The organism is Paenarthrobacter nicotinovorans, assembly GCF_021919345.1.
Taxonomy (GTDB): Bacteria; Actinomycetota; Actinomycetes; order Actinomycetales; family Micrococcaceae; genus Arthrobacter; species Arthrobacter nicotinovorans.
Genome location: NZ_CP089293.1, coordinates 57,029 through 112,711, shown reverse-complemented (window position 1 = coordinate 112,711; position 55,683 = coordinate 57,029). Strand labels below are relative to the sequence as shown.

The window sequence follows — 55,683 nt, the reverse complement described above, 5'->3', positions numbered from 1 at the left end:
GCTGCCTCTGCGGACGCGGCCTTCACCGAGTTGGCAAGTTCCTTGACCTCGGCCAGCAGGGCCTGCTTCTCCTCGCCCTTGGCCTGGGCCACCTTTTTGCCGAAGGCGTTCTGCTCGGCGCGGAGGGTCTCGTGGCGGATCAGCGCAGCACGGCGGTCGGAGTCAGCGGAGATGATCGCGTCCACAACGGACTCGTCGACGCCACGGGCGCGCTGGCTGGCACGGAACTTGTCCGGATTTTCGCTGAGGTCTTTTACGTCGATCACCACACAAGACTATCGAATCAGCCACGGATTTCCGGTCCGCAGGGCCAAAAGCGGGCAGCTCTGCGGACGCGGCAAAGTCAGGGGTGCCCATGAGGATAGTGTTGGAGCACGATGAACGACTGGATCCTGTACGTGATTCTCGCTGGGGGCGTGGCTTTTGCCGTCTCGAGCTGGTGGGGCGTGCGCAGGCTGAAAGCCAGGCACATCAGGAGCGCGGTACGGGAGGAAGCACACAAGCCCGGCCCGGGAGACCAAAAGGTCGCCGTGATCCTCAACCCCGTCAAGAACAACGCCGCCGTGGCCCGCCAGGCGATCATTGATGCTTGCGACCTCGCCGGTTGGGACGCTCCGAAATTCTTCGAAACCACGGTGGAGGATCCCGGTTACGGCCAGTCGCGCCAGGCCTTGGCGGACGGGGCCGACGTCGTTCTGGCGTGCGGCGGCGACGGTACCGTACGCGTTGTGGCCGAGTCGCTGGCGCATAAGGACGTTGCCATGGGCCTGGTCCCGTTGGGCACGGGAAACCTGCTGGCACGAAACGTGGACCTGGACGTCACGAACCTCGCCGAGTGCATCCAGACAGCCTTGTTTGGCCACCAGCGCTACATCGATACCGCCACCATGGGGATCGAGAACGACATCACGGGGACCAAAGGGGAACACACTTTCCTGGTGATCGCGGGCATGGGCCTGGACGCTGAGGTCGTCGGAGACACGAAGGAAGACCTCAAGAAAAGCGTCGGCTGGCTCGCCTACACGGAGGCGGGTGTCCGGCACCTGCCCGGCCGCCGAAAACGCGTCACCATCACCATGGATGACGAGCCCGAGCAGGCACGCAAAATCCGTAGTGTCCTGTTTGCCAACTGTGGTTTGATCCCCGGCGGCATCGACTTCATCCCGCAGGCCATGATCGACGACGGCATGCTGGACATCGTGGTGATGAGCCCCCGCAGCGCCTTTGGGTGGCTGGCCATGTACACAAAGGTCCTGTTCAAGCACAACCGGAACCTGCCCATGATGAGCTTCTACCGGTCCGGCAAAGTGGTGATCCGCAGCCAGGAACCCATGGCCACACAGCTCGACGGCGACCCGTCGGGTGAAGCGACGACCGTCACCGTTCAGGTGGCCCCGGGTTCCCTGCTGGTGCGGGTGCCGAAGGCAAAGTCCGTCTAGACCAAACCGGCGTCCGGCTTGGCGGCCTTCTCTTCAGCTTCCTCAGTGGCGGCTTTTGCGGCCGCGCGGGCCTCGGCCTGCTCCTTGATCATTGCTTGTTCTTCTTCAAAGCGGAGCCGGTCTGCCCGATCGGCTTCATCGCCATTCCAGTCGTCCTGGTTTTCGCCTGTGGGCTTCGGATTGACGATCATGCCCTGGCCGTCTTTGTCATCCCGGTGTACAGACATGACCGCTCCTTTCGTTGATGCATTCATCCATCGTTTGTGGATCAAGCAAGCATACGCACAGTTCTGCCAAGGGGAAAGGGCGTTGGCCGTGCCCTGTGGAGAAGGCTCACTGGCCCTTCAGGATCGAGTCGACCCAGGCGTGCGCGGACGCGAAGGCAGCGTCTGAAGTGTGTGGGGCAACCACAGCAGCCTGCTTGTCGGCCCGCGCGTAGGAGCCAAGGAAGCGCGTTGCCGGGCTGATCCGGTGAAGGCCGGCCAAGGCATCAGCCACCCGGGAATCGGAGGCGTGGCCGTCGGCGTCGATGCTGAAGAAATAGTGGCCAAGGTACTGACCCGTGGGCCGGGATTCGATGCGGCTGAGGTTCACGCCCCGGGAGGCGAACTGGTCCAGGATTTCCATGAGGGCGCCGGGGTGGTCTTCGGGCAGTGGAACAACGACGGTGGTCTTGTCGGCACCGGTCCGTTCCGGCAAAGCCCCCGGCCGGCTCACCAGGATGAACCGGGTCACGGCGTCCGGGTTGTCTCCGATGTCCCGTGCCAGGACGTTGAGGCCGGGTTGCTCGTCGGCAATCAGCGGGCCGCAGATGGCGGCTTCGTAGGGCGCATCCTCGTCCAGCAACCCCATGGCCGCCGCTGCCGTGGACGAACCCGGTACGTAATCGGCCCCCGGCAAATGCGTATCCACCCAGAGCCGGCATTGCGCCCAGGCGTGCCCGTGCGTGGAGATCCGCTTGATGTCGGAAAGCCCGACGCCGGGCCTCGCCACGAGCACGAAGGTGATGGGAACAAGGGCCTCGCGGATGATCCGCAGCTCCTGTCCCGTGGCAATCGCGTCCAGGGTGGCAGTAACCCCGCCCTCCACCGAGTTTTCGATGGGAACCATGGCCGCGTCCGCTTCGCCCTGGCGCACCCGTTCGAGTGCCGTATTGACGTTGGTGCAGGGAATCCGTGTGGCGTCAGCAGCACCCGGAACCTGCAGGAGGGCCGCTTCAGTGAACGTGCCTTCAGGTCCCAGGAAGGTGTACGTAGCTGCTGGCATTGAGTATTCCTTGCTGGTTATATACGAGGTTGGTGACGGCCGGGCGGGGGCTACAGCACCACTGGCTTGAGGCCGTTGTCAGAGACCATCGGCTTGCCGGCTTCGAACCACATGTCCATTCCGCCGGCGACGTTCACGGCCGAGTAGCCCTGGCCCACCAGCCACTGGACCGCGCGGAAGGACCGCCCACCGGTCCTGCAGATGACGAAGAAGTCCTCGTCCGGATCAAGTTCGTCCAAGCGCGCGGGCAACTGGTCCATGGGGATGTGGCGTGCGCCTTCGGCGTGCCCGGCCACCCATTCGTAGTCTTCGCGGACATCCAGGATGCTGGCACCGGCCGGAATATCGCCCACAGGCACGGTATCGAAGTCGCTCATGGTGGATCCTTCCCATCGATTAAGGTCAGCATCCAGCCTAGTCCCCGGAGCCTGACCCCGTAACGCGGCGGACGGCTTCGCTTGCGCGCAGTGGCTTGGGCGTTAAGACTGGTGACCAAGCACTCCCCCACAACCGGCTACTAGGAGCAACCCATGGCTGCTGGGCAACCCACGATTCTGGCCACCTCCGGCGGGTACAAGCCGGGTGAGCGGACCAGGATCGAGTTCAACCACCTGATGCACTACGCCGTGGAACTGTCCGGCGTGACGGGCCGGGCGCCCCGGGTGACGCACATCGGCACGGCATCCGGTGATCAACGATGGTGGGCCGCTGAGATGGACCAGGCTGCGCGCATCGCCGGGTTCGACTTCAGCCACCTCAATCTCTTCACCATGCCCAACATCGACGATCCGGAAGCCCATCTGCTGGAGCAGGACGTGGTGTGGGTCAATGGCGGCTCCGTTGTAAACCTGCTGGCCGTTTGGCGTGCACACGGACTGGACCGGATCCTCCGCAAGGCGTGGGAGGGCGGGGTTGTCCTTGCCGGGGTTTCAGCGGGATCCATTTGTTGGTATCAGGGCGGTGTGACGGACTCCTTCGGGCCGGAGTTGCGCCCGGTCACCGACGCCCTGGGCTTCCTCCCTTACGGCAACGGTGTCCACTACGATTCCGAGCTGCGCCGGGCGCCCGCAATCCACAAGCTCGTGGCCGACGGCACGCTGGGCGAGACGCACTGCACGGACGACGGCGTGGGGCTGGTTTACCGGGGCACGGACCTCGTGGAGGTGGTGTCCGAAATCAAGAACAGGGCCGCGTTCCGCGTGACTGCGGGCGCCGGCGAGAGCGTGGATGCCGTGGCTGTGGAGGAACGGTTGGAGTCGCGTTTCCTTGGCTGATCCGTCGACGCAGGATCTTTCCGGACTAACCGCGGTCCAGCTCCGCGACGCCCTTGCCGCCGGGAAGCTCTCCGCCCGCGAGGCAACAGCGCACTTCGTGTCTTCGATCGGGCAGCGCAACCCGCACCTTGGCGCCTTTGTCACTGTTACGGCCGAGCAGGCACTCCTCGATGCCAAGACGGCCGACACCCTCCATGCGCGGTTGGTCCGGGAGGGCCGCCTGGAAGAGCTGCCGCTGCTGCACGGCATGCCGACGGCTTTCAAGGACCTCACCGATGTTGCCGGCGTCCCCACTACTCACGGCAGCGCCGCGCTGGACCACAAACCGGCGCCGGAGGACGGAGCCCTGGCGTCAACGCTGAAAGCCCAGGGTGTGGTTTCCCTGGGCAAGACCCAGGTGCCGGAATTCGGTTTGACGGCCTACAGCGAAAACCGCGTCGCACCGCCGTCGCGCAATCCGCATGCTCCGGGGCGAAGCTCCGGCGGCTCGTCGGGAGGCAGCGCTGCCGCGGTGGCCGCGGGACTTGTCCCGTTCGCACCAGGGACCGACGGCGGCGGCTCCATCCGGATTCCCGCCGCCGCCTGCGGGCTCGTGGGACTGAAACCGGGGCGGGGCCTGGTTCCTGCCGGGGTGGGCGCCGGGGATGCCGCCAAGTTGGTGGTTGCCGGGCCACTCGCACGGAATGCAGCGGACGCGGCGCTGCTCATGGACGCGCTGGTTCCCCCGGAACAAGCGCCCGACGGCGGCTTCCTCGACAATGTCGGCCGGGCGCCGGAATCCCTGAGAATCGGCGTCAGCTTGGACAGCCCGTGGGCCGGTGTGTACCCCTTCGAGATCGGGCAGGAAGCGCGGGATGCCCTGGAACTGGGCGTGAAGCTGCTGGAAGAAGCCCGACACAGCGTAGGCGAAGCGGAAATCCGATACGACAACCGCTACCCGGAAGCGTTCACCACCGCCTGGACTGCCGGCGTCGGGAGTGCCCGGATAGCACCCCCGCGCGAGCCACTGCTGACCCCGCTGACCAGGACCTTCCGTCGTCGGGCACAACAACGCAGCGCTTCCAAAGTCAGCGAGGCCTTGGCCTTTCTCCGGCAATTCGAACACGACACCATCGCGCAGTATGCGGAATGGGATCTCATTCTGATGCCTGCCTTGGCGCAAACGCCGCGCCCCATCGGGTGGTTCACGGGCGGTGGGCACAGCGGCGAGCCCTGGCCGAGCGAGTGGGCGGGCGACGCGGATGAGGATTACAAACGGCAGTGCCAGTATGCACCGTGGTCGTCAATGGTGAACGTGTGCGGACTGCCCGCTGTCAGCATTCCTGTTCACACCACGGCGGCCGGATTGCCCATGGGAATCCAGCTCATTGGCCCGGCAGGTTCAGAACTGAAACTCCTGCAGCTTGCGTGTTCCCTGGAGGCCGCAAAAATGCCTGTCTAGTATATGGAAGGTGGTTGCCTGGGGCATTCATCGATGTGACAATGCCCGCAGTCAGTGCCAGCATTAAGAAAATGAGCACACCCCAAACCACGGCTGAGTCCGCAAAGCCAGCGGGCGATACGTCGTTCTTCGGCCACCCAAAGATGTTGGCCAGCCTCTTCTCCGTGGAAATGTGGGAGCGTTTCTCCTTCTACGGCATGCAAGGAATCCTGCTCTACTACATGTACTTCACCGCCGAGCAGGGCGGTCTCTCCATCGACCAGGGCCTCGCCGCTGGTTTGGTGGGCGCGTACGGTGGCGGCGTTTACCTGTCGACGATCCTCGGCGCCTGGCTCGCCGACCGTCTCTTCGGTTCCGAGAAAGTCCTTTTCGGTTCGGCCATCATGATCATGGCCGGCCACATCGCACTGGCCCTCCTGCCCGGCATTCCGGGCCTCATCGCCGGCCTGGTGCTGGTAGGCATCGGTTCCGGCGGCCTGAAAGCCAACGCAACGGCGCTGGTAGGTACCCTTTACGGTGAGAAGGATGAGCGCCGCGACGCCGGCTTCTCCATCTTCTACATGGGCATCAACCTGGGCGGTCTTATTGGCCCGCTGGTCACAGGTTGGCTGCAGACGAGTTACGGCTTCCACATCGGCTTCGGCGCTGCAGCGGTGGGTATGGCGATCGGCCTGGTCATCTACTCCTTGGGCCGCAAGCGCCTCCCGGACGAAGCACACCGCGTTCCCAACCCGCTCCCGGCGAAGGACCGCACCAAGTACGGCCTGATCTTCCTGGGCATCCTGATTGTGGTGGCCGTCCTGCTCGGCACTGGATTGGTCAACGCCAACAACCTGGCCAGCAGCATGGCTTACGCCGCGATCGGCGCCGCAGTGATCTACCTCTTCCTGATCTTCCGTAGCCCGTTGGTGACCGGCCTGGAGCGCAAGCGCGTAGTGGCCTTCATCCCCTTGTTCATTGCATCGGCCGGGTTCTGGGCACTGTTCCAGCAGCAGTTCACGTTCATCGCCGTGTACTCGCAGGAGAAGCTGGACCGTAACCTGTTCGGCTGGGAAATGCCCGCCGCATGGGTCCAGTCCATCAACCCCGTCTTCATCATCATCTTCGCCGGTGTGATGGCTGCCCTGTGGACGAAGCTTGGCTCCAAGCAACCGAGTTCACCGTTGAAGTTCTCCGCGGGCCTGCTCATCATGGGCCTGGCGTTCCTGGCGTTCATCCCGCTGGCCGGAGAAGGCAAGACCCCGCTGCTGGCCCTGGTGGGGATCCTGTTCCTGTTCACCCTTGCCGAGTTGTTCCTGTCTCCCATCGGCCTGTCCGTGAGCACCAAGCTCGCACCGCAGGCATTCCACACCCAGATGGTGGCACTGTTCTTCCTGTCGGTCTCGCTCGGAACCACCTTGGCAGGCATCCTCGCAGGGCTGTACAACCCCGACGACGAGCTCCCCTACTTCCTGGGCATCGGCGGCGTGGCAGTGGTCCTGGCCGTTGGACTTGCCGCGGCATCGCCGGCAATCAAGAAGTTGATGGGCGGCGTTCGCTAGGACTTTTGCCCAGCGACACGCAAACGGACCAGCGCCGCCCACATCCGGGCAGCGCTGGTCCGTTTCTCTGTCCCCGGCGAATTTGGGTGGCGTAGCCTGCATTAACCAACGACGGCGCCCCTTGCGTCAGGCGGGATTCCCACCTGACGCAAGGGGCGCCGTCGAACGTTTTTGTTTAGTAGTTGTACCTGTTGGTGGAGGCACCGATGGCGGCGAAGAAGATGATGCCGAACACCACCGTCAGCGCGATTCCGAGGTAACCCATCACCAAACCGGCGATCGCCATGCCCTTGCCTGCAGGTTCACGCTTAAGTGCGAGGTGGCCCAGGATCACGGCAGCGATCTGCGGGAGGATGAAGAATCCGAAGCCGATGTAGACGGCGATACCGCACACCATGCTGGCGATGCTCAGGCCCTTGGGCTGGGTGGGCGTTGCGTAGTAGGCGGGCTGGCCATACGGAGACTGCGGCTGGCCGTAGGGCTGCTGGCCGAAAGCCTGCTGCTGGTACGGGCTCGGCGGCTGGCCGTACGGCGAGGCAGGCTGCTGGCTGTAGTCGCCCGGGGTGTAGGCGTCCTGGTTGCCCGGCTGGCCGTAGGTGTTCTGCTGGCCGTAAGCGTTCTGCTCATACGGCGGCAGCGGCTGGGTGGCGTTGCCCTGGTCGAACGACTGGGCTGGCGGCTCGAACGCCGGCGGGACGGGAGCGCCCGGGGCCGGCGGGACGGGAGCACCCGGGGCCGGCGGGACGGGAGCGCCCGGGGCCGGCGGGTTCTGCTCGGGAGCTCTGAACTGCGCCGGAGGAACGTACTGCGGCGGCTCGTAGCCGGCCGGCTTATCCTCGTTACCCTTGGATGGCTGATCTGACATAGGAATCCCCCTGAATGTGGTCTTTGATCCCAACACTACCGCCGTCCGGGGCCGCATATAAGGTAGCGCGCATTGTGGCGGCCGGCTCTCTCGGCGGAAGGCCGGCACTAAGGTCACTTATGGTAAACGCGGAGTGAACCTTTGGGCGATACCGGGAGATATCGTCCGAAGAAGTCCGCCATTCGGCGTCACAGGGGCCGGATCACGGACATTTCGTGTCAGCGGGGCCTTCGGTCTGGCATGCTGGACCCCATGGCTAGCCGAGCGGGCACAGTTGCCCTTCCCCAGGACCTTGTTGACATCACAGCCCTGCTGGACGCGTATTTCGACGTAGCTCCGGACTTGGGCGATCCCGCGCAGCGCGTGGCGTTTGGAACGTCGGGGCACCGCGGTTCCAGCTTGAAGGCGTCGTTCAATGAGCCGCACATCCTTGCCATCACACAGGCAATCGTTGAGTACCGTGGCCGTCAGGGCATCACCGGGCCGCTGTTCATTGGCCGCGACACGCATGCCTTGAGCGAGCCGGCGCAGAACTCCGCGTTGGAGGTGCTGGCCGCCAATGGTGTGACCGTTCTGGTGGATGCCCGCCACGGATACACACCCACTCCGGCCCTGAGCCACGCGATCCTCAAGTACAACCGTGAAGCTGCGCCGGGCACACCCCAGGCCGATGGCATCGTGGTTACCCCCAGCCACAACCCGCCGGGCGACGGTGGCTTCAAGTACAACCCCCCGCACGGTGGCCCGGCCGACACCGACGCCACTGGCTGGATCGCCGACCGCGCCAACCAGTTGCTCGAGAACGGGCTCCGCGGCGTCAAGCGCATGCCGCTCAACGATGCCCTGGCTGCTGACACCACCGGCAAGTTCGACTTCCTCAGCAGCTACGTCGACGACCTCCCGTCGGTGCTGAACCTCGACGCCATCCGCGAGGCCGGCGTCCGCATCGGCGCCGACCCCATGGGTGGAGCTTCCGTGGACTACTGGGGCGAGATCGGCGAGCGCCACCAGCTCAACCTGACCGTGGTGAACCCTACCGTGGACCCGCAGTGGGCCTTCATGACCCTCGACTGGGACGAGAAGATCCGCATGGACTGCTCATCGCCGTCGGCCATGGCGTCGCTGATCAAGCGGATGTCCGATTCCACCGGCTCCTCGGGCGCGGGCTCAGCGTTCGATATTGCCACGGGTAACGACGCCGACGCCGACCGCCACGGGATCGTGACGCCCGACGGTGGGCTGATGAACCCGAACCACTACCTCGCCGTCGCCATCGACTACCTGTACCGCAACCGCAGCGGCTGGAACCCGGACTCAGTAGTCGGCAAGACGCTGGTGTCTTCCTCGATCATCGACCGCGTTGCCGCCGGACTCGGCCGCAAGCTGGTCGAAGTTCCGGTCGGCTTCAAGTGGTTCGTCCCGGGCCTCCTGTCCGGCGAAGGGGCTTTCGGCGGCGAAGAATCTGCCGGCGCCTCCTTCAACAAGCTTGATGGCAGCGTGTGGACCACGGACAAGGACGGAATCCTGCTGGCCTTGCTGGCGTCGGAGATCACCGCTGTGACGGGCAAGTCGCCGTCGCAGTTGTACAAGGGCCTCACCGACCAGTTCGGCGCACCTGTGTATGCACGCATCGACGCCGCCGCAACGCGAGAGCAGAAGGCAAAGCTGGGCAAGCTCTCCGCTGCCGACGTCACTGCCACCTCCCTTGCCGGCGAGGAGATCACTGCCAAGCTCACCGAGGCCCCCGGAAACGGCGCTTCGATCGGTGGTCTGAAGGTCGTCACCGAGAACGCCTGGTTCGCGGCCCGCCCTTCCGGCACCGAGGACGTCTACAAGATCTATGCCGAGTCGTTCAAGGGCGCAGACCACCTGAAGCAAGTTCAGGAAGAGGCCAAGGCGCTGGTGGACGGGGTCATCGCGTAGTGTCGGGGCCGCTGATCGAGGAGATGTCCCCAGCGGAGGAGGAGTGGATCCAGGATCTTCTCCGTTCATTCCAGCAAGTGGGTTCGGCGGTGGACGGCCCTGGGAGCGATCATCCACGCACTGATCTCGAGTACATCGACGCCCTGTGGCAGATGACTGTCAACCATGTCGAGGATGAGCCCGATTTCGATCCCAACGCGATGATCAACATCATGGGCGCGGCTCTTGGGGATCACCTCATCAGGGAGGTCCGCGGGCTTCGGTGGGTTCTGGGCACCTACCCGGACGGCGTAACGGAAGCCACAGTGCACCACCAGACCGGCAACATTGTGGTGCATCCGATGAACTTCATCGGCAAACGCTGGCCCACCCGCTCGGAGGAACCGGGCACCTGGATATCGCAACAGGCAGCTGGCCTGGTCCAGGGGATTCAGGGGGCGCTTGCGGCGGCATCTGGTGGTACCAACGCCGCGCAAAAAAACTAGCGACACAGAAACGGATTGAGGACACCTGAATTTGGGTGTCCTCAATCCGTTTCTGCGTCATCAGGCGTTATGGGTGTCCTGGACGACGGCCCCGGGATGACTAGACGGTGCGGACGACGTCGTCGTAAGCGAACTTCGGCTTGGCTTCGCCCCAGGCGTCCGGGCCGGGCTGTCCGATGTTGACCACGAGGAAGCTCTTCTGGTCGCCGGCCGGGAAGAACTCGGCGTCGATGGCGGCGAAGTCAGCGCCGGTCATCGGGCCCGCGGCGAAACCGAGGGAGCGCACGGCCAGGATGAAGTAGCCGGCCTGGAGGTGGGCGTTGTTGTTGCCGGTGGAGGCAGCGAAGGCGGGATCGGCGTCGTACATTGCCTTGGGGGCGCCGTACTCGGGGAGGAACTTGTCCCACTGTCCCTGCCAGTCGGTGTCGTAAGACAGGATGGCGACGAGCGGAGCTGAGGCGGTCTTCGCCTGGTTGCCGCGGGACAGGTGGTCTACCAGCTTGGCCCGGGCTTCGTCGGAGCGGACGTACGTCACGCGGAGCGGCTGGGAGTTGAAGGCGGTGGGGCCGAACTTGGTGAGCTCGTAGATGGCGCGGGCCTGCTCCTCGGTGACCTCACCGGAGAAGCTGTTGGCGGTACGGGCTTCGGCAAAAATGGCGTCGACTGCTGCGGCGTCAATGACTGCTTCTTCGTGGGCAATCGTCATTTGTGAACCTTTCGCTGGGCCCTGACCCTGGGCTGGCCGGGCACTTCTGCTTTCCATGGTTGCAACTTCAACTTCCGCTGTCCTCTTCCCATGACGGCCCGTGACGTTGGGCACAGCGGGAAAATGGGTAGCATCGTTTTTACTAGCCGGCGCCCGTTGTGGGTTGGCGTCTCAACTGTGGGAATGACGACACCAGAAGGGGCCTGATGCCTACCTTTCCCCTGGCGGCCCCTCGACGGGCCCTGGCAGTACTTGTCCTGCTGCTTCTGGCGTTCCTGCTCCCCTCCACCCAAGCTTGGGCCTTGGACCGGCAACCGGCCGACGGCGACGATCCCGGCCAGCGCTACTTCGGAACTTTGCTCGACTGGGACAAGGACTCAGCTGCGGACTACGCCCAGCGCCTCGGCGAGCCAGCTGCCCTGTACGGACAGAACGTATCCATGCCCATGGACGAAGGCGGCCTGGATTACCTCAAGGGTTACTTCTCCCAGGTAGCCGGCCTAGGCTCCCACGCGCTGCTCACCGTACGTCCCGGAATTTCCCTCCGGGACGTCAGCGACGACGCCGCAGCCACTTTTGCGCGTCAAATCACGACGGCGGCTGCCGGCTTCAGGGGCAAGGTCTTCGTCCGCTTCGCACCGGAAATGAACGCCCCATGGGTGGCTTGGGGCCAGGAACCCGAAGCATACCGGGCAGCATTTGGCCGGGTTGCTGCCGCGCTCAAGAGCAGCCTGCCAGATCCCGTGATGGTGTGGTCGCCGACAGCGGAGAAGGACTACCCGTTCCAGACGGCCACGTCCACGCCACCCAAAGGCGTCCCCTTGGCCTCGCTGGACACCAACGCTAACGGCGTCTGGGACCTCGACGACTCCGCGTTTGACCCCTACTACCCGGGCGATGACGTTGTGGACTGGATAGGCCTGTCCATTTATCACGACACCACCGGTGCAGGCTCCGCCCAGAACACCCTCCCTGCGGCCGACGAGTTCAACGATTCCCTGCACGCGTCCAGTGGTGGCACCGGAACGGACAATTTTTATGGCACCTATGTACAAGCCCGGAACAAGCCGCTGCTGATCGAAACCGGGGCTTTCTACTCGCCAGGAGCCGGCGGCGCCGCAGAGATTGACGTCAAGCAGACGTGGTGGCACCAGGTCTTCGCGTCGGTGGCCCAGCCCGAGAATGGGTCCGTCCGGGCAGTGGTCTGGAACGAAACTACCGATGCTCGCGATCAGAGCAAGGTGTCCATTGACTGGCGCACCACCGCCCAACCGTTGCTGGCCGCTCCGTTCCGAACCTCTTTGGACACCTCCGGCCTAAGGGTCGGTCCTGTCACCGAGAAGGGGCTGAAGGACGTTCCGGGTCTTGAGATCCCGCAAACGAAGTCCGGCACTGTGATCCGTGGATGGGCTGCATGGGCTACCGCCGGAACGGTCCTCGTGGCCGTCGCGGCACTCTGGCTTCTGTCATCGCGGGCGGCCCCCAACAAGTGGTCGTACACGGGTTCCGGCAGGCGGGATGCCAGGATCGACATGCTCCGCGGACTGGCGATCGTCTTCGTGGTGGTCAACCACGTGGGCATCAATTCGGTTTTCCAACTGCTGAGCCAGGAGACCATCGGAGTGGTCTCCGGGGCGGAACTCTTTGTCATGCTCTCCGGGGTGGTGCTCGGCATGGTCTACGGGCCGCGCATCTCCACGGAGCTGGGGGACGTGGTGGACGGGACAACCAAGCGGGCGTGGAAGCTCTACTTCACCGCCCTGGCCGTGGTCCTGATTGTCTACGGTCTGAGCCTGCTCCCCTTCATTAACGCCGCTGCCGTCACCACCTTCACCGATCAAGGCACAGGCGCAGCCGGGCATTCAGCCGCCGGAACGACCTATGACCTTTACGCCGGGATGGAAGGTTTGCTGCAGTTTCCGGTCCCGCAGGGCCTGATTCCGGCCCTGCTGTTGTTGCAGGTCGGTCCGTGGCAGTTCAACATCATGGGCCTCTACGTCATCCTGTTGTTGATCAGCCCTTTGATCCTGGTGGCACTGTCCCGCGGACTCACCTGGCTGGTGCTTACGGTCAGTCTGGCGCTCTACATCGGTGGATCCGTGTTCCGGTTCCGGTTGCTTCCCTCGCAGTTCGAGGACTCCTTTCCCCTGCTCGTGTGGCAGTTGCTGTTCGTCCTCGGCATGACTGCGGGGTTCCACCGCCAACGAATCATCGACTGGTTCGCCCATCCCCGTCAGCGGATTCTTCTGGGCGTGTGCGTTTTCCTGGCCGCAGCCTGCGCGCTTTTCTCGTGGAGCGGACCCTATCTGACAAACCAGTTGGATGTGCGCCTTGCCCTCATCCCGGAGACCACGTTCAGGTACCTCTACGACACCTTCTTCGGCCGCACTTATCTGGGCCCGGGCCGTGTTGTGAATGTCCTCGTCATTACCATCGCCCTTTATGCCCTCCTGAGTGCGTTCTGGAAGCCGCTCTCACGCGCTGTTGGCTGGTTCCTCATACCTCTTGGCCAAGCCACCCTGTACGTGTTCATCATGCACGTGTTCTTCATCGTGGCTATCGCCAACATCCCGGCGCTGCGGGACGGCAACCTCTGGCTGAACTCGGCCGTGTACGCAGCTTTACTCGCCATTCTGTGGGTCATGGTGAAAACGAAGTTCCTCTTCAAGCTGGTTCCACGGTAAGCAGCTTTAGCGGGGCGGGGCGGGTACTTTGGCGGTAATGTTGCACCGAATCCCAATACTCTTCTGAGGAAGGCTCCGCCATGAGCATGCTCGGCACCAAATGGAAGCTCCACGGTAATGGCAAGTCCATCCGCCCCGGTCACGTGGTGGCACCCGATGAGCGGCTCGCCTGGCCCCTGACCATCGGCATCGGCATGCAGCATGTAGTTGCGATGTTCGGGGCGACTTTCCTGGTCCCGATCATCACGGGCATGCCACCGGCCACCACGCTGTTCTTCTCCGGTATCGGCACACTGCTGTTCCTCGTCATCACCAAGGGGCGAGTGCCCAGCTACCTGGGATCGAGCTTCGCGTTCATCGCCCCGATCATGGCGTCCCAGCAGCAGTACGGCGTTGGTGGCGCCTTGGGCGGCGTGGTGCTTGCCGGCGTCGTACTGGCGCTTATTGGTGCGGTGGTTCAGAAGTTCGGCGCCGAATGGATCAACCGGCTCATGCCGCCGATCGTCACCGGCGCCATTGTCGCGCTGATCGGCCTGAACCTGGCTCCGGCGGCGAAGGCGAACTTCGACCTGGCGCCCGTTACCGCGCTCATCACGCTGGTGACGATCATCCTGGTTTCTGTACTGTTCCGAGGCATCCTTGGGCGCCTGAGCATTCTGGTGGGCGTCGTTGTCGGTTACCTCGTGGCGATGATGCGCGGCGAGGTCAGCTACGAAAAGATGGATGCCGCAGCCTGGGTTGGCTTGCCGTTTTTCCAGACGCCCGAATTCCACATCGGCGTAGTGGGTCTGTTTGTGCCGGTGGTGCTGGTGCTGGTGGCTGAGAACGTGGGGCACGTGAAGTCGGTAGCCGCCATGACGGGCCAGAACCTCGACGGCGTCTCCGGCCGCGCGCTGATGGCCGACGGCGCCGCGACGGTACTTGCCGGGTTCGGCGGCGGTTCCGGTACCACGACGTACGCGGAGAACATCGGCGTCATGGCGGCCACCAAGGTCTATTCGACGGCGGCCTACTGGGTGGCCGGCGTCTTCGCCATCCTGCTGAGCTTCTCCCCGAAATTCGGCGAACTGATCGCGACCGTCCCGCCGGGTGTCCTGGGCGGTGCCGCGACCATGCTCTACGGCATGATCGGCGTGCTTGGCGTGAAGATCTGGGTTCAGAACAAGGTCAACTTCTCCAACCCGATCAACCTCACCACCGCTGCTGTGGCCTTGATCATCGGCATCGCGGACTACACCTGGACCATCGGTGAGCTGAAGTTCACGGGCATTGCCCTTGGCTCCGCTGCTGCGCTGGTGATCTACCACGGCATGAAGGGACTGGCTCGCTGGCGCGGGACCGTCGCTGAGCCGGAAACCGAGACGGCGGGGCTGCCGCCAGCGGTGAAGTCGGCGATGAACGCTGCGGCCAAGCGGGGCGGGAAGAAAGGGAAGTAGGCGGTAGCAAGCGAGGCGCGGCATGCGACCCATTACCGACGCTGAGCGGGAAGTGCTCGACCTGTTTCTTTCCGTCGAATTCGAGGGCGTCGGTGCCTTCCGGAAGCAAGCGATGCACATTCTTGGAGTCGAGCCGGACTGCATTTGCGGTTGCCCTTCAATCAGGTTCCATGTCGACCGGGCGAAAGCGCCCGCCGCTCCGGAATTTTGCCTCATGCCTACAGAGGTCGAAGAACTTGCTCGGCTCGCCGGTGTCCCATCGTCGGTGCTATGTCTCGTCGACAAGGAGGGCTATCTTGCAAGCCTGGAATGCGTGTACTACGACGGTATTGTCACGGAATGGCCTGACACCGACCGTTGTGCAGTCATCCTCCGGGACACCGGTCGGAAAATGACTTCAGTATTACTACCGAGTGGGGCCCTCGTGCGCCCCGATGATGAGGAAGATCCTTGGGCATCTTTTGGGGAGGCCGGCTTGGGATTCACAGCAACGACCCGCAAGGGCTGGACTGAGACATATAGCGCCAGCGGGGAGTTGGTCTCGCGGGTTAGGTCGACGTAGGGCTGTCATTATCTGATTTCTGCGTGTTGACGGGGAGAACGCTCAACCCTCTAGGCTGAGGCCATGCAAGAAGACCCATCAGGAAGGGCACGCGTGGCGAAGCCTCGGGCGCAGATTACGGTCCGGACCTACCTCATCTGCCTCGCGGCGCTTGTAGCCTTGTCCTTCGGCGCTCCCGCAGTGGAGAAGCTTTTGCGGGCCAAATCTGAAAGGGTCTGCACCACCGAGAACGTGGTCATTTCCCATGAGAACCGAAGCCGCACCTCCTATAAGCTCGACACCTCGTGCGGGCAACTCGTGGTGGACGACTCGATCGCCGAGGAAGCCGACCGGACCATCAAGAAACAAACGACGTACCGCATGGTCATCGCTTCAGGCCTCCTGGGTGAGTACCTGGTTGAGTTACCCGTGGAACTCCAACCCTGACTGCCCTGACAAATGAGATGGCCTATGAACCAACGACACCCGAGCACGACGCAAAGCGCTGATCCAGAAAACGTTCACGTCTCCGTAGTCCGGGAAACGATCATTCCCGTTCTACTGAACGGCTTGGTCGGCATCATCGTGGTGGCAGGGCTTTGGATCACCGTGGTTCCGCCGGAATCACCGGGCAGGCTGGTCCAACTGGCTTTGGGGGGCCTTGTTGTCCTGGGACTCTGCCTTCGGTCAAGGTTTCCTTGGCTAGCTGCCGCTTGGACCGGCGTTGTGACGGCCGTTGGCTGGAGCTTGGGAATGACCGAGGATCCTTTCCTCGTGACAGGGCTCTGCCTGTACGTTGCCGCGGAACGATTCGGGACACGCCTCTTTCCTGCATGGCTGATCGTGCTGGAAATTCTTCTGTTTGCGTCCTTGCTTCTGGTCTCTGCGGAGGGCGCCGAAGCGAGCATCCGGGGCATCATCCTGGGCGCCGTCATCATCGGGGCCGCATGGGTCTTGGGAATTCGCACCCAACGCATGCGTTGCGAAACCGAGCGCAATGCCCGGGCCCAGGAACGGCTTCGCCTCGCACGGGATATCCACGACGTACTGTCCCACACCCTGGGAGGGATTGGGGTGCGGGCGGGCGTCGTGGCCCATGTAAAGTCGTCCACCCCCGACGATCTGCGATCTGCACTGCAGGGCATCGAGTCCGACGCCCGTGATGCGTTGGGCCAACTTCAGGTGTTGATGCGACAGGAACGTAGCGAAACGGCTGATGACGCTCCGCCGGGAAGCCTTCCGGAACTGGTGCGGGAGCTGTCGCAGCCGGCCATACGGGCCGGTATATCTGTCGTGATCGACGCCGACGAAAGTGCCCACGATCTTCCGGCCGCGCAGCGAACGACCGCGTATCGAATCATTCAGGAAGCCCTGACGAACGTGATCCGGCATTCCGGAGCAGGAACCTGCCGGATCACCATCAGGACTGAAGGCGACGACCTGCGGATCAGCGTCCTCGACGACGGCCCGGGGGCGGCTTTGGCTTCCAAGAACGGTCACGGACTCACAGGCATGCGTGAACGGGCTCAGTTATTGGGCGGGACCTTCGAAGCAGGACGGGAGACCAAAGGATACCGTGTGGCTGTTTCACTGCCGGGAACTGCAGGGAGGGTGCACACCCGATGAATGAAATCAGTGTCCTCATCGCAGACGACGATGCTCACATCAGGACGTCACTGCGCCTCTTGATCGACGACGAGCCGGACATGACGGTGTCCGCCGTGGCTGTGGACGGCGCGGAGGCCGTGGAGTCCATCTTGGAGCATCAACCGGATGTGGCGCTCATGGATGTTCGAATGCCACGGATGACAGGCCTTGAAGCTGCAGGCATTCTGGCCTCCCGGAAATCCAGCACCCGGTTGGTCATGCTGACCACCTTCGATATGGACGATTACGTGTACCAAGCTCTCCGACAGGGCGCCTCCGGCTTTCTCCTCAAGAATGCGCCGCTGCCGGACATCCTCAAGGCAATCCGGACCGCGCATGAAGGTAACGCCCTCCTCGCCCCGGAGATCACCCGCCGCCTCATAGACCGCTTCACCCAGAGCCCGGCCGCACACGACCGGATCAGCGAACTGACAGTCCGCGAACGCGAAACCTTGACCCTCATCGGACAAGGCGCCTCCAACAACGAAATAGCGGCTGCCCTGTTTCTCACGCGAACCACGGTGCGGACCTATGTGAGTAGAATCCTGACAAAACTGGACGCGCGGGACAGAGCCCAACTTGTTGTCATCGCCTACGAAGGCGGCCTGGTGCGTCCTACGCCCATCTAAAGTCTTCCCCCCGCGCAAGAACGTGCCACGACTGTCAACACCTGCAGACAGACAAGCGATGCCGGTCCGGATTGACTTGAGTCATGCCAGCATCTTCCACAGCGACCCTCGACGTGCGGCCGGGGCCACGAACCACCATGGCCCGCGCCGTCAGGGCCGAGACCACCAAACTCCTGACGCTGCGTCTTTGCCTCAACACCATGGCGGGAACGGTGCTGCTCACGGTGCTTCTTTCCTGGATACTGACAAATCTGATCGACGCTGCCCATAAGGCAGGGAGGCCGGAGGAGGCAGCTGGCCTTGAGGGAGGTACGGCCTTTCTGGTCATCCTTCACTATGGACAAATAGGGGTCATCCTTCTTGCTGCGTGGTCGATGCACCAGGAGTCGGACAGCGGCTCGCTTCGTAGCACCTTGATCAGCCTCCCGCAGCGCAGTGCCGTGTTGGCGGCCAAAGCGATCGTGATTGTCGCTGCCGTATTCATCACGGCTGTCCTGAGCGTGTTCGGGTCGGCAGGGATTCGTTGCGTGGTCATCGACTGCACCACCGAAACAAGCCAGATAGCAGCAACTCCACAAGCGGCATCAGGAATCCTGTGGGGCGTGGCCCTTTACTGGATACTCATCGCCCTGTTCACCTACGCCTTGTCGGTGGTCCTTCGCAGCGGATTGGCGGCCATGGGCACGGTCTTGGCGATGGCCCTCATTGTCTCCACCTACATGGTGAACATCACCCCCCTGGCCAAGTTCCTGCCGGATCAGGCGGGCGCCCAGCTCTACCAACTGCCACCTTCCGCGCCGGGCGATTTGGGACCTGCGACGGGCGGATTGGTCCTGGTGGTGTGGGTGGTCGCAGCGTTGGTCGCTGCTCTTGTTCTGTTCCGCCGCCAACCAGTTCGCCGCTAAGTGACATCGACTACCGAGGAGATCAGACAGTGATCGAGATTAAGAATTTGAGCAAGAAATACGGGCAGTCGGACGGAATTATCGACGTCTCACTGACGGCCGAGCCCGGGAAAGTCACCGCTTTTCTCGGCCCGAACGGGGCTGGCAAGTCGACCACTTTCCGTCTGCTTCTCGGCCTCGACCGGGCGGACAGCGGGTCCGCGCTCATCGAAGGAAAGCCTTACCGGGACCTCATCGCTCCCCTCTGGACCGTTGGAGCTCAGTTCGATGGCTCAGGAGCCCACAAGGGTCGCACAGCCAAGGCCCATCTCACTTGGCTGGCTCAGTCCAATGGCATCCCGCATTCGAGGATCGGTGAAGTCCTGGAGCTCGTCGGACTTTCGGACGCCGCCCGGAAACGCGTGGGAGCGTACTCACTGGGGATGGGTCAACGGCTGGGGATCGCCGCGGCCCTCCTCGGCGATCCACGCATTATCGTTCTCGATGAGCCGACCAACGGCTTGGATCCCGAAGGTATCCGCTGGATCCGGGGGCTTCTGAGAACCCTCGCGTCCAACGGCAAGACTGTCCTTATCTCCAGCCATCTCATTAGCGAGGTCCAGCACGTAGCTGACCATATCGTCGTCATTTCCGGCGGCCGCATCGTCCAGTCCGGAAACGTCGTTGATCTGGTAGCCGGTCACCATGACTTGGAAGCCGCCTACTTTGACTGGACCGGCAACGCAGCTAAGGGAAGCGCCGCATGACTACACTCGTCGACACAGCCCGAACGCCCAGTCTGTTCCGCGCCGAACTCACCAAGCTCGTCACGTTAAGGTCCGTGTGGATCACTGCCGCCCTGACGTGGCTCATCGTCGTGCTCGTCGGGTGGTCCCAGGCGGGTCCGGTGGGGGAAGCGCTCCGAACGAATGACCCCGGCCTGGCCCCAGGGGCGAGTCCGGAGACCGTGGGCTTTGACTGGGTTGCGCTGGGACTGATTGGAATCATCGTTATCGGCGTCATTTCCGCATCGAGTGAGTACGTGTCGGGCCAACTGCGGACAAGCCTGGTGGCCGCGCCGAACCGCGAGCGCCTCTACGTGGCAAAATGCACTGCGTTGACCGTGTTTGTCACGCTGCTGGGTCTGGTGACCATCCCGCTGCTGAGCCTGCTGTCCCAATCCGGTCTCGGCGAACTTTCCGTCGTCAACGGAACCATTCCGGCAAGCCTCGTTCTCCGCTGGGTTGGTGCCATCGCTTTCTGGGATGCCATAGCCCTCATTGGGTTCGCGCTGGCAATCTTGCTCAAGCAGACGCTGATACCGCTGTTTGCGCTGATTGTAGTGTCGCAACTGTCGTTGATGTTGCTCTTGCTGACTCCGGCTTTTGCCTACCTGCCCACAGTGGCCGGGGTCCTGCTGTTTGATCCCGGCTTGGTGACGGGGTCATACCCGGCCGCGGACCTGGGTGCTCTCACCGCTGCGATAGTAACCTTCACCTGGACAGCCGGCCTCGTGGGTTTTGCAGGGTTCAAGTTCAGCACGCGGGACGCCCGCGGATAGCTGAACCACGACGGCGGCCCTCACCTCAGACTGAGGCGGGGACCGCCGTCGGGCTTGGCTTAGCGACGTACGAGTCCGGTTTTCGCTGCGACTGAATATGTCCGGTTAGGCGTATGTTCACCAACCCCATCGAAATAGTCAGCTTGCTTACTAAAGCATCCTTCCCTAGGCTGGTTCAGGTCAGACAAACAACTCTCGCAGCACCGGCACATGCCCAAAAAGCAGCCGAACAAGAGGAGGAACAATGTCAGAACACAACATCGCAGGCAAGAAGGTCGCATTCCTTTTGACGGACGGCGTGGAGCAGGTGGAACTCACCAGCCCGTGGCAGGCCATCAAGGACGCCGGAGGCGAGCCCACCCTGGTAGCCCTCGACAAGGGCAAGCTCCAGGGTTTCAACGGCGTGGACAAGGGCGACACCTTCGACGTCGATCTCGCAGTTGCGGACGCCAACGCCTCCGACTTCGACGCCCTGGTTCTCCCGGGCGGTGTCGTCAACGCGGACAACCTCCGCGTGGACAAGGACGCCCAGAACTTCACGCGCTCCTTCTTTGAGCAGCACAAGCCAGTGGCATCGATCTGCCACGGACCGTGGATCCTCATCGAAGCCGGAGTGATCAAAGGCCGCAACGTCACCTCGTACCACACGCTCCAGACGGACCTGAAGAACGCGGGCGCCAACTGGAGCGATGAAGAAGTGGTGTGCGACCAGGGACTGGTCACCAGCCGCAACCCGGACGACCTCCCCGCCTTCAACGCCAAGGTTGTTGAAGAGATTTCGGAAGGCCAGCACGCCGGCCAGACAGCTTAGCGGCCACCAGCGTCCTTAAGGCGAGTGCCGCCGTCGTACTTTCACAAGAAGTACGACGGCGGCACTTGCGTTTAACGGCCAGGCAGGCTCGTTCGTCCGGGCACTTGAGTGATTTGCAAAATATATAGACTGGTCTATTATTTCTTCATGCCATCCAAAGGAACCCTGACAAGAGAACGGCTCGCACAGCCCCTGCTCCAGCCCGTCCAGACCAGCGGTGTTGACGCCGAAGACGCGCGGCCGCCGGCGGCCGTTCTTGTGCCGTCGGCGGAGACTGCGACCATAGCCTCTCGCACCACGCAGAGCACCCAACCCCTTGCTGCGGCTGCTGGTGCGGTAGTGGAGCTTGTCAACCAGCGTTGCCAGACCGCCGGGAGGAAGCGATGACACCCCACGCAGGCTCCCGCAACGCCCTGGTCTTCGGGGCCTCGGGAATGGTCGGCCGGCACCTCGTCCTGACCCTTGCAAAGGCTGGCGCGAACGTGACAGCGGCAGTCCGGACCGCCGAGTCCGGAGCGCGTGTGGAGCGATGGGTCAGGGAGCATGGCCTGGAACGCAGCATCAGGACGACGATCGTCGACTTCGATGCTCCCGGGATCGTCGCGGGTGGACCATCGACATTGCCGTTCATCACCGAGATCCACAACTGCGCCGGGACCTACCGATTCGGGATGACCGCCCAGGAGGCACGCAGCGCAAATGTTGGCATCGTCGAGAAACTGATCGACTTCGCAAAGGACCTCCCCAACCTGCAGCGCGTCGTCCACGTGTCGGGCTACCGGGTGGGCGGACAGGACCCCGCCACTGTCCCGTGGTCAGATGACCACCGCATCGCGGTTTACAAGGAACTTGGCGCCTACGAGGCTTCGAAAGTGGAATCCGACGCCATCTTCCAAGCACGTGCCTTGGAGCACGGAGTCCCCTGGACGATCGTCAATCCGTCCAGCCTGATCGGCGACAGCGTGACCGGGGAGTCCGACCAGCTCATCGGCCTGGCTACCACCATCGCGCAAATCTGGGAGGGAGCCGTAGCCGCACTGCCCGGAAACGGATCGACGTTCCTCCCGGTCGTCACGGTCGACTACTTGGCTGCCTTCATGACGGCAGCAGCGGTCGATCCCACTGCTGCGGGCAAGGCTTATTGGGTTCTCGACGACGCTACCCCGCCGCTGGCTGACCTGCTCACCCACGTCGGGCGGCACCTCGGAGTCAAGGTTCCGCGGGTACGGATGCCGGTCGGCGTCATCAAGCGACTCCCGCAGCGGATCACCAGGGCGGATCCCGAGACACTTTCCTTCATGTCCGCCGACCGCTATCCGACAGAGTCAGCCATCGAGTTCGCAAACAGACACGGGATACAGATGCCGGACGTACTGGTGTCCCTGGAACGGTGGGCCGACTACTTGGCCGCACCCCGGTTTGGCGACGCCTTGGCTGACGGCCGCCGATTCGTCGACGCCGGCGGTGTAAGGACATTCGAGCTCGGAGTAGCCGGATCCAGCCGGGTGGTCCTTCCCGGCTTGCCGGTCAACGCAGACACATGGGCCGGCGTCGCTTCGGGTGTCGGCGCGCGCGTCGTCGACCTTCCCGGACTCGGCCTCAGCGGAGGAACAGGCATTCAGGACTGGGAGCGGTGGCTTCCCGATGTGCTGGGCGGTGAACCTGCTGACCTCATCGGCCATTCCATCGGCGCGGCTGCGGCAGTGGTCGCGGCGGACCGGTTCCCGGAGCGGGTCAAGTCCCTGACAATGGTCGCACCGTTCTTCCTCCAAACCCCAACGGGCGTCCCAGCCGGGCTTCGGCCGCTCGTATCCACCTACCTGCGACACACCAATCCGGCGCGGCTGTCACGCCAACTGACCGGATCAGAAGCGAACGCGGCTGCTCTCCAGTCCAGCCTCAGTGACATCAAACGAAGCAGCGCCAAGAAGGTGGCCAGGCAACTCGCCCTTGCAGGATCGAAACAGTGGCGTAGCGAACTCCAGGAGGCCCTGGGGCGATTCACCGGCCCGGTCCGCATCATTACGGGAAGCGAGGACCCAATCGCCCCGGGCATGGTTGGGCAGCTCGAATCACTTCCGAACGTTGAGCTCGTCTCGATGCCGGGCGCAGGGCACCATCCGCAGCTGACTCATATAGATCCACTCGTCACACTCATCACGCAATCCGTCGGGTGAACAGGGCACCCGGGTCCAGCTGTTTAGAAATACACATGCCGATTGAGATCCACCAACGAGCTCTGACCTGAAAGGTAGCCAGAGGTTCAAACTGGCTACATATTTCAAAGCCAGTTCAGGGGATGCTGGGGTGATGTTGACTTGCGTGAACTGGCCATCAACGGACGAGTGTGGGCCTCCGGACTGGACCCGCAACCGAACAGCCACTAACTCTCAAACGGGCGAGTAAACGAACACCGCAACCCAAACGCCGGATGTCAACCGCCAAAGCCACAACAAAATGGAGCACCGTCGGTCCACAGGCTGGTGGCACTTAGGAACCGAAGGACGCTGTCCCACTTCCTTGGAAGTGGAACAGCCAAGAGTGGGACGCTGCCCAGCAGCTGATGGGGTCAGTTAGTGCAGAGAAGTTTGGAGCCGATCTTCGCATCCTTGGCCCAGGACGGGACCAGGCCGCACTTTGCGATCAACAGCCGCCGGTCAAGGGCTCCCTCGTCCAGTCGTTCGGCCACGATTGGCACAATCTGGGTCGGGGCGACGTTCCAGCTCGGCCCAGGAGGGTTGCCTTCAACCTCCTTGGCCTCGAAATGGCTCAGAAGATCGCTCGTTGCTTTGGACATCACGTATCTGCCGCAAATGAGCCCATTCTGCCCACAAAACCTTCAAAGCGTGGCCAGCCGCGGGCCGGCGCCCGGGTACTTCTTGAGGACCTCGCGCAGCTCCCCCTCCCATGACGGAGCTCGCGGTCGCTGTCCTGAGGTGTGGTGTCCCGCGTTGGTACCCATACTCAATCATTACCTCGCTGATTCTTCTCTTGCCGTGGCGCTCATTCGAGCGGCTTTTCCCAATCCGCGAGGTCACGCAGGGATCCAATCACTTGGTAGAGGGCTAGTCTGGCAGCCTCCGTTTTCAGGAATGGGGTCAAGGGAGGTGGCCAATTGAGAGGCTTGTTGTCCGCTGGCCAGATCAGCTTTGCGGGAGTGGCATCGACTCCTCGTTGTGCGTCAAGCCAGATATAGCGGTTATCGGCATTCCAGGGAAGATCTGGTTTGAAGTACTGCTGGATGAAATAGATGCCCTCTATTCCAAGGAAAGAACTCGCTGTGTTGTTTGGTTGGGCCAGTGCCGCTTGGGCGTCCGTGCCTGCGTCCAAGACCAAACGATGGGGTTGGTGCCAGATTGAAACGGTGGACCATGGGGAGTTTGTAATCCCCATATAGATGCGTGCGGACGAAGGTGGCCGGCGGGTCTTCATGAAGGAAGTGAAATCTTCGTCCACGAAGACCCTGTCCTCGACAGGAAGGTACTGGTCATACATAAGAAGGCACTTATATACCCACGCCGCCAGATAAAGCTTTCCTTCAGGGGACACCAAGTGCGGCATGGGAGGTGTCTTCTTGGCCATCTTTCTTAGGATCGGTTTGACTGAAGTCTCCAGTCTCGACATCCAGCCGTTGTTGCAAGCAGCGCAGACGCTCTTTACTTTTACCTCGTGGACGTTCGGCGTCCTCGTACCCCGAGCTTCATTGACCTTGACATAGGTTCCTTGAGAGTTCTTCCTCACGACCGTCTGACGGAAAGGAGCCTGGTAGGAGCCCTTGCGTTGGATGAAGGCCTGAGGAGCGGCAAATTGCCGTAACCACTGGGGAAAGACGTGTTCCACCGTCAAAGGAAACCCACCGCAGAAGACACATGTTCTCATGAGCGCAAAGGCTATCCCGTTTTGTCTGGCTTGGGAGCCACCCTCGTTGGGCGGCACTCATTGATGCGTGCAAAGGACGCTTGTGCGCACTTTGGGACGTTCGTCGGCAACGACCTCACCGTTACTAAGTTGGCAAGCATCGGTCCGGCGGTTCCATCGGCGTTCAGGTGCCATGGTTTTATTTGCACATGAGCAATTCGGACCTGATCGCACTAGTCGCTGGTGTCGTGACACTCGTTGGGGCAGTAATTACGGCACTGCAGTACAGGCGCAGCAACCCCAAATCACGGATATCCGCAGACGTCAGGGCCGCCCCAATAGTAAACAAGCTCGGGCAAGGCAGCGGTTGGGACAAGCTCGTGGTCCAACACTCCGGCAACGTTGTGCAGAACCCCTACGTGCTGATTGTCACTCTTGAATCAACTGGACGAGCGGATATCCAGAGCAGCAGATTTGATGCCGGAAAACCACTCATCCTCGAATGTGGCGCGCCTATTATCGCTCTGCTGAGTGACGATCCTGAAGCCGATCTGGGTAGAGTAAACCCGGCTGGGTTGTTCCGGGCCGAAGGCGATAACGTCCTTTTCGGTCCTGCTCTGTTAAAGAAAGGCCGCCCCGCCCAAACAACGGTGCTGCTCGACGGACGACCTAAGTGGGCGTGGAATGACCGGAACCTCATTGACGTCAAGATCCAGCCTGGCCGAGGTCGAGACGCCGTGGGCTTTCTCCGAGGACATTTCTCATTAGGCACCATTGCAGCAATAGCCACCGTAGGTGCCCTACTTGTGGCTGTGGCGACATTTGCCCTGCAGTTCTTCGGACCTCAGCTTGGGATCGGGAGTCGTTCGGTTCCCCCACCCGTACAAACCCGTTTGGACGGCACCTACCCACAAGCTGGTTGCTCCGTAGATGCCATAACGCTGAAGAGTATCCCCATTGCCAGGGCCTCAGAGCCTTCCCCGTTCGCGTTAGTGACCGTACTGCACTCTCCTGGATGCGAAACGAGCTGGGTCCACGTCAGCAACCAACTCAGCGGAACAACGGTCACGAAGTACATCGAACGAGGCCCTGCTGAGGGCCTCCCTTCAGTTAGCTTCACATCGCCGGATATCACTGGAGATGTGCAAGCAACACCCGAGGCAAAGAACTCCTTCACACGCCAGGTGTACGCACCCGGCTGCGTCCTTGTACGAGTGGAGTTCACGGACGCAACCGGTATTCGTCTGGGTGAGGTGCCTCTGCAGCCTGTGTGTTGATGCTGGAGTAGGCGACAAGAGCAACGTGTCCCACTTCCTTGGATACGGAACGCGGCAGCTGGGACTCCGTTGACGTAAAAGAGAGACGCTGTCGGGTTCACCGACCTGGTAGGCCGCTTAGGCGGGAGCTGGAGCCACTCGGTCGTCCTGCATGGGAACAGGAGGAAGCGGAGCTGGCAGCACCGGGGCGTTGATGAGGGAACGGTCGTAAACGACCAAGGCGTTGTTCTCGATGATCTGTTGCTTCGAGGTCACAAGACCTGTCCGTTTGTCCCGGGTCAGCCTCATCACCCGGTTATGGCGGTAAACCTTATTCCCGGACTCGTAGAAGTAGGCGTCCTCTTCACGGATGTGGAATTTCACATCCGGGACGTGCTCGGCGCGAAGTTCACCACACAGGTATTCGTCGTTGGTACTTACCAGGAATTGGAAAGCCTGGTCCGTGTCATTGCGAACCCGGTAGTCCAAGTAGTTGTAGATGATCGAAGTGCCCGAACCAAACGGGATCTGACGATTGAAGTCCGGAAACAAGTCCAGGTCCCCGTGGTGGTGATGCTCCACCACAGTCAGCTCGCTGTGCAAGACCATCCAATGCAGAAGGTTCGTGAATTGACACAGGCCGCCACCAATTCCGGAATCGGCTCGGCCATGGTTGATGACCAGGCCCTCGCGGTATCCCTTGGCTTCAGTGCAACTCCCTACCAGCTTCCAGAACGAAAAGGTCTCGCCGGGACGAATGACGACAGAGTTCACCAGAGGCGCGGCGATCCCCAGACTTACCGCCTTATTTTCCTGGAGGTGCAAGTCCACGTTGCCCAGCTTGCGGCGGATCAGTGAGTTGTGACGGTAGACAACCGCAGGAAGGACCTCTTCCGGCTGGCGCCGCGCAAAGACTGTGGGAGAGAACAGGTCGCGCAATTTGCGGTTCAGGATCATGCGCTGCACAGAAATGCGGTATGTGATCGGCGAAAGTTCGCAGAAGAGTTTTCGTGCCATGGTTCCCCCGGTAAAAACGCCCACCCAGGGCAAGCCAAACCGGAACGCCCGGCGTCAAGGCTATCTTTCCAGACGCTTGAAGAAATCGAGTAATCGGTGAAACGGTCCGTCCTGACCCAGTGGAACATGGGCCATCCAACCAACGCCTGAGGTTCATGCGATACCAGATGCCGGCGCAGGTGCCTTAGGTGCCGACCGGGATCGTCCCAGTTCCTTAGAAGTGGGACACCAGCAATGGAACACTCCCCCACCCATCCGAATCTGTCGTTTTCAGAAGCCGACTGCACAAAATCCCGCTGAATTTTTGGGTTTGTGCAGACGGGTTGCGATCAGTGACTGGCCGGTACTCCTGTGCACAAGTGCCCGTTTGTTCAGCACTCCTGTTCACAATCCGCGCCATTGATTTGTCTCGGAACGTTAGGGATTCGAGGCACCTCGGTTATAAGACATGGAGGGGGTTCAGAGAAGGAGCCGGCGCCCGCGGGCGGGATCGCTTATCGGATCAGCTGGTCACTTGTAGGACTAGAACACGATCGAGTCGAAGACGGCGCGTGCCTCTCTCATCAGCTCCGGATTGATTGATTCGTCGATACGGCCCACCGCGACGACAGCCCGCTTGCCGTTCAGGTCGACCACCCGGTAGGTTTCGCGTTCGCCCCGGGTGGAGTACCAGCGTGAGCAGGCTTGTGTATGTCTTGAGTAAATGCATAATTCACCGCCGTCGCAGGCGTTCATGTCCACGTTGGCCTCGACGAAGTGGTCGAACTCGAAGCCTGAGTAGTTGCCCACCGTGACCTTGACGGGAGGGGTGCTTGCCGTTGACGACTGCGCCGCCATCGCGTCAACGAAGGCCTCGGCCGACGGACCGTCATCGGAAAGGGCGCCCCTCCACTTGCATGCGTCCATCGCCACATAGTTGACAGGCAAAAGAGTTATGTGGACGGCCCATTCAGCTGGGTGATCCGGGTCGTCCTTGCCCACACTTCCGCCGTCGAGAGCAAACCAGCCGTCTGGGACGGTGATCTCGAAAGGTTCCGTATGGCCGGCGACGGGGACGAGGTATGTGCCGGCGTCAATGTCTCCACTCTCCGGCAGCGGCGGGAACGGGCGGGGGTCGTTTCCGTCCGGCAGTGGCGGGGCCGTGCGGGCCTCCAAAGTTGGAGAATTGGTGGACGGGAGGGCGACGTTATCGGGCTCATACTCGCACCCGCAAAGACATCCAATCAGGGCGACAATCACCAAGGCCAAGAGATGGCGCAACCGCTGACCGGCCTTTTCGAGGGGTGTCATGGAGCTCATTGATCCACCAGCCACTACAGGGTGCTGTGAGGCCCCGCAGCCGGGTGGCCCCGCGGGCGGCCCGAGATGGAAGGCCGTCGCCTCAAGTCTCCTCCGGCAGAGAACCCGTGACAAGGAAGAACTGCCCGGAGATCAGTTTCGACTCATGCAATCCCCCGAAATGACGAAAGCGCGTCGCTGAAGCAGCGGCGAGGAAACGCCAAATGATTGTGTCAACTTAGATTGGCCCCGGTAGGACGTATATTTTTGGCCCCAGCAGTCTGATGGCGTCGGTTCGCTGCTGCCGGACGTGCAATTGAATCAGTTCTGTTGGGAACACCTCCACTGTGAGGAGCCCTCTTTAGGTTTGGGTTCGTTCCATGGCGCTGGCTCTACCGGCCATGTGGCCCTACGCATTAGTGGTCGTGGCGTAAACCCTCGTGGAGCTGATCGGGGAACCGGGGGGCGCCTGCCGCAGCCAGCGCGAACCGGGATCTGGCTCCGTCAACTTCCGCGTCGGACGTCGTCAAGAACGACTTTAATGGGGACCGCAAGGCTGACATTCTGGCCCGTGATGGCGCCGGCGACCTGTGGCTTTACCCCGGAAATGGCTCGGCGGGATGGATGCCACGTGTGCAGGTATCCGCCGGCTGGAATAACCAGACTAATAGCCTAGGGATCGGCGACTTCCAAGGCGACGGATTCGTTGACGTAGCCGTCTCCAACCGTGGCGGGATGTGGATAGAGCGCGGTGATCGAAAGGGCGGTTGGCTGAACTCAGCGTGGGCGGGATATGGCTGGTTCTTCGGGTCGGAGGCCATCGGTGTCGGTGATTTCAATAGTGACGGCACAGCTGATGTCGTGGGCCGCGACAGTTCCGGTGTCCTGTGGCTCTACCCCGGCAACGGAACCGGCGGCTGGTTGCCACAGAGCGTGACCGGCGCCGGCTGGAACGCCATGAACTCCCTTGTTGGACCCGGCGACTTCAAGGGGGACGGAAAAAACGACATCATAGCCCGGGACTCCATCGGCGACTTGTACCTTTACGAGGGCAGCGGTGGATCCGCATGGCCCACATCGAGGAAAGTGGGCAGCGGCTGGAACATCATGACGGAGATCCTATAACTGTCCTAGCCGGACGTGGTGCCCATTTCCGGATCCGAGGCCATGGGATGTAGACGTCCGGTGGAGGATCCATCACCGTACATGTTCTGGCTAACTCGTTGTATGTCGCTGCGTCCAGGCATCGATCCAGTCCGCGATCAAAGTGTTGCCCATGCGACGCGCGTAGTCAGATGCGGTCATGTAAGACTCGCCCGCAAAAATGCCCGGTGAAGCTGCCGAAACGCTACACAGTTTCCTGTCCCATTTTCTTGGAACTGGGACACACTCGGTGGGACACTTCCGAGTCGCGGATTCAGTCGGGGCAGCATGCCGGATGTCGCGTGATGCCGCGCCGATCCCTTGGAGGCATCCTCTAACGTGCATGTTGTGCAGACGGCTTTGGGCACTCATTCAGACACAGTCCAGCAATGATGAAATCCCAGTCCAGCGTCCCCGACACACTGTCGTCCCGCATGTTGTCCCAAAACATCCCCTTCCAACAGCTATCACAAAGACAACTTCCGGGACAGCTGGGTCGCCGACTCACGAGCGAACCCGCACCCATTCCGGGCCCGCAGGGACCCGGCCAAACGGCCTGGCTGGGGATCAAACCCGTGCCAGCTCCCGCCGTCGTAATGTTGCGCAGGTCACACCTGGCACATACGCTGGGGTGCGCTGCAGCGTGGCAGCAAGGATGAAAGGCAGAAAATTGGCCAGCGACAAGCTCTCCGTAGTTGTTCGCGTCGACGTAGACGGCGAACAGATCCAGATCGCAGCAACGGGCCGCGTCACCACCTCGAGCCTTCAGGGGCTTTACCCCTTGGTTCAGCGGACAAAGGGCCTAGGCGGCGGACTCGGCGTGGAAATGGACCTTTCGGAAGCGACCATCGACGCAGATGCGCTGGACCAACTGAGGATCTACGCTGAACTCCATGAGGTGCCTGTCCGCCTCAACACTGCGCCCGGCAACGTCGGCAATGTGACCGCCCTGCCCTCCCGGAAACTCCAGACAGCAAGCCGGGCAGCCTAAAAGGAGAACGCATGCGAAAAGTAACCGCCGGACTGTTCCATTCCGTGGATGGCGTGGTCCAGGATCCGTTCAAGTTCCAGTTCGACAGCTTCGACGAGGACCTCGGCAAGGGCCTGACCAAGATGATCAACACCGTGGATACCGTGGTGCTGGGCCGGGTCAGCTACCAGGAGTGGGCCGGATACTGGCCAAACGCCACCCAGGACGATGATTTCGCCGCCTTCATCAATCCTGTCGAAAAATTCGTGGCGTCCCGGACCCTGACCGAACCGCTGGAGTGGCAGAACTCGCACCTCATCAACGGTCCGTTGGAGGACTTCATCACCGATCTCAAGAACCGCGACGGCGGAGAGATCGCCGTATGCGGCAGCATCTCGGTGGTCCGCCAACTCCTGTTTGCGGGCCTGCTGGACGAGCTGACCCTGATGACGCACCCGGTGGTGGCGGGCAGCGGCCGCCGCCTCTTCGAGGACGGCGATCCCCAAAACCGGCTCGTCCTGGAGGACCAGTACGGCACCAGTAAAGGCAACGTTGTGAGCACCTACAGCCTGCGCAAGGACTAGAGAACGCTCGACGGCGGCAGCCGGCTGCCGTCGTCGACCCGCCTCAGCGCTCACCCCAGCAGCAACGCCGCGCCCAGCTCGCTCCGGAAGTAGAGCACACTGTGGCCGTAGCGCGTGGAAGTCACGAGCCCGGCATTCCGGAGCACCCTGAGATGCTGATTGACCGCGGACGTGGTCACGCCAAAGCGCACTCCAAGCTCGGTGGATGAGGCAGGCGCAGCGAGCGCCGTCAACAGGCTGGTTCGGGCCTCGCCGGGCACCGCCACCACAGCGTCAGGGCTTCTCACTTGCTCCGCTTCCCACATGGCTCCTTGACCGCGGGCCGGGTACATCAGCATCGGCGGGTCACCGTGGTTCACGGGAGCAGAGGCCCTGCGGGTGAACATGGTGGGTACGAGAGTCAGCCCCAGGCCATCAGTCTTCTCGGTCCGTGACGCAGGGTTCTTCAACCGCACGGAGATGACCCGGCCGTCGAATTCCACGGCACCGGACAAGTCGTTGAGCATTGTGAACAGCCCGCCATGGGCGAGTTGCCTGCCGCGGTAGACGATGTCTGCTTCCAGGATGGTGCGCATGCGCAGCCAGTGCGGTGCGAAGCACGTTTCCCAAAAGTCCTTGAGGATTTGCACGAGGCGCCGGATCGCCGGGCCAACGGGTCCGGCAAAGACTGCGGGCACTTCGCCATGCACCCGGATCAGGTCGCCGTGGAACTGCTCGGCTGAAATTTTCTCCAATGCCGCGAACTCGTCGTCGATCCTGGTGAGAGGCGAATCAGGCCTGGGATTCAGGAAGTCCGGCGTCCAGAGCCGGTGGTCAACCAGCGCCAGCAGACCATCCAGATCCAGGCGCGAACGGGCTTCCTCCGTGCGGCGCAACCACGGCAGCTGAAGAGGGTACTGGCTGGGATCACGGATGGCCCTCAGGGAGAGCCCCAGTTCACACATGGGCGAGATGCCGAAGCGCACCCCGCCCAGGTCGGCGCCGGACAGTACGTACTTCAACATGAAGCATAACGCTACATCACTACCGGCCATCCTCGGCGGGTGACAGAACTAGGGGGTGACCAAAACTCCGGCAGACACCATTACCCCTCCCCGGCACGGCCTCCGCGCCGCCCTTTCCGAACCCAGCCTTAGGATCCTCGCTTCGGCCATTCTGGTCTCGACGGTGGGTCGCGGCATCTTCCTTACCCTGACGGTTCTGTACTTCAGCCGCTTCGTCGGACTCAGCGCCGTGGAAATCGCCGTCATCCTCTCTGTTTCCAGCGGGGTCGGCGTCGCGACGTCGTACATTGGCGGCCGCCTTGCGGACCACTTATCCGCGCGCCGACTGCTGGTGGTGATGGTCGCCGTCGAAGGTCTCGCTATCGCAAGCTATACGTTCGCCGGGAACTTCGGCACCGCCGTCGTGATTGCCTGCATTACGGTAGGCGTGGACCGCGCCGCGAACGCCACGCGCTCAGCGATCATCGCGCGTGCCTTCGATGGCCCGAACCGCGTCAACGCCCGCGCTGTCCTCCGCACCATCACAAACCTGGGCATCGCGACGGGTGGCATGATCGCCGGATTGGCGTTGCTGGCCGGGACGGCCGACGCGTTCCGCGTGATGATGATCAGTGCCGGCGTCGTCTATGTCCTCAGCGCGCTGCACCTCCGCCGCCTTCCCAGCCGCGTCGACGCGCCGCGACACGACCCCGCCAACCCTGCGCCGAAGCGTGGCATCTCCCCCTTCAAGGATCGCCGCTACGTTCTGTTGACGGTGCTGTCCGGTATTTTCGGCATGCAGTTCGGACTCGCCGAGATGGGTGTTCCGCTGTGGATTTCCCAGGACACCAGCGCGCCGGATGTGCTGATATCGGTGGTCCTGGTCATCAACACTGTTTGCGTCGTCCTGCTGCAGGTGCCGCTCTCCCGCGGCACGGACCATCCTGCCCGTGCCGGGAAGATCGTGCTGACCGGCGGGGTGCTCATGGCCGCGGCTTGCGCGCTCTACGCACTGGCGGGCGGAGTGCCGGTGGTCGCCGCCATCACTCTCCTGTGCGGTGCCGCACTCCTGCACTCGTTGGCGGAAATCCTTTCGCAAGCGGGGGCGTGGGGACTCAGCTTCGAGCTCGCCAATCCACTCCAGGCCGGCGCTTACCAGGGAATGTTCGGCATGGGATCCTCCCTGGGGGCCATGCTCGCACCTCTCGTGGTGACCGCTACCGTCGTCGAACACGGCACGCTGGGTTGGGCCATCCTGGGAGCGGTCTTTGTTGCCTCGGCGGCGGGCGTAGCGCTGATAGCGCGGAAAGCCACGACGACGGCGGTACTCGCCTAACGGGGCGGGCGCAGGGTCCGCCGCCGCCCACCGGCGGGCTGCGCACTGGGTTCCGGCGGGGTTTCCTCGTCCGAGCATTCCGGACACTGCCCATCAGGAAACTCGCCCACTTGCGGCCAGATCCACCCCTCCAAGCACAGGTCATTCCTGCACGACTTTTGCGCCATTGACTGTCCCCCTAAGCCACGTTCCTTTCTACTAAGGTGCACAAAAGCACTGATTCGTTACGCGAAAATCTGCCCCCAGGGCGAGACCGCCGCGAGCAACATCACCACGGAGACGGAGGGATTGAGCCGCCCACCCTGAAACCATGGAAGGAACGAGTGAAGGGGAATCATGGGGGAATGGGTCTGGCCGGCGTACGTGGGCGTGTTGGGAGGAGTGGCCCTCTTTGCGGTGTTCATGGTGCCGATCGTGGCCGTCCAGTACAGGATGTACGGCCGGTTCACGTGGCGCCGGTTTCTGGGTGCCGCGGGGCTCAGCATCTACGGCGTTGCTCTGGTGGCTTACACGCTGCTACCCCTGCCGGACCCCACCCTGTTGAAATGCGGCCCGGGCGGCAGCACCTTCCAGGCGGTCCCCTTCCAATTCCTGGACGATATCCATCGTGAGACCTCGGGCTTGGGGATCACGGGGACACTGACCAGCCGTGCCATGTTGCAGGTTGTGTTCAACGTGGTGCTTTTCGTTCCTTGGGGTGTGATCGCGCGCCGCTACTTGTCGTGGAACATTGCCGTCTCTACGCTGACGGGCGCCCTCGCCTCGGGCCTCATCGAAGCGACTCAATTCACTGGTTTGTGGGGCATTTACGACTGTGCCTACCGCCTTGCCGATGTCGACGATCTCATCACCAACACCCTGGGTGCCCTGATCGGTGCCATGATTGCGCCTTTGGTCCTCTGGTTCATGCCGCAACGACGCGACCTCCGCGCAGCCCGTGGCCAGAGCCGCCCCGTCACTGTCCGGCGGCGCTGGCTCGGGATGATCATCGACTACGTGGCGCTAACGTTCCTTGGCTTCGGCTTCGTTGTGATTTACAGGGTGGGGTTGCTCGCGATCGGTGCGGACCTTCCCGGAGCCGACGACGCCGTCTCCCTCGTCCTCATGCATCTCGTTCCCGGGTTCCTGGTGTTCTACCTGCCGGCGCTTGTGGGTTCCGGCGCATCACTCGGCCAGCGCGCCGTGTGGCTGCAACCGCATTGGCCGGCCACCCGCCGTCGGGCGTTGCTCCGGGCCAGCACCACCGGCGGACTCTATGTTGTGTTGTCGTTCCTGACTGCCCTGATACCGGCAACGGCGTTCGGTCCGCTCTCCGGCCTGCTGCTCCTGGCCGCCTTCGTGGCGGTTCCCCTGACAAAATCGCGGGGACTTTCGGGCGTCCTGACGGGTGCGGAGATGGTTGACTCGCGTGAAATCGAACGACGCCGGGTGGCTGGCCCAGCTCCTCGACCCGCCTAGGGGCCGCACGCCACCTCGGCAGCCGGCTGGTGCGCGAGGTGCGTGTGGCCGGCTCGAGGGGGGGTCTGCTTTCGGGCCGGCCACACTGTCCACTTGGGCAAGCGGACGAGCGCACCTCCAGCTCGCCGACAAAAAGGCGGCATGGATCGTTGCGCCGTGACCGGCCGAGGAGGGGGTCTCAACACCTCATAGGCCGTGGCTGCTGTTCTACATCCGGAATGCGCTCTGCAACCTGTCACTACTTAGTAGTGGCGCCACCTGATGGAACGTGTCATGGTCCAGGTCACTTTCTTTTTATCTTTTTTCGGGAGCGTCTTTCGGGACCGTCCGGCTACTTTTTCCCGGCCTTCAGATCGGAGACAACTTTGGCGATACGTCGCGCGCGGGTCTCAGCAGTCCTGGCGTCTCCGATCGGTTCCACATAACGCCGCTGGGCACTGTAGTTGAGCGTCCCGTAGAAGGCTTTCGCTTCGGGTTCGGCATCCAGGGCTGCAGCGAGATCGTCCGGGACTTCCATTACACGCGGCTGGGTGTCGACTTCCAGGCCGACCTCCACCGTGTCACCGGCAGCAGCGCCGGTAAGCGCGCGGTTCGCCGCGCTCACGCCCACCATGTACTTTCCACCCATCACCGCGATGCTGCTTCGATAGCTTTGGCCGTTGATGGTCACCACCACGGGCGGCTTCTTCCCAGCCCCCAGCGCATCAACGACATCGGCGGGAACCTCTATGCCGGCCTTGTTTCCATCGCCCACGATGGTGGTTGTGAATTGCATGACCCAAGTATGCCGTCAGCCGCCAGTAGACGCACCCGGTCAGTAGTACTAGGTTTCACATAACGCCCGGAACAGCCAACCCAAGGAGCAGGACCATGGACGAGCAGGATCTTCTGGAACGAATCCAGGCATTGGTGGAAGAAGAGCATCATCTGCGCGACTCGGCGGGATCGGAGACCGACGGTGACGACAGCCGCGCGCGTCTCTCCCAGCTGGAAGCCCAGCTGGACCAGTGCTGGGACTTGCTGCGGCAGCGCCGGGCCAAGAAGCATGCCGGGGAGAACCCGGACGACGCCGAGGCCCGCCCGATCAGCGAAGTCGAGGGCTACAGGCAGTAGTTCTGCCGGGCGAACCTAGGCGCCCTCGAGAACCTGGCTGGTCGCCCACGCCAAGTACTTGGCGGCGTTGGCGACTGCATCGGCAACATCCGGAACGCCGTTCTTGCGCTGCGCGACGTCCAGCAACTGCGCCGCAGCCACGATCCCGTGCTTCGCGAGATCCTCGGGGGTCACAGTGATACGGCCTGCCACCGCGATCACCGGAATGCCGTGCACGCTCGCCGCGTCAGCCAGTGCGATGGGCGCCTTTCCGGTGAGGGACTGTTCATCCATGGACCCCTCCCCGGTAATCACAAGATCGGCCTCGCTCAGGTGCGAGGCGAGCCCGGTGAGACCGGCCACCAGCGCGAAACCACCTTCCAGCGCAGCATCCGTAAACGCCAGGAACGACGCCGGGAAGCCGCCCGCCGCTCCAGCTCCCGGAACGTTCACGTCGCGGCCGGTGGTTTCCCGAAGGAGCGATGCCCAGTTGCGGAGCCCGGCGTCGAGCTTTTCCACCGCGTCCTCATCCGCACCCTTTTGCGGACCGAAAACGTGCGCGGCACCATCCGGCCCGTACAGCGGGTTCCGGACGTCGACGGCGATGCGGAACTTCACGGCCGACAACCGGGGATCCAGCTCCGAGACGTCGAGGGCAACTGCGTCTGCGAGTGGGCCGCCGCCCAGCGGGACCACATTTCCTGCCGTATCGAGCGGTTTGAGCCCCAGCGCACGCAAGGCTCCGCTGCCGCCGTCGGACATTGCCGAGCCGCCCACACCGAGCACGATCTCAGTGGCCCCGGCATCCAGCGCGGCGGCGATCAGTTGCCCGCAACCGTAGCTGTGGGCGCGCAGGGAGTTCTCCGGAGTCGGCTCCATATGCGCCAGGCCTGAGGCCATGGCCGTTTCGATCACAGCAGTCACCCCGCCGAAGGAGTCCTTCCGGATCCCCCACGAGGCACCGACCGGCTTGAGGATGGGACCAACTACGGCGTTGTTCCGTTCCTCATAGCCCGCGGCAATGGCGGCATCCAGCGTGCCTTCGCCGCCATCGGCTACCGGGAACTGCGTGGTCACGGCATCCGGGTAAACGCGGAGCGCGCCCTCGGCCATGGCTGACGCGGCTTCGGCGGCGGTCAGGGATCCCTTGAACTTGTCCGGGGCAATGAGGATACGCATGGGACCATCTTGCCAGCTTTGCCGGGAAAGCGCTTGCCCGGACGTAACGTTGCGTTGACGGCGTCGCAGTAGTTCCCGCCGCACGCCTCCCCTCGCACCAGGGGACTACCCGCCCAGCACCCGCACAGGGTCACCAGACAACCAGGCCTTGACGTCCTCAAACGCCTCCCCGTAGAACTTCCGGTAGCTCTCGTGCGTCACGTACCCGATGTGCGGCGTGAGGACAGTCCGCCGGGAATGCAGGAGCGCGTGCCCTGCGGGAAGGGGCTCCTCCTCGAAGACATCAAGGGCGGCGCCCCGGATCCAGCCCTCCTCCAGGGCACGGATCAGGGCAACCTCGTCAACCAAGGGGCCCCGGGCGGTATTGACCAAGACCCCGTCGGGACCCAGAAGGCGCAATTCCTCCGAACCCACAATGCCCTCGGTTCGCTCGGAGAGCCGCAGGTGCAGCGTCACGATGTCCGACTCACTGAACAACTCCTCTTTACTGACCAAGCGGGCACCTGCCGCCTCAGCGGTCTCCGCGGTGAGGTTCTGGCTCCACGCGAGGACGTCCATGCCGAACGCCTTGGCGTACCCGGCCATGCGCTTGCCGATCTTCCCCAGGCCAACAATGCCAAGCGTCTTGCCTTCAAGTTCAAATCCGACGCCGGTCTGCCACTCCCCCGCCCGCAGTGAGTTCTCCTCCACAGGCAAGTTCCGTGCGAAAGCGAGCAGCAGGGCCCAGGTTAGCTCCGGCGCCGCGGCAGGTGATCCACCCGTTCCGCACACCACGATCCCCCGCTCGGATGCGGCCTCCATGTCAATCGCGGCATTGGCCATGCCGGTGGTCACCAGAAGCTTCAGATTGGGCAAGGAATCCAAGACACTTTGCGGAAAGCGGGTCCGCTCACGCATCGCGACAACGATGTCGAACGGCGTCAACGCGGCCACGGCCTGCTCCTCCGAGACGAACGGTGCGCTGAAAACGCTGACCTTCACGCCGTCGTCGGGCAGTGAATCCCAAGGCGCGTAGTCCCCGGAAACCTGCTGGTAGTCGTCAAGAATGGCTAAACGGAACTTCGTCACGGCTGTCTCCTCCCGCAGCGGCTGGTGGTACTGACCACCATCTCACGTTAGGTTTTTGAGTGTGACGCAAAATGTGACCTCCGCCATGCCCAAGCCCGAGCACCCCCGGCCGCAACTGGTCCGCGACAAGTGGATGAACCTCAACGGCACCTGGGGTTTTGAGATCGACGCCGGGGACTCCGGCGTGGAGCGCGGGCTCGCCACCCGCGAACTCAACAGCTCGATTCTGGTCCCGTTCGCCCCGGAATCGGCCCTTTCCGGGATCGAGCACGTCGATTTCATGGAAGCCGTCTGGTACCGCAGGACCGTGAGCATTCCCCCGGAATGGTCCGGACACAACGTGCTCCTCCACTTCGGCGCTGTGGACCACGACGCGACAGTCTGGGTGAATGGCGTCGAAGTTGCGCGGCACAGGGGTGGTTTCACTCCGTTCACGGCCGATCTGGGTGGCATCGCGGAGCCTGGGACGGATGCCGTTATCGTTGTCCGCGCCAGGGACTCGCGGCACGGGATGCAGGCACGCGGCAAGCAGGCCACCTGGTACAACAACACGCATTGCCAGTACACACGCACCACCGGAATCTGGCAGACGGTGTGGATGGAGGCCGTGCCCGAGGTTTACATCAAGCGCCTCCGAATGACCCCCAGCCTGGCCGATTCAAGCATCACGGTGGAGGTCCCGCTCAGCCGGAACCGGAGCGGGCACACAGTCACTGCGGTCCTCAGCGATAAGGAAGACCTGCGGATGGAGGCGGAAGCCAAGGCAGACCTGGACCTCACGCCGTCGCTCCGGCTCACCGTCCCAGCCGAAGCGATGCGCCCCTGGTCGCCGGAGGACCCGTTCCTTTACGACCTTGACGTGAGCGTGCGGGACGGCGCCGGCGAGGTGGTGGATCGAGTGAGCAGTTATGCCGCCATCCGCTCGATTGCCTTGGACGGCAAGGTTGTCCGCATCAATGGCAATGCGGTTTTCCAGCGGCTGGTCCTGGACCAGGGCTACTGGCCGGACTCGTTGATGACCGCCCCCGATGAGGCCGCCTTGGTCAAGGACATCGAGCTGTCCATGGCTGCGGGATTCAACGGCGCCAGGTTGCACCAGAAGGTTTTCGAAGAGCGTTTCCTGTACCACGCGGACCGTTTGGGCTATCTGGTGTGGGGCGAATTCGGTGACTGGGGCGTGTCGGGCGGCGGCACCATCGGCCACAACCAACAACCGACTGCCAGCTTTGTGGCGCAGTGGCTGGAAGTCCTGCAGCGCGACTTTAACCACCCGTCCATCGTCGGCTGGTGTCCCCTCAACGAGACCCACCAAGTGCTGCATGACCGCCTCACTGTTCTGGACGACGTCACCCAGGCCATGTTCCTGGCCACCAAGCTCGCGGACCCCACACGGCCCGTGATCGACGCATCAGGCTACTCCCACCGGATCCGGGACACGGACATCTACGATTCCCACTCCTACGAACAAGATCCCGACCGCTTCCGCATGGAACAGCAGGGCCTTGCTGACGGGAAGCCATACATTAACCGGAAGGACGACGGCGAGGAGTACTCGGTGCCGTACGCCGGGCAGCCATACTTCGTCTCCGAATTCGGCGGTATCTGGTGGAACGAGGCCGAAGCGCGCCAAGCAGCAGAGGCGGCAGGCACCGACGTCGAAAGTTCCTGGGGCTACGGCCAGCGCGTCAGCAGCGAAGAGGAGTTCTACGCCCGCTTCGAGGGACTCTGTGGCGTCCTGCTGGATAATCCGGACATGTTTGGGTACTGCTACACGCAGCTGACGGATGTCTTCCAGGAGAAGAACGGCATCTTCACGTTCGATCGCAGCCCCAAGTTCGACCTCGAGAGGATCCGGGCGGCGCAAGTCCGGCCGGCAGCCATCGAAACCCGGAACTAACCCCGCCGAGTTTGGCTAGACCCACTGGCCTCGACGGACCAGGACCTCCTTGAGCAGATCCAGGCGGTCGGACACGATCCCGTCCACGCCAAGATCCAGGAGCCGCTCCATCTCGGCGGGTTCGTTGATGGTCCACACATGCACGTGGCGGCCCAGGCGGTGCGCGCGGCGCAGGAACCCGGCCGTCACCACCTGCACCGGCCCGTAGCGGACGGGAACCTGGAAAACGTCGACGCCGGCAAGCAGCCTGCGTGCCAAAGGTGCCGGCAGCACGGGGCCCAGGAGGACAAACAGAGCGGTGAGGGAGCTGCCCGCCGACGAAGCAACGCGATTCGACAGCTTGGCCAGGACTGCCCTGCGGCGCCTGTCGGAAAAGCTGGTGACCAGTACGCGATCATGGATCCCGTGCCGCTCAATGGCCTCGGCCATCGGGCGCACCGAATTCCAGTCCTTGATATCCAGGTTCAACCGGGCATCCGGCAACGCGGCCACCAGCTCATCAAAGGTCGGAACAGGTTCCACACCACCGATTCGTGCCCCGGCTACCTCTGCTTCCGTCAACTCCGCGATCTTGCCGACAGAATCGGTCACGCGGTCCAAGGAGGAGTCGTGGAAGACCAGCAGCACGCCGTCCGACGTGGTGTGGACGTCCGTTTCCAGGTGCACGGTGCCGAGTTCCGCCGCGGCTTTGAAAGCCGCCATGGAGTTCTCCAGGCCATCCAACGAGAAACCGCGGTGCGCGAAGGCCAAAGGTCCCAGCGAACCGTCCTTGCGGAGGAAATAGGGCAGCGTCACACCCGTAGCGTAGCCGAACGGCTCTCCCGACGGCGCGTGTCAGGCGCGTGGGTCACGCGCCGCGCGTCGGGCTTGGCGCGTCAGGCTTCGTGCGGAACTATCGCCACGCCGTCGCTGACGTGAACCAGCGTCCTGCCGCGGCCGCCGTCGAGCTCTACCCACACGGCGGTGGCATCGCCGGTGACGGCGTCAATCACTCCCGCCGACTCATACCCGGGCGTGAGCGTGACGCTGACACGGTCGCCCTGGCGCAAGGAGCGCCAGTGGTGATCCGGTTCGACGCGCCGCAGCGGCGCCGTGTTGAAATCGTTGATCCTGCGCTTGGCCATGATTCCCCCTGCAGTTCGACTGGTAGACACGATGCGAACGGGTCCGTGGCTGGAAGCCTACGGGCGCAAGGTGAACGCCGGTTGTATGGAGGCTGGGAAGTCGGTGACAGCCTGAAACTGCAAGACTAGGGACATGACTGTGTTGATTGCCGGATGCGGCGACCTTGGAACCGAAGCCGGACTTCGCTTCGCTGCGGCGGGCCACGAGGTTGTGGGCTTGCGGCGCTCCCCCGGGAAGCTGCCTCCGCAGATCCGTGGCGTCTACGCGGACCTTTCCGTGGAGCTCCCGGAGTTGCCGGCCGACGTGGACATTGTGGTGGTGGCCGTCGCAGCCGACGCCTCCACAGAAGAGGCCTATCGCGCGGCCTACCTGAACGGCGTGAAGAACGTCCTGGATGCGCTGGAACGGCAATCCATTGAACCGCGGCGGATCCTCTTCGTCTCCTCCACCGCTGTGTACAAGGATTCCGGTGGAGCTGTCGTGGACGAGTCCACACCCACGGAACCCACGCGGTTCAGCGGCAAGGTCCTGCTGGAAGCGGAGGAACTGCTGTTCGCCCGGACACGCGGAACGGGCACGCGGCCAATCTCCCTCCGGCTCGGCGGGATCTACGGCCCGGGACGCACCCGGCTGATCGACCAGGTCCGGAGCGGCAAGGCCGTCATCCCCGCCCAACCCCGGCACACCAACCGCGTCCACAGGGACGACGCCGCCGCCATGATCGTCCACCTGACCACCATGGGAGCTGCCCCGGACGAGGTTTACGTGGGCGTTGACGATCACGCCGCCGAAATGGGCGACGTCATGCGGTTCCTCGCGTCCGAGCTGCAGTGCCCTGAACCCTCGACGGCGGCACCTGAGGGCCCGCCCGACGCCGGCCCCGGCGATAAGCGCTGCTCCAACAAACGGCTCCGGGCGACGGGTTTCGAGTTCACTTTCCCGAGCTACAAAGAGGGCTACCGCGCGTTGCTTTCCGGCGAGGGCGTACGCCACCCGTGAAGCCCGTGCTGCGTGCCACAGGACAGCAGGGATGGGGGCGGGTCTACTTCGCAATGCAGGCGGTTGCCGGGCTGGCTTGGTGGACCCTGGTTTTCCTGGCACCCCCGGTGCGTGCAGCCACCCTGGGCACCCTTGACCCCGTCGCTGTGGCCGCCCTCGACATTCCGCTGTTCGTGCTCTGTTCGGCCCTCGCAGCTTGTGGCATCCGGTGGGCGGCCGTGGTGGCCACGGGCTGGACTGCTTTGGTGGCAACCGCGCTGGCTGTCTACGCCACATTCACTACGGAAGCGGGCCTGGGCGTCCTGATGATGATTGCCGCTACCGCCTGCTCAGGCCTGGCGCTCTGCTTCGTCCTGCTGGGGCGGGTTCCCACGGACTGGATCATCCGCGGCCCGTTCGCGTTCCGCTCCGCCGCTTCGAACCGGCCTGCAACGGCCCACGTGAGCGCGACCATCGCGCAAATGATCCTGTTCTGGGGCTTCTTCCTTGTCGCAGTCCCGCTGGTCATCTCATGGTTGGAAGGTCGATGGCTGGTGTCCCTGCCTGTCCCGCAGTTTGCCGTCATCGCAGGCGCCGTGGTCCTGGTGCTGGCGAGCATTCTCGGCATCTCGTCCGCTGTAACCATGTCATCCAAGGGCCGCGGCACCCCGCTGCCGTCGGCCATGCCCAACCGCCTCGTCATCGCCGGGCCGTATCGCTGGGTCCGCAATCCGATGGCCGTTGCGGGCATCGCCCAGGGCATCGGGGTGGGCCTCCTCCTGGGGTCCTGGCTCGTGGTCGCCTACGCGATGATCGGCTCGTTGGTCTGGAACTACGCCGTTCGGCCGCTGGAGGAAGCAGACCTCGAAAACCGCTTTGGAGCCGAATTCCGCCGCTACCGTTCGTCAGTGAGCTGTTGGCTTCCCCGCTTCGGGCGGAACTTCGGGCTGAACTAGACCCGCTGCTCCGTCAGTTTCGCCTCAAGAACCTGGGCCACGCCGTCGTCGTCGAAATGCGGCGCCTGCCGGCCGGCAGCGAGGATCGCTTCGGGGTGCCCGCTGGCCATGGCGTAACCGTGGCCGGCCCAGCGGAGCATCTCGATGTCATTGGGCATGTCCCCGAACGCCACAACATCGGCGGCTTCGATCCCCAGGGACTCTGCGTACTTGGCCAGCGTGACTGCCTTGTTGATCCCCGGCACGGACATTTCCAGCATCGCAGTCCGGGGAGCTGAGTGCGTTGTGGACACGAGGTGCGCGACAGCCGGCTGCACCTCGGCCAGGAACTCGTCCGGCGTCCCCTTGCGGGTAATGGCAAGAAACTTTACGACGGCGTCATCCGCCGTGAGCGTCTGGTCCAGCGGTTTTGGGGTGAACTCGGCAAGCAGTTCGCTGGTTTCGTTTTCGATGAACCCCGGTTCCAGCTGGAAGCCGGTGAGCGTCTCCACAGCGAACAGGGCGTCAGGGCGGATGGACTTGATGATCCGGCGGGCCTCAAACACCGACACCGCTTCCAGAGCGGACGAAGAAAGTGCCTTCTCCGATTCCAAGTCCCACACCACGGCGCCGTTGGAACAGATCACGATTCCGCTGTGCCCGAGCTGCTCCTGGAGGGGGTACAGCCAGCGCGGCGGACGGCCCGTGACGAAGACGAGTTCCACTCCGGCATCGCGGCATGCCTGGAATGCCTTGATGGTCCGGTCACTGATTTTTCCGTCGTGACCGAGGATGGTGCCGTCTATATCGCTTGCTACGAGCCGCATCATGCCAGTCTACGTTGGAGCGAAACAGGCGGCTGCGCACCGGAAAGCCTCCACATTTCCAGAACCGGGAGCATAGGCTGAGTTGATGAGTGACAAGACCATGAGCGAAGAACACAGCACACGCGGCGCGTACGTCACCGGCGGTGAGTTCACCCGCGACACCAACTACATCGAGGACCGCATCACCCGCGACGGCGCTGCCGGCCCAAACGGAGAACCCGGCTGGCCCGTAGAGCCCGGGCGCTACAGGTTGATCGCCGCCCGCGCTTGTCCGTGGGCCAACCGCTCAGTCATTGTGCGGCGGCTCCTGGGACTTGAGGATGTCATCAGCCTCGGCCAGCCTGGGCCCACCCACGATGCCCGCTCCTGGACTTTCGACCTTGATCCCGGCGGCAAGGACCCCGTACTGGGGATCGAGCGCCTGCAGGAGGCGTTCTTCCGCCGCTTCCCGGACTACCCGCGAGGCATCACCGTCCCGGCCATTGTCGATATCCCCAGCGGCGAAGTAGTGACCAACAACTACCCGCAGATCACGCTGGACTTTTCCACGGAGTGGACGGAGTTCCACCGCCCCGGGGCGCCCCAGCTGTATCCGGAGCACCTCCGCGAGGAAATCGACCAGGTCAACAAGCGCGTATTTACCGAGGTCAACAACGGCGTCTACCGATGCGGCTTCGCAGGATCACAGGAAGCCTACGACGCCGCCTACGCGCGCCTGTGGACTGCTTTGGACTGGCTGGAAGAACGGCTCAGCAGCCAGCGGTATCTTGTGGGCGACTCCATCACTGAGGCTGACGTCCGGCTCTTCACCACCCTGGCACGCTTCGACGCCGTCTATCACGGACACTTCAAGTGCAACCGGAACAAGCTGAGCGAAATGCCTGCCTTGTGGGGCTACGCAAGGGACCTCTTCCAGACACCCGGCTTTGGGGACACCATCGACTTCGTCCAGATCAAGCAGCACTATTACATCGTCCACGAAGACATTAATCCCACGCAGATTGTGCCCGCCGGTCCGGATCTGTCCGGCTGGCTGACGCCCCATGGACGGGAATCCCTGGGCGGCAGTCCGTTCGGAGACGGCACTCCCCCGGGTCCGGTGAAGGCCGGCGAGGAAGTAGCACCGGGGCACGGCGCCGGTTAGCCGCTGGTGCGTGTCAGGCCGGCCCGTGGTTCAGCTCGGCACGCGTCGGCGGGTTGGCGCCGGCGCGTGAAACGGTCACGGCGGCGGCGCGGCTGGCATGCTCCATGATCGCCGCGAGCATTTCTGCGGGCATGGCCCTCAGTTCCCCGCGGTTCTGCGCGCCGTCCAAACCATGATCCACAATCGCGGACAGCAGCCCGGCCATGAACGAGTCGCCGGCACCCACGCTGTCCACGACATTCACGGACGGAGCCGGAACTTCGGTTTCGCCTGCCCGGGTGATACCCCACGGACCGCGTGAACCGCGCGTCACCACTACCAGGGCCGGTCCTTCTTCGCCGCCCAGGGACAGCCAGCGACGCGCGGATTCCGTAGGATCGACGCCGGGATACAGCCACTCGAGGTCTTCGTCGGAAGCCTTCACGACGTCGGCCAGCGCCACGAAGCGCTCGGCTTGCGTCCGCGCGTACTCAACGTCCGTAATGATGCTTGGCCGGCAGTTGGGGTCGAAGCTGATGGTGCTGTTCGGGTGGGCATGCTCAACGGCGGCAAGAACCTCCGCGGCGCCAGGCTCCAGGAAGGTGGCAATGGAGCCCGTGTGCAGCAAACTGGCACCCTGCAGCATCAGGGGCAACCTACCGGCGAGGCCGGGGAGTTCCCAGGTGAGGTCGAAGGCGTAGGTGGCGGCGCCGTCGTCGTCGATCCGGGCGGTGGCCACGCTGGTTGGCTTCTCATCCGGCGGAAGCGGCACCATCACGGAGCTTGAGCGCAGGTGCGCTGCGACGGAGTCTCCGTAGGCGTCCTTGCCGTAGCGGCCGATGAACTGCACCGGGTGGTCCAGCCTGGCCAAGCCCACGGCAACGTTGAGCGGACTGCCGCCAACGTGCGCCTCAATTCCAGAGGAGCGTTGGACGACGTCTACCAGGGCCTCACCAATGACTGTCAGCATGGGTCAACTCTGCCAGAGGTGACGCGCAGCGGCCCAACAATTACGACAGCAGTCGCTGCACCAACTCACGGCACTTCTTGTAGGCAACGGCCTTGGGGTCGATGAGGTCGAAATGGTCACCCGGGACCCGCAACAGCTGGGCGGAGCCCCCGGCCGCCGTGGCTGCGGCAACGTAGGCCTCGGACTGGCTTGGAGGAACGTCCTCGTCTTCCGTGGCGTGAACGGCATAGACGGGGACGTTGATCGGCAGCGAGCTCATGGGGTCGGCGTATTTATGCCGTTTGGGGAATCTGGCCGAATCCCCGCCCATCAGGTTGCAGACGGCGCCGTTGCTGAGGTTGAGCTTCTCGGCTGCCGCAAGGTTCAGGAGGCCGGACTGGCTCACCACGCCCGTCAGGTGCACGGCGTTGTCCTCCGGTGCCCGCTGGAGCTGGCGGTCGGCGTCGGGGGCTCCGATGGCAGAGAGGCGGTGCCTGCCCGCAGCCCATACCGCGAGGTGACCACCGGCCGAGTGGCCCAGTGCCACCACTTTGCCGAGCTGGAGGTCGTGGTCCCCGGCTATCTGCGACAGGTGGTCGATCCCGGCCAGGATGTCCTCGAACGTATGGGGCCATCCACCGCCGTTCCCGGCGCGCCGGTATTCAAGGTTCCAGGCGGTGATTCCGTGCGCTGCGAGGTCCCGCGCCAGCGGTTCGCCGAGCTCCGCGCCGTATTGCGAGCGCCAGTAGCCGCCATGGATCACAACGGCTACTCCACCGGCCACAGCTGATGCGCCGCGATGGTTTCCGTTGTTCGGTTCAGGTATGAAGAGTTCGCCCCACTGACTGGGGTGTTCGCCGTAGCTGTACTTGTGCCGCAACATTGCGCCCTCCTTTGTACTGAGCCTATCGTGACGGTTCCGAAGTTTGGCTAGAGGCACCCCGACGGCGGGTGGCCCGGTTCAGTGTCGCAGCCGCCACGTAAGCTGGGGGCATGGCAAGCAATTGGGACAGCCTGGACCAGGCCCAGCGGGATGCAGTGGATGCGAATGTGGCCCTCTACGAGCGTGTCCGCCCTGCTTTGAAGCGGGTCACGCGGGACGTACTGCTGACCCTGCGGGACATGTTGAACGACGCTGAAGTCACCCCGTTGTTCGTCACCGGCCGGACCAAGACCGTGGAGTCGTTCCGGGAAAAAATCTCCCGCACGGATGATCCCCTGGAACCGGGTGGTCCGCGCGTCCTGAAATTCCCGGACCCTTTCCGCACGTTGAACGACATGGTGGGCATCCGTGTCATCACCAAGCTCCCTGCGGAAAACGCAGCGGTGGCCAACATCATCAAGCGTCAGCGCCAGCTCTTCGATTGCCGGGGCGACCGCGAGAAGGACATCGGTTCCATCGAGTCCGGCACTTATGGCTACTCCAGCCGCCACCTCATCCTGCGCACCATCCAGAATGAAACGGTCAAGGAGTACCAGCACGTCTTCAATCCGGACATGCCAGCCAACGGCAGCTACTTCTTTGAATGCCAGATCCGTACTGTTTTCGCGCACGCCTGGAGCGAGATCGAGCACGACATCCGCTTCAAGGCGGAAGACCCGCGCGCATGGACCCCGCATTTCGACCGGCAGTTCACGGCCACGGCGGCCATGTTGGAGACGGTCGAGAGCGCTTTCGCGGACCTTCACGAGCGGTACGAGGAAGTCCGCGGCTATTGGGATCTGGAGGGTGAAGGCGGCTCGCCCCTGACTCCCAACCGGGTTCGTGACGTCTGGCGTACGCTCCTGCCGCACGTTGACCGTAAAGTTGATGACGACTGGGGATGGGCCGCCGAGCTGCTCGCCGCCCACGGACTTACCAAGACCGTGGAACTGGCCGGGCTTCTCAGCGCCAACCGGATCACAGAGGTCCGCAAGGCCCTGGACCATCGCTACTCACCCGGTCCCGACCGCCTCCTGGATGACCTCCTGTTGTGGCAGTACGGAACCGAACACATTGATCTCACTGCTGAGGCGCCCGACGCCGTTCCGCACCCGCGGCGCGACAGCCTCCAGCGGCGTCTTAAGCAGATTGAGCGCTACCGCCAGACTGCACTGTAAGAAACCTGCCCTGTAAGGACCCATGACTCCGGAGCAACTCATGTCATTGCGGGCGACTTTTCGCTCGCCCCGCCGGCTGCTGACGGAGTCCCTCGCGGGACTCGTGGTGGCTTTGGCCTTGATCCCGGAAGCCATCGCATTCTCGGTGATTGCCGGCGTGGATCCGCGTATTGGCTTGTTCGCATCGTTCACCATGGGCGTGGTGACGGCTCTGGTGGGTGGCCGCCCGGCCATGATCTCCGCTGCGACGGGAGCCGTGGCGTTGGTGATCGCCCCCGTCATGAAGGAGCACGGACTCGACTACCTGATCGCTACGATCATCCTGGCCGGCGTCTTCCAGGTCGTCCTCGCGGTCCTCGGTGTGACGCGGCTGATGCGGTTCATTCCCCGTTCGGTGATGATCGGCTTCGTCAACGCCCTGGCCATCCTGGTGTTCATGTCCCAGATGCCGGAACTCTTCAACGTGCCGTGGATGGTCTATCCGATTGTCATTGTTGGTTTGGTGATCGTGTTCGGGCTGCCTCGGCTCACCACTGCCATTCCCGCACCGCTGGTGGCGATCGTGGCCATCACCCTGGTGACAGCCCTCGGCAACATCGATGTTCCCACCGTCAGCGACAAGGGCGAACTCCCGGACAGCCTGCCAGGATTCTTCCTGCCCAACGTTCCACTGAACCTGGAGACGTTCCGGATCATCGCTCCCTTCGCCCTTTCCATGGCGCTGGTGGGCCTGCTGGAATCGCTCATGACTGCCAAACTGGTGGACGACATCACGGATACCCGCTCCGATAAGACCCGGGTGTCTTGGGGGCAGGGTGTGGCCAACATCGTCACCGGTTTCCTTGGTGGCCTGGGAGGCTGCGCGGTGATCGGGCAGACCATGATCAACGTGAAGGGCTCCGGTGCAAGGAGCCGGCTCTCGACCTTCCTGGCCGGGGTGTTCCTGCTGCTCCTGGTAGTGGTGCTCGGTGACGTGGTGGGCATGATCCCGATGGCTGCCCTGGTGGCCGTGATGATCTTCGTTTCACTGATCACGTTCGATTGGCACTCCGTACGGCCATCGACGTTGAAGCGGCTGCCCAAGTCCGAGACCGCCGTCATGATCCTGACTGTTGCCGCTGTGGTGGCGACGCACAACCTGGCGGTGGGGGTCGGCGTCGGCGTCCTGGCCGCCATGGTGCTGTTCGCCCGGCGCGTGGCGCATTTCGCGACCGTCGAACGGACCGAACTGGAGCTGAACGGCGAGAGGGTCGCGACGTACACCGTGGATGGGGAGTTGTTCTTCGCTTCCTCCAACGATCTCTATACGCAGTTCGACTACGCGAAGGATTCCTCAGACGGCATAGATCGGGTAATCATCGACCTGCATGGATCGCATATTTGGGACGCGTCCTCCGTGTCGGTGCTGGATTCGGTGACGGAGAAGTACCGGAACCATGGCCGCGAGGTGGAGTTCATTGGACTGAACGAGGCCAGCGTCCGCATGCGTGAGCGCCTGGCGGGGAAACTCAACTCCTGACCCGGCTGGGTTCGGAAACAGCGGTCATCTGACATATACGCCTGCCTGCAAGTAAAGAATTCGTTCGGGCTGCCGGGCAGGTGTGAGCATGGATGAATGCTTGAGGCAACCAATAACGCACCAGAGTCTGAAGAAACAGCCGCGCCCGTGAACGCCGCCCTCGCCGCCGAGGCCAGGATTGCGCGGGTTGCCGTCACGGTGTTCCCGCTCCTTGTTGTGGCTGCCGGTGTCCTTGGCTTCCTCGTACCGGACCTCTTCAAACCCATGGGCGTCTCGGTCCCGTATCTGCTGGGCGTCATCATGTTCTGCATGGGCCTGACCCTGACCCCTCCGGATTTCGCCTCAGTGGCCCGGCGTCCGTGGGCCGTAGCGCTCGGCATCGTGGCACACTACGTGATCATGCCCGGCGCCGGCTGGCTCATTGCCGTGCTGCTCCAGCTGCCCCCGGAGCTGGCGGTGGGTCTGATCCTGGTGGGCTGCGCGCCGTCGGGTACCGCGTCCAATGTGATGGCCTTCCTGGCCAAGGGCGACGTTGCGCTCTCTGTTGCCGTGGCATCGGTCTCAACGCTGATCGCTCCTCTGGTGACACCCGCGTTGACGCTGTTCCTGGCCGGTTCGTTCCTCCACATCGACGCCGGCGCCATGGTCCTGGACATCGTCAAGACCGTGCTGCTTCCCGTCATCGCAGGCCTCCTGGCGAGGTTGTTCCTTTCCAAGCTCGTTGCCAAGGTGCTTCCGGCACTTCCGTGGGCATCCGCCGTCGTGATTTCCCTGATCGTTGCAATTGTTGTGGCCGGCAGCGCCAGCAAGATCGTGGCAGCAGGCGGCATCGTGTTCCTGGCTGTTGTCCTCCACAACGGCTTCGGTCTTGGCCTCGGCTACCTGGCAGGCAAGCTCGGCCGCCTGGATGACAAGGCGCGCCGTGCGTTGGCGTTCGAGGTCGGAATGCAGAACTCCGGACTTGCCGCGACCCTGGCCACAGCACATTTCGGTGCTTTGGCCGCGCTGCCCTCAGCCGTGTTCTCGCTGTGGCACAACGTTTCCGGTGCGATCGTTGCAGCGTGGCTCGCGCGACGTCCGCTGAAGGACTGACTTTTGCGCTCTTGGGGACTGGCTTCCGGCCTCAGTCCTTAAGGCTTCCACGAGGCCCGAAAGTCGCGGGCCTCGGGGTCTTGACGCCGCACTTGCATTTTGCAAGTATGACCGCATGAGCCTCTTTATTACTTGCCCGGTTGAGAGCGTCGAACGTGCCACCGCCTTCTATACCGCCCTCGGCTGGACCCTCAACACCGAGATGTCCGATCACAACGTGTCGTGTTTCGCGATCGCACCCGAGCAGTACGTCATGCTCGGCAGCCGTGAGATGTACGCCAGCGTCGGTGGCGCCGAGGAGCTGGTCGGTGGACCTGACACTCCCTCGAAGGTCACGGTCTCCTTCGACCTCGGCAGCCGCGAAGCAGTGGACGAGCTCACCGAACGCGCCGGCGCCGCCGGCGGGCGGATCGGTGACACCGACGACTACCCCTTCATGTACCAGCGCCAGTTCGACGACCCCGATGGCTACCACTACTCGCCGTTTTGGATGAAGCCGGACTCCGATCCGACCGCGTGAGCAACCTCGCCGCGGCCCTCGACGTCGTCGGCTCACGGTGGGCCCTGCTCATCGTGGAACGGCTGCTCGACGGGCCACAACGCTACGGCGATTTGCAGCGGGACCTCGGAGTGCCGACCAACATGCTCGCGACGCGCCTGCGTGAGCTCGAAGCCGCCGGCGTCCTGTCCCGGCTGCCCCTGCGCCACAACACCCGGGCCTACACGCTGACCGATAGAGGGCGGGCCCTGAACGAAGCAATCAACGCGCTGGCCCATTGGGGCGAGGAGTTGCCCGGGAACGACGCCCAGACGTAGGCCTTGGTGCGCCGCGGTCTTGACGCTACTGCGCCGCCGTCTTGCTGCCGTCCACCGTGGTGGCGTCCACCGTGGTGCCGCGACGGTGCAGCTTCCACGGAGAGGCGACCCGGACGCCGTCGGCGGGAGCCGTTCCCTCCAGGCGGTCGAGCAGCATCCGGACCACCTTCTCGAAAATGGGATCGGGACCCACCGTCGTCAGTGCGGGATCGAACTCCTGCCCCTCGGTGGAGTTCCCCACTCCTACGATCTGCACGTTCTCGGGCACGCACAGGCCCAGCCGGAAGGCGGCCCGTACCGCCTGGAGCGCTTCCATGTCGTCAGTGCAGAGGATGGCCGTGGGGCGGACCGGAAGCTGCAGCAATTCAAGCGCCGACTGATACGCCTCGGCCGGGCGATGGTGAGAGGTCCGGACGAGGGACTGATCGAGCGGAATGCCCGCCTTTTCAAGCCCACTGGCGTAAGCAGCGAACCGGCTCTTGGGCCGGTCAGTGGAATCTGACCTCCGAATGCAAGCGATCCTTCGATGCGACGCCGTCAGGAACTCCATGCAGTCCGCCAGCCCGGCGTCGGTCTCGGGCGCGAGGACGTCGAACCCGGCAGGATTCATGGTTTCCGAAATCACCACTTGGGCTACGCCGCGGCGAGCCAGTTCCGTGACGGTTTCGTCCTCCGTTTTCGCCTCCGGGAAGTACCCGATAATGACACCGTCCGCGCCTCCGGACATCATGAATTTCCGCCAGTCCTCGCCCAAGAGGATCACAGGCTGATAGCCACGTTCCGGAAGGATGTTCGCCGCTGCAGTGGCCAACGCCCGATCCCACGGCCATTCGAGGTTTCCAATCGCGACGGCCACCACGTCTGTCTTGCCGCGCCGCATCCCGCGCGCGGCCTGGTTGGGAACGTAGCCCAACTCCTTCACGGCCGACAGGACGCGGTCCTGGGTGGGCTGGCTGATCCTGGTAGTGCCTCCGTGGCGGCCGGAAAGCACGTAAGAGACGGTGGTCAGCGATACGCCCGCTGCCGTGGCAACATCCCGGATGGTGGGCTTGAGTCCCTTGCTCACGGCGGCTCCTGACAGACGATTGATTCTTGAACTCTATCTTCACCGAGGTGGACTCCCCTTGACGCACTTAGTTGTGAACGTTAACAATTGCGGGAGCCAACATGTATTCAAAAGGGAAGAATTCAATGAAGAACTGGGCAGGAAACCTTGAGTATTCATCGGCGGGCATCCAGCGGCCCGCGTCGGTGGAGGAGCTGCGCGAGCTCGTGGCCCAGGCGACCCGGATCAAGGCCTTGGGCTCCCGGCACTCGTTCAATACGGTCGCGGACACCGAGGGCACGCACATTCTCTTGGATGCCCTCCCCCAGGAAATCGTCCTCGACCGGGAAAAGAGCACGGTAAAGGTCAGCGGTGGCATCAGCTACGGAGCCTTGGGCCGCTCGCTTGAAGAGCAGGGTTACGCCATCCACAACCTCGCCTCTCTTCCCCACATCTCCGTAGCGGGCGCCATCCAAACCGGCACGCATGGCAGTGGAGTCAATAACCCCTCCCTGGCTGCCGCCGTCGTGAGTGTCGACCTTGTGCGCGCCTCAGGCGAGCTGGTCACCCTTACAGTCGACGACGACGAATTCCTCGCCAGCGTGGTGGGCGTGGGAGCCCTGGGCATTGTGACAGGACTGGAGCTTGCCGTCCGGCCCAGCTACGAGGTCCGGCAACGCGTGCTCACGGATCTGTCCTGGGATGCGGCGTTGGCCAACTTCGAAACCATCGCTTCCAGTGCCTACAGCGTCAGTTTCTTCACGAACTACACGGGTGACACCATCGCCCAAGTGTGGCTCAAGGCGCTGGACACCGAAGCTCCCCTGGCGGAGCTGTTCGGAGCAACGCCGGCGACGGCGGCACTGCACCCGCTCCCGGACATGTCAGCCGAGAACTGCACCGAACAACTCGATGTCGCGGGAAAGTGGCTGGACCGTTTGCCGCACTTCCGCCACGAATTCACCCCAAGCAACGGGGAAGAACTGCAGAGCGAATTCCTCCTGCCGCTGGAACATGCACCCGCCGCTCTGGCCGCCGTCCGAGGTCTCGCGGACGAGCTTGCACCCCTGCTGTTCATCTCCGAAATCCGGACGATTGCTGCCGATGACTTCTGGCTCAGCCCGTTCTACCAGCAGCAGAGCGTGGCGCTGCACTTTACCTGGAAGCCGATGCAGGCCGAGGTCGAGGCCGTACTGCCCGAACTCGAGGCAGCCCTGCGCCCGTTCGGTGCGCGCCCGCACTGGGGCAAGCTCTTCACTCCCGGCGAGTACGACTTCGCCGCCCTCTACCCGCGTTTCGAGGACTTCCGGGCTCTCGTTAGCGCCAACGATCCCACGGGCAAATTCCGAAACGCCCTGCTGGACACGGTGCTGGGCGTGACGGTTACTTCATAGCGGGTCGGGCCGCTACTCGATGTGGGCGAGCACTGCGCCCGCCAAGACCACTCCACCGGGAGCCGAGAGCACTTCCGAGAGAGTGCCTGCGCGGTGTGCCGGGACCTGGGTTTCCATCTTCATGGCTTCCAGAACCACCAGGGGGTCTCCGGCAGCTACCTCGGCTCCGGGTTCCACCAGCCACTTGACGACGGTGCCGGACATGCTGGAGACGAGGGCGGATTCGGCGGGTGAATCATCGGCGCCGAGGGAACCCGGCAGCCCCGTGACATCCGTAGCGGCCGGAAGCCCTTGTCCGGAGCGCGCCCAGCCATCCAGCAAATCGGCAGGAAGTCCCACGGCAAGCCGCTTGCCGTCGACGTCAACAGTGATGGTCCGGCGTTCTCCGCCCGGCGCCACCGCGCTGTAGTCAGGGTCCACGGGGATCTGGGCGGCGAAGTCAGTCTCGATCCACCGGGTGTGTACGCGGAGTCCGGCCACTGAAGTGAAGTCGTCAGCCTCCAGGACCGCCCGGTGGAATGGCAGCACCGTGGCCAAGCCTGTGATGGTGAAATCGGCCAGGGCCCTACGGGCGCGACGAAGTGCCTGCTGCCGGTCAGCTCCGGACACGATCAGTTTCGCCAACAGGGAATCGAACTGCGGTGGAACGTTCGACCCCGCACGCACTCCGGTATCCACCCGGATGCCCGGCCCTGTAGGCACCTCGAAAAGTCCGACTGTGCCAGGGGAGGGCAGGAATCCACGGCCGACGTCTTCAGCGTTGATCCGGAATTCGAAGGAGTGCCCCTTGGCGACGGGGTCCTCGGACACACTCAAAGGCAGGCCCGCAGCCACGCGGAACTGTTCCTGTACCAGGTCGATCCCCGCTGTTTCCTCGGTGATCGGGTGCTCCACCTGAAGTCGGGTATTGACCTCAAGGAACGCGACGGCACCGTCTGCCGAAACGAGGAACTCCACTGTTCCGGCACCGTAGTAGCCGGCTTCACGAATGATCGCCTTGGAACCGTCGTAGATCTTTTGCCGCTGTGCATCGCTGAGGAAGGGCGCGGGTGCCTCTTCCACGAGCTTTTGGTGGCGGCGCTGGAGGGAGCAGTCGCGGGTACCCACCACAATGACGTTGCCCTGCTTGTCCGCGATGATCTGCGCTTCCACGTGCCGCGGCCGGTCCAGGTACTGCTCCACGAAGCACTCGCCACGGCCGAATGCGGCCACGGCTTCACGGACAGCGGAGTCGAAGGCCTCTTCCACTTCAGCGAGCTCGCGGACCACCTTGAGTCCCCGTCCGCCGCCACCGAAAGCAGCCTTGATGGCCATCGGAAGCCCGTGTTCCTCGGCAAAAGCGCGTGCTTCCGCCGCAGAGGAGACAGGTCCGTCGCTGCCCGCGACCAACGGCGCACCGGCCCGGACGGCAATCTCACGGGCAGTAATCTTGTTGCCCAACTGACGGATGGACTCCGGAGAGGGACCGATCCACTCCAGCCCGGCGTCGATCACTGCTTGTGCGAAGTCCGCGTTTTCGGAGAGGAAG

The 55,683-nt window shown here is 63.2% G+C and carries 55 protein-coding genes (2 of these 55 only partly in view); 34 read left to right on the top strand and 21 right to left on the bottom strand.

What is annotated here, in order from left to right:
* Positions 1-266, bottom strand: partial view of a serine--tRNA ligase gene (gene serS / locus JMY29_RS00560; protein WP_189076513.1) — the 5' end (the start) only. Its footprint begins 1,015 nt before the window's first position; the window shows 266 of its 1,281 coding nt (coding positions 1-266); its start codon is at positions 264-266; its stop codon lies beyond the left edge, outside the window.
* A 111-nt stretch (positions 267-377) separates the two neighbouring features.
* Here serS and JMY29_RS00555 point away from each other — a divergent pair, with 111 nt between their 5' ends.
* Complete coding sequence (locus JMY29_RS00555) at positions 378-1,439, top strand: diacylglycerol/lipid kinase family protein (protein WP_018778375.1); 1,062 nt, start codon at positions 378-380, stop codon at positions 1,437-1,439.
* Here the strand turns inward: JMY29_RS00555 and JMY29_RS00550 are convergent.
* From JMY29_RS00550 to JMY29_RS00540, 3 genes are all read right to left on the bottom strand, one after another.
* Positions 1,436-1,666: a hypothetical protein gene (locus tag JMY29_RS00550; RefSeq protein ID WP_189076512.1), complete on the bottom strand. Its 231-nt coding sequence runs from the start codon at positions 1,664-1,666 to the stop codon at positions 1,436-1,438. The genes JMY29_RS00555 and JMY29_RS00550 overlap by 4 nt on opposite strands.
* A gap of 106 nt (positions 1,667-1,772) precedes the next feature.
* Entirely contained in the window at positions 1,773-2,705 is a 933-nt protein-coding gene (gene pheA / locus JMY29_RS00545; RefSeq protein ID WP_189076511.1) for a prephenate dehydratase, read from the bottom strand.
* Between the two features lie 50 nt (positions 2,706-2,755).
* Positions 2,756-3,082: a rhodanese-like domain-containing protein gene (locus tag JMY29_RS00540; protein ID WP_018778378.1), complete on the bottom strand. Its 327-nt coding sequence runs from the start codon at positions 3,080-3,082 to the stop codon at positions 2,756-2,758.
* Between the two features lie 153 nt (positions 3,083-3,235).
* Between JMY29_RS00540 and JMY29_RS00535 the strand changes: the two genes are divergently transcribed.
* Genes JMY29_RS00535 through JMY29_RS00525 form a run of 3 tightly spaced genes read left to right on the top strand, consistent with a single transcriptional unit; the run spans position 3,236 to position 6,961 of the window.
* Positions 3,236-3,979 (top strand): Type 1 glutamine amidotransferase-like domain-containing protein, encoded by a 744-nt coding sequence (locus JMY29_RS00535; protein WP_189076510.1) that lies wholly within the window; start codon positions 3,236-3,238, stop codon positions 3,977-3,979.
* Entirely contained in the window at positions 3,972-5,420 is a 1,449-nt protein-coding gene (locus JMY29_RS00530; RefSeq protein WP_229778661.1) for an amidase, read from the top strand. Before JMY29_RS00535 ends, JMY29_RS00530 begins: the two co-directional genes overlap by 8 nt.
* A 41-nt stretch (positions 5,421-5,461) precedes the next feature.
* Positions 5,462-6,961 (top strand): peptide MFS transporter, encoded by a 1,500-nt coding sequence (locus JMY29_RS00525; protein ID WP_039239111.1) that lies wholly within the window; start codon positions 5,462-5,464, stop codon positions 6,959-6,961.
* A 175-nt stretch (positions 6,962-7,136) separates the two neighbouring features.
* Here JMY29_RS00525 and JMY29_RS00520 read toward each other — a convergent pair whose 3' ends face one another.
* Complete coding sequence (locus tag JMY29_RS00520; RefSeq protein WP_189076508.1) at positions 7,137-7,826, bottom strand: DUF4190 domain-containing protein; 690 nt, start codon at positions 7,824-7,826, stop codon at positions 7,137-7,139.
* Between the two features lie 252 nt (positions 7,827-8,078).
* Between JMY29_RS00520 and pgm the strand changes: the two genes are divergently transcribed.
* Both pgm and JMY29_RS00510 read left to right on the top strand, forming a co-directional pair.
* The gene (pgm, locus tag JMY29_RS00515) at positions 8,079-9,749 is read left to right on the top strand and encodes a phosphoglucomutase (alpha-D-glucose-1,6-bisphosphate-dependent) (protein WP_026267259.1); all 1,671 of its coding nucleotides are present in this window, start codon (positions 8,079-8,081) and stop codon (positions 9,747-9,749) included.
* A gap of 23 nt (positions 9,750-9,772) precedes the next feature.
* Positions 9,773-10,234, top strand: a complete 462-nt coding sequence (locus JMY29_RS00510; protein WP_189076507.1) for a DUF3806 domain-containing protein — start codon at positions 9,773-9,775, stop codon at positions 10,232-10,234.
* 100 nt (positions 10,235-10,334) lie between these two features.
* Here the strand turns inward: JMY29_RS00510 and JMY29_RS00505 are convergent, their stop codons facing one another.
* Positions 10,335-10,940: a malonic semialdehyde reductase gene (locus JMY29_RS00505; RefSeq protein WP_018778385.1), complete on the bottom strand. Its 606-nt coding sequence runs from the start codon at positions 10,938-10,940 to the stop codon at positions 10,335-10,337.
* Between the two features lie 206 nt (positions 10,941-11,146).
* Here JMY29_RS00505 and opgC point away from each other — a divergent pair, with 206 nt between their 5' ends.
* The 11 genes from opgC (at position 11,147) to JMY29_RS00450 (ending at position 23,310) form a co-directional block, all read left to right on the top strand.
* Positions 11,147-13,624 (top strand): OpgC domain-containing protein, encoded by a 2,478-nt coding sequence (gene opgC / locus JMY29_RS00500; RefSeq protein WP_189076506.1) that lies wholly within the window; start codon positions 11,147-11,149, stop codon positions 13,622-13,624.
* A gap of 80 nt (positions 13,625-13,704) precedes the next feature.
* Positions 13,705-15,060: a uracil-xanthine permease family protein gene (locus JMY29_RS00495; protein WP_018778387.1), complete on the top strand. Its 1,356-nt coding sequence runs from the start codon at positions 13,705-13,707 to the stop codon at positions 15,058-15,060.
* 625 nt (positions 15,061-15,685) lie between these two features.
* Positions 15,686-16,048, top strand: coding sequence for a hypothetical protein (locus tag JMY29_RS00490; RefSeq protein WP_144027663.1), 363 nt, complete (start codon positions 15,686-15,688; stop codon positions 16,046-16,048).
* Between the two features lie 306 nt (positions 16,049-16,354).
* The gene (locus tag JMY29_RS00485; RefSeq protein WP_189076505.1) at positions 16,355-17,227 is read left to right on the top strand and encodes a sensor histidine kinase; all 873 of its coding nucleotides are present in this window, start codon (positions 16,355-16,357) and stop codon (positions 17,225-17,227) included.
* Positions 17,224-17,877: a response regulator transcription factor gene (locus JMY29_RS00480; protein WP_110504856.1), complete on the top strand. Its 654-nt coding sequence runs from the start codon at positions 17,224-17,226 to the stop codon at positions 17,875-17,877. The genes JMY29_RS00485 and JMY29_RS00480 overlap by 4 nt, the downstream gene beginning before the upstream one ends.
* A gap of 83 nt (positions 17,878-17,960) precedes the next feature.
* Positions 17,961-18,782: a hypothetical protein gene (locus JMY29_RS00475; protein WP_189076504.1), complete on the top strand. Its 822-nt coding sequence runs from the start codon at positions 17,961-17,963 to the stop codon at positions 18,780-18,782.
* A gap of 47 nt (positions 18,783-18,829) precedes the next feature.
* Complete coding sequence (locus tag JMY29_RS00470; protein WP_229778660.1) at positions 18,830-19,528, top strand: ABC transporter ATP-binding protein; 699 nt, start codon at positions 18,830-18,832, stop codon at positions 19,526-19,528.
* On the top strand, positions 19,525-20,322 hold the full coding sequence (locus tag JMY29_RS00465) for an ABC transporter permease (RefSeq protein ID WP_189076503.1): 798 nt from the start codon (positions 19,525-19,527) through the stop codon (positions 20,320-20,322). The genes JMY29_RS00470 and JMY29_RS00465 overlap by 4 nt, the downstream gene beginning before the upstream one ends.
* A gap of 244 nt (positions 20,323-20,566) precedes the next feature.
* Positions 20,567-21,133, top strand: coding sequence for a type 1 glutamine amidotransferase domain-containing protein (locus JMY29_RS00460; protein ID WP_018778399.1), 567 nt, complete (start codon positions 20,567-20,569; stop codon positions 21,131-21,133).
* A gap of 147 nt (positions 21,134-21,280) precedes the next feature.
* The gene (locus JMY29_RS00455; RefSeq protein WP_189076502.1) at positions 21,281-21,520 is read left to right on the top strand and encodes a hypothetical protein; all 240 of its coding nucleotides are present in this window, start codon (positions 21,281-21,283) and stop codon (positions 21,518-21,520) included.
* Positions 21,517-23,310 (top strand): alpha/beta fold hydrolase, encoded by a 1,794-nt coding sequence (locus JMY29_RS00450; protein WP_189076501.1) that lies wholly within the window; start codon positions 21,517-21,519, stop codon positions 23,308-23,310. The genes JMY29_RS00455 and JMY29_RS00450 overlap by 4 nt, the downstream gene beginning before the upstream one ends.
* A gap of 392 nt (positions 23,311-23,702) precedes the next feature.
* Here the strand turns inward: JMY29_RS00450 and JMY29_RS00445 are convergent, their stop codons facing one another.
* Both JMY29_RS00445 and JMY29_RS00440 read right to left on the bottom strand, forming a co-directional pair.
* Entirely contained in the window at positions 23,703-23,930 is a 228-nt protein-coding gene (locus JMY29_RS00445) for an SOS response-associated peptidase family protein (RefSeq protein ID WP_229778659.1), read from the bottom strand.
* Positions 23,931-24,136: 206 nt separating this feature from the next.
* Complete coding sequence (locus JMY29_RS00440) at positions 24,137-24,973, bottom strand: hypothetical protein (RefSeq protein WP_229778658.1); 837 nt, start codon at positions 24,971-24,973, stop codon at positions 24,137-24,139.
* A gap of 227 nt (positions 24,974-25,200) precedes the next feature.
* Between JMY29_RS00440 and JMY29_RS00435 the strand changes: the two genes are divergently transcribed.
* On the top strand, positions 25,201-26,268 hold the full coding sequence (locus JMY29_RS00435) for a hypothetical protein (RefSeq protein ID WP_189076499.1): 1,068 nt from the start codon (positions 25,201-25,203) through the stop codon (positions 26,266-26,268).
* Between the two features lie 117 nt (positions 26,269-26,385).
* Here the strand turns inward: JMY29_RS00435 and JMY29_RS00430 are convergent, their stop codons facing one another.
* Both JMY29_RS00430 and JMY29_RS00425 read right to left on the bottom strand, forming a co-directional pair.
* Positions 26,386-27,264 carry a VanW family protein gene (locus JMY29_RS00430; protein WP_189076498.1) on the bottom strand — a complete coding sequence of 293 codons (879 nt, stop codon included), beginning with the start codon at positions 27,262-27,264 and terminating at the stop codon, positions 26,386-26,388.
* A gap of 522 nt (positions 27,265-27,786) precedes the next feature.
* Positions 27,787-28,563: a hypothetical protein gene (locus tag JMY29_RS00425; protein ID WP_189076497.1), complete on the bottom strand. Its 777-nt coding sequence runs from the start codon at positions 28,561-28,563 to the stop codon at positions 27,787-27,789.
* A gap of 474 nt (positions 28,564-29,037) precedes the next feature.
* Between JMY29_RS00425 and JMY29_RS00420 the strand changes: the two genes are divergently transcribed.
* From JMY29_RS00420 to JMY29_RS00410, 3 genes are all read left to right on the top strand, one after another.
* Positions 29,038-29,667 (top strand): FG-GAP repeat domain-containing protein, encoded by a 630-nt coding sequence (locus tag JMY29_RS00420; protein WP_189076528.1) that lies wholly within the window; start codon positions 29,038-29,040, stop codon positions 29,665-29,667.
* A 673-nt stretch (positions 29,668-30,340) separates the two neighbouring features.
* Entirely contained in the window at positions 30,341-30,676 is a 336-nt protein-coding gene (locus JMY29_RS00415) for a hypothetical protein (RefSeq protein ID WP_189076496.1), read from the top strand.
* Between the two features lie 11 nt (positions 30,677-30,687).
* The gene (locus JMY29_RS00410; protein WP_064722292.1) at positions 30,688-31,239 is read left to right on the top strand and encodes a dihydrofolate reductase family protein; all 552 of its coding nucleotides are present in this window, start codon (positions 30,688-30,690) and stop codon (positions 31,237-31,239) included.
* 50 nt (positions 31,240-31,289) lie between these two features.
* Here JMY29_RS00410 and JMY29_RS00405 read toward each other — a convergent pair whose 3' ends face one another.
* Positions 31,290-32,243 carry an ArsR/SmtB family transcription factor gene (locus tag JMY29_RS00405; protein ID WP_189076495.1) on the bottom strand — a complete coding sequence of 318 codons (954 nt, stop codon included), beginning with the start codon at positions 32,241-32,243 and terminating at the stop codon, positions 31,290-31,292.
* 55 nt (positions 32,244-32,298) lie between these two features.
* On the opposite strand from JMY29_RS00405, the gene JMY29_RS00400 reads away from it, so the two are divergent.
* Positions 32,299-33,558 (top strand): MFS transporter, encoded by a 1,260-nt coding sequence (locus JMY29_RS00400; RefSeq protein ID WP_189076494.1) that lies wholly within the window; start codon positions 32,299-32,301, stop codon positions 33,556-33,558.
* Positions 33,559-33,894: 336 nt separating this feature from the next.
* On the top strand, positions 33,895-35,016 hold the full coding sequence (locus JMY29_RS00395; RefSeq protein ID WP_189076493.1) for a VanZ family protein: 1,122 nt from the start codon (positions 33,895-33,897) through the stop codon (positions 35,014-35,016).
* A gap of 331 nt (positions 35,017-35,347) precedes the next feature.
* Here JMY29_RS00395 and JMY29_RS00390 read toward each other — a convergent pair whose 3' ends face one another.
* The gene (locus tag JMY29_RS00390; RefSeq protein ID WP_189076492.1) at positions 35,348-35,791 is read right to left on the bottom strand and encodes a YdeI/OmpD-associated family protein; all 444 of its coding nucleotides are present in this window, start codon (positions 35,789-35,791) and stop codon (positions 35,348-35,350) included.
* A 95-nt stretch (positions 35,792-35,886) separates the two neighbouring features.
* Between JMY29_RS00390 and JMY29_RS00385 the strand changes: the two genes are divergently transcribed.
* The gene (locus tag JMY29_RS00385) at positions 35,887-36,129 is read left to right on the top strand and encodes a DUF2630 family protein (protein WP_018778415.1); all 243 of its coding nucleotides are present in this window, start codon (positions 35,887-35,889) and stop codon (positions 36,127-36,129) included.
* Positions 36,130-36,144: 15 nt separating this feature from the next.
* On the opposite strand, the gene JMY29_RS00380 is transcribed toward JMY29_RS00385, so the two are convergent.
* Both JMY29_RS00380 and JMY29_RS00375 read right to left on the bottom strand, forming a co-directional pair.
* On the bottom strand, positions 36,145-37,287 hold the full coding sequence (locus JMY29_RS00380; RefSeq protein WP_189076491.1) for a glycerate kinase: 1,143 nt from the start codon (positions 37,285-37,287) through the stop codon (positions 36,145-36,147).
* A gap of 105 nt (positions 37,288-37,392) precedes the next feature.
* Positions 37,393-38,355, bottom strand: coding sequence for a D-2-hydroxyacid dehydrogenase family protein (locus tag JMY29_RS00375; protein ID WP_189076490.1), 963 nt, complete (start codon positions 38,353-38,355; stop codon positions 37,393-37,395).
* A gap of 73 nt (positions 38,356-38,428) precedes the next feature.
* On the opposite strand from JMY29_RS00375, the gene JMY29_RS00370 reads away from it, so the two are divergent.
* Entirely contained in the window at positions 38,429-40,252 is a 1,824-nt protein-coding gene (locus JMY29_RS00370; RefSeq protein WP_189076527.1) for a glycoside hydrolase family 2 protein, read from the top strand.
* 15 nt (positions 40,253-40,267) lie between these two features.
* On the opposite strand, the gene JMY29_RS00365 is transcribed toward JMY29_RS00370, so the two are convergent.
* Together JMY29_RS00365 and JMY29_RS00360 are read right to left on the bottom strand one after the other, a co-directional pair.
* Positions 40,268-41,047 (bottom strand): glycerophosphodiester phosphodiesterase, encoded by a 780-nt coding sequence (locus JMY29_RS00365; RefSeq protein WP_189076489.1) that lies wholly within the window; start codon positions 41,045-41,047, stop codon positions 40,268-40,270.
* Between the two features lie 80 nt (positions 41,048-41,127).
* Complete coding sequence (locus JMY29_RS00360) at positions 41,128-41,376, bottom strand: hypothetical protein (RefSeq protein ID WP_039239057.1); 249 nt, start codon at positions 41,374-41,376, stop codon at positions 41,128-41,130.
* Between the two features lie 133 nt (positions 41,377-41,509).
* Here JMY29_RS00360 and JMY29_RS00355 point away from each other — a divergent pair, with 133 nt between their 5' ends.
* Positions 41,510-42,376 (top strand): NAD-dependent epimerase/dehydratase family protein, encoded by an 867-nt coding sequence (locus JMY29_RS00355; protein WP_189076488.1) that lies wholly within the window; start codon positions 41,510-41,512, stop codon positions 42,374-42,376.
* A 53-nt stretch (positions 42,377-42,429) separates the two neighbouring features.
* On the top strand, positions 42,430-43,311 hold the full coding sequence (locus JMY29_RS00350) for a methyltransferase family protein (RefSeq protein WP_189076526.1): 882 nt from the start codon (positions 42,430-42,432) through the stop codon (positions 43,309-43,311).
* Here JMY29_RS00350 and JMY29_RS00345 read toward each other — a convergent pair.
* A complete protein-coding gene (locus JMY29_RS00345; protein ID WP_189076525.1) occupies positions 43,308-44,117 on the bottom strand; it encodes an HAD family hydrolase in 810 nt (269 codons plus the stop codon). The two genes, JMY29_RS00350 and JMY29_RS00345, sit on opposite strands and share 4 nt — an antisense overlap.
* Positions 44,118-44,202: 85 nt before the next feature.
* On the opposite strand from JMY29_RS00345, the gene JMY29_RS00340 reads away from it, so the two are divergent.
* A complete protein-coding gene (locus JMY29_RS00340) occupies positions 44,203-45,261 on the top strand; it encodes a glutathione S-transferase family protein (protein WP_018778424.1) in 1,059 nt (352 codons plus the stop codon).
* Positions 45,262-45,274: 13 nt separating this feature from the next.
* On the opposite strand, the gene JMY29_RS00335 is transcribed toward JMY29_RS00340, so the two are convergent.
* The gene (locus JMY29_RS00335) at positions 45,275-46,210 is read right to left on the bottom strand and encodes a carbohydrate kinase family protein (protein ID WP_189076487.1); all 936 of its coding nucleotides are present in this window, start codon (positions 46,208-46,210) and stop codon (positions 45,275-45,277) included.
* 40 nt (positions 46,211-46,250) lie between these two features.
* Positions 46,251-47,072 (bottom strand): alpha/beta fold hydrolase, encoded by an 822-nt coding sequence (locus JMY29_RS00330; protein ID WP_189076486.1) that lies wholly within the window; start codon positions 47,070-47,072, stop codon positions 46,251-46,253.
* Between the two features lie 110 nt (positions 47,073-47,182).
* Here JMY29_RS00330 and JMY29_RS00325 point away from each other — a divergent pair, with 110 nt between their 5' ends.
* From JMY29_RS00325 to JMY29_RS00305, 5 genes are all read left to right on the top strand, one after another.
* The gene (locus tag JMY29_RS00325) at positions 47,183-48,289 is read left to right on the top strand and encodes a GTP pyrophosphokinase (protein ID WP_018778427.1); all 1,107 of its coding nucleotides are present in this window, start codon (positions 47,183-47,185) and stop codon (positions 48,287-48,289) included.
* Positions 48,290-48,311: 22 nt separating this feature from the next.
* Complete coding sequence (locus JMY29_RS00320) at positions 48,312-49,808, top strand: SulP family inorganic anion transporter (protein ID WP_018778428.1); 1,497 nt, start codon at positions 48,312-48,314, stop codon at positions 49,806-49,808.
* A gap of 96 nt (positions 49,809-49,904) precedes the next feature.
* On the top strand, positions 49,905-50,900 hold the full coding sequence (locus JMY29_RS00315) for a bile acid:sodium symporter family protein (RefSeq protein WP_018778429.1): 996 nt from the start codon (positions 49,905-49,907) through the stop codon (positions 50,898-50,900).
* A 115-nt stretch (positions 50,901-51,015) separates the two neighbouring features.
* A complete protein-coding gene (locus tag JMY29_RS00310) occupies positions 51,016-51,420 on the top strand; it encodes a VOC family protein (RefSeq protein WP_018778430.1) in 405 nt (134 codons plus the stop codon).
* Positions 51,417-51,716, top strand: coding sequence for a winged helix-turn-helix transcriptional regulator (locus JMY29_RS00305; protein ID WP_064722306.1), 300 nt, complete (start codon positions 51,417-51,419; stop codon positions 51,714-51,716). Before JMY29_RS00310 ends, JMY29_RS00305 begins: the two co-directional genes overlap by 4 nt.
* Before the next feature lie 25 nt (positions 51,717-51,741).
* On the opposite strand, the gene JMY29_RS00300 is transcribed toward JMY29_RS00305, so the two are convergent.
* Positions 51,742-52,782, bottom strand: coding sequence for a LacI family DNA-binding transcriptional regulator (locus JMY29_RS00300; protein ID WP_189076485.1), 1,041 nt, complete (start codon positions 52,780-52,782; stop codon positions 51,742-51,744).
* A gap of 125 nt (positions 52,783-52,907) precedes the next feature.
* Between JMY29_RS00300 and JMY29_RS00295 the strand changes: the two genes are divergently transcribed.
* Positions 52,908-54,155 carry a D-arabinono-1,4-lactone oxidase gene (locus JMY29_RS00295; protein ID WP_189076484.1) on the top strand — a complete coding sequence of 416 codons (1,248 nt, stop codon included), beginning with the start codon at positions 52,908-52,910 and terminating at the stop codon, positions 54,153-54,155.
* A 12-nt stretch (positions 54,156-54,167) separates the two neighbouring features.
* On the opposite strand, the gene JMY29_RS00290 is transcribed toward JMY29_RS00295, so the two are convergent.
* Positions 54,168-55,683 carry the 3' portion of an acetyl/propionyl/methylcrotonyl-CoA carboxylase subunit alpha gene (locus JMY29_RS00290; RefSeq protein ID WP_189076483.1) on the bottom strand. Its footprint extends 245 nt past the window's final position, so the window shows 1,516 of its 1,761 coding nt (coding positions 246-1,761); its start codon lies beyond the right edge, outside the window; the stop codon is at positions 54,168-54,170.

What these genes read in the sequence shown, in the direction of transcription:
- JMY29_RS00355 (WP_189076488.1), top strand. Translation starts at nt 41,510, where the DNA reads ATGACTGTGTTGATTGCCGGATGCGGCGACCTTGGAACCGAAGCCGGA.
- JMY29_RS00510 (WP_189076507.1), top strand. Translation starts at nt 9,773, where the DNA reads ATGTCCCCAGCGGAGGAGGAGTGGATCCAGGATCTTCTCCGTTCATTC.
- JMY29_RS00390 (WP_189076492.1), bottom strand. Translation starts at nt 35,791, where the DNA reads ATGCAATTCACAACCACCATCGTGGGCGATGGAAACAAGGCCGGCATA.
- JMY29_RS00320 (WP_018778428.1), top strand. Translation starts at nt 48,312, where the DNA reads ATGACTCCGGAGCAACTCATGTCATTGCGGGCGACTTTTCGCTCGCCC.
- JMY29_RS00425 (WP_189076497.1), bottom strand. Translation starts at nt 28,563, where the DNA reads ATGAGCTCCATGACACCCCTCGAAAAGGCCGGTCAGCGGTTGCGCCAT.
- JMY29_RS00430 (WP_189076498.1), bottom strand. Translation starts at nt 27,264, where the DNA reads ATGGCACGAAAACTCTTCTGCGAACTTTCGCCGATCACATACCGCATT.
- JMY29_RS00405 (WP_189076495.1), bottom strand. Translation starts at nt 32,243, where the DNA reads ATGTTGAAGTACGTACTGTCCGGCGCCGACCTGGGCGGGGTGCGCTTC.
- JMY29_RS00395 (WP_189076493.1), top strand. Translation starts at nt 33,895, where the DNA reads ATGGGGGAATGGGTCTGGCCGGCGTACGTGGGCGTGTTGGGAGGAGTG.
- JMY29_RS00385 (WP_018778415.1), top strand. Translation starts at nt 35,887, where the DNA reads ATGGACGAGCAGGATCTTCTGGAACGAATCCAGGCATTGGTGGAAGAA.
- JMY29_RS00435 (WP_189076499.1), top strand. Translation starts at nt 25,201, where the DNA reads ATGAGCAATTCGGACCTGATCGCACTAGTCGCTGGTGTCGTGACACTC.
- pgm (WP_026267259.1), top strand. Translation starts at nt 8,079, where the DNA reads ATGGCTAGCCGAGCGGGCACAGTTGCCCTTCCCCAGGACCTTGTTGAC.
- JMY29_RS00330 (WP_189076486.1), bottom strand. Translation starts at nt 47,072, where the DNA reads ATGTTGCGGCACAAGTACAGCTACGGCGAACACCCCAGTCAGTGGGGC.
- JMY29_RS00380 (WP_189076491.1), bottom strand. Translation starts at nt 37,287, where the DNA reads ATGCGTATCCTCATTGCCCCGGACAAGTTCAAGGGATCCCTGACCGCC.
- JMY29_RS00295 (WP_189076484.1), top strand. Translation starts at nt 52,908, where the DNA reads ATGAAGAACTGGGCAGGAAACCTTGAGTATTCATCGGCGGGCATCCAG.
- JMY29_RS00535 (WP_189076510.1), top strand. Translation starts at nt 3,236, where the DNA reads ATGGCTGCTGGGCAACCCACGATTCTGGCCACCTCCGGCGGGTACAAG.
- JMY29_RS00485 (WP_189076505.1), top strand. Translation starts at nt 16,355, where the DNA reads ATGACCGAGGATCCTTTCCTCGTGACAGGGCTCTGCCTGTACGTTGCC.
- JMY29_RS00360 (WP_039239057.1), bottom strand. Translation starts at nt 41,376, where the DNA reads ATGGCCAAGCGCAGGATCAACGATTTCAACACGGCGCCGCTGCGGCGC.
- JMY29_RS00340 (WP_018778424.1), top strand. Translation starts at nt 44,203, where the DNA reads ATGAGTGACAAGACCATGAGCGAAGAACACAGCACACGCGGCGCGTAC.
- opgC (WP_189076506.1), top strand. Translation starts at nt 11,147, where the DNA reads ATGCCTACCTTTCCCCTGGCGGCCCCTCGACGGGCCCTGGCAGTACTT.
- JMY29_RS00495 (WP_018778387.1), top strand. Translation starts at nt 13,705, where the DNA reads ATGAGCATGCTCGGCACCAAATGGAAGCTCCACGGTAATGGCAAGTCC.
- JMY29_RS00520 (WP_189076508.1), bottom strand. Translation starts at nt 7,826, where the DNA reads ATGTCAGATCAGCCATCCAAGGGTAACGAGGATAAGCCGGCCGGCTAC.
- JMY29_RS00455 (WP_189076502.1), top strand. Translation starts at nt 21,281, where the DNA reads ATGCCATCCAAAGGAACCCTGACAAGAGAACGGCTCGCACAGCCCCTG.
- JMY29_RS00335 (WP_189076487.1), bottom strand. Translation starts at nt 46,210, where the DNA reads ATGCTGACAGTCATTGGTGAGGCCCTGGTAGACGTCGTCCAACGCTCC.
- JMY29_RS00350 (WP_189076526.1), top strand. Translation starts at nt 42,430, where the DNA reads ATGCAGGCGGTTGCCGGGCTGGCTTGGTGGACCCTGGTTTTCCTGGCA.
- JMY29_RS00345 (WP_189076525.1), bottom strand. Translation starts at nt 44,117, where the DNA reads ATGCGGCTCGTAGCAAGCGATATAGACGGCACCATCCTCGGTCACGAC.
- JMY29_RS00475 (WP_189076504.1), top strand. Translation starts at nt 17,961, where the DNA reads ATGCCAGCATCTTCCACAGCGACCCTCGACGTGCGGCCGGGGCCACGA.
- JMY29_RS00505 (WP_018778385.1), bottom strand. Translation starts at nt 10,940, where the DNA reads ATGACGATTGCCCACGAAGAAGCAGTCATTGACGCCGCAGCAGTCGAC.
- JMY29_RS00415 (WP_189076496.1), top strand. Translation starts at nt 30,341, where the DNA reads ATGAAAGGCAGAAAATTGGCCAGCGACAAGCTCTCCGTAGTTGTTCGC.
- pheA (WP_189076511.1), bottom strand. Translation starts at nt 2,705, where the DNA reads ATGCCAGCAGCTACGTACACCTTCCTGGGACCTGAAGGCACGTTCACT.
- JMY29_RS00325 (WP_018778427.1), top strand. Translation starts at nt 47,183, where the DNA reads ATGGCAAGCAATTGGGACAGCCTGGACCAGGCCCAGCGGGATGCAGTG.
- JMY29_RS00480 (WP_110504856.1), top strand. Translation starts at nt 17,224, where the DNA reads ATGAATGAAATCAGTGTCCTCATCGCAGACGACGATGCTCACATCAGG.
- JMY29_RS00550 (WP_189076512.1), bottom strand. Translation starts at nt 1,666, where the DNA reads ATGTCTGTACACCGGGATGACAAAGACGGCCAGGGCATGATCGTCAAT.
- JMY29_RS00310 (WP_018778430.1), top strand. Translation starts at nt 51,016, where the DNA reads ATGAGCCTCTTTATTACTTGCCCGGTTGAGAGCGTCGAACGTGCCACC.
- JMY29_RS00315 (WP_018778429.1), top strand. Translation starts at nt 49,905, where the DNA reads ATGCTTGAGGCAACCAATAACGCACCAGAGTCTGAAGAAACAGCCGCG.
- JMY29_RS00445 (WP_229778659.1), bottom strand. Translation starts at nt 23,930, where the DNA reads ATGTCCAAAGCAACGAGCGATCTTCTGAGCCATTTCGAGGCCAAGGAG.
- JMY29_RS00555 (WP_018778375.1), top strand. Translation starts at nt 378, where the DNA reads ATGAACGACTGGATCCTGTACGTGATTCTCGCTGGGGGCGTGGCTTTT.
- JMY29_RS00540 (WP_018778378.1), bottom strand. Translation starts at nt 3,082, where the DNA reads ATGAGCGACTTCGATACCGTGCCTGTGGGCGATATTCCGGCCGGTGCC.
- JMY29_RS00450 (WP_189076501.1), top strand. Translation starts at nt 21,517, where the DNA reads ATGACACCCCACGCAGGCTCCCGCAACGCCCTGGTCTTCGGGGCCTCG.
- JMY29_RS00410 (WP_064722292.1), top strand. Translation starts at nt 30,688, where the DNA reads ATGCGAAAAGTAACCGCCGGACTGTTCCATTCCGTGGATGGCGTGGTC.
- JMY29_RS00525 (WP_039239111.1), top strand. Translation starts at nt 5,462, where the DNA reads ATGCCCGCAGTCAGTGCCAGCATTAAGAAAATGAGCACACCCCAAACC.
- JMY29_RS00490 (WP_144027663.1), top strand. Translation starts at nt 15,686, where the DNA reads ATGCAAGAAGACCCATCAGGAAGGGCACGCGTGGCGAAGCCTCGGGCG.
- JMY29_RS00465 (WP_189076503.1), top strand. Translation starts at nt 19,525, where the DNA reads ATGACTACACTCGTCGACACAGCCCGAACGCCCAGTCTGTTCCGCGCC.
- JMY29_RS00460 (WP_018778399.1), top strand. Translation starts at nt 20,567, where the DNA reads ATGTCAGAACACAACATCGCAGGCAAGAAGGTCGCATTCCTTTTGACG.